This is a genomic window from Xylanibacter brevis P6B11 (genome assembly GCF_000621825.1).
GTDB lineage: Bacteria > Bacteroidota > Bacteroidia > Bacteroidales > Bacteroidaceae > Prevotella > Prevotella brevis.
Window position 1 is genome coordinate 115,343 of the sequence record NZ_JHXG01000010.1, and the last position, 57,671, is coordinate 173,013.

53 protein-coding genes and 1 tRNA gene (2 of these 54 running past the window's edge) are annotated in these 57,671 nt (G+C 49.6%); 18 read left to right on the plus strand and 36 right to left on the minus strand.

All coding sequences use genetic code 11. From position 1 onward, the window contains the following. Both T496_RS0106805 and T496_RS0106810 read left to right on the plus strand, forming a co-directional pair. A protein-coding gene (locus T496_RS0106805; RefSeq protein WP_027450084.1) for an exopolysaccharide transport family protein crosses the window boundary here: on the plus strand, window positions 1-20 show its final stretch. The gene continues 2,521 nt to the left of window position 1, outside the view; the window shows 20 of its 2,541 coding nt (coding positions 2,522-2,541); its start codon lies beyond the left edge, outside the window; it ends in the stop codon at window positions 18-20. 3 nt (window positions 21-23) lie between these two features. After that, on the plus strand, window positions 24-467 hold the full coding sequence (locus T496_RS0106810; protein WP_027450085.1) for a BT0820 family HAD-type phosphatase: 444 nt from the start codon (window positions 24-26) through the stop codon (window positions 465-467). Between the two features lie 77 nt (window positions 468-544). Here the strand turns inward: T496_RS0106810 and rplT are convergent, their stop codons facing one another. The 10 genes from rplT to T496_RS0106860 all read right to left on the minus strand — a co-directional run bounded on the left by rplT (window position 545) and on the right by T496_RS0106860 (window position 10,067). Continuing rightward, window positions 545-889: a 50S ribosomal protein L20 gene (gene rplT, locus T496_RS0106815; RefSeq protein WP_027450086.1), complete on the minus strand. Its 345-nt coding sequence runs from the start codon at window positions 887-889 to the stop codon at window positions 545-547. A gap of 35 nt (window positions 890-924) precedes the next feature. Continuing rightward, complete coding sequence (gene rpmI, locus T496_RS14680) at window positions 925-1,122, minus strand: 50S ribosomal protein L35 (RefSeq protein ID WP_027450087.1); 198 nt, start codon at window positions 1,120-1,122, stop codon at window positions 925-927. A 54-nt stretch (window positions 1,123-1,176) separates the two neighbouring features. Beyond that, window positions 1,177-1,878 (minus strand): translation initiation factor IF-3, encoded by a 702-nt coding sequence (infC, locus tag T496_RS0106825; protein ID WP_027450088.1) that lies wholly within the window; start codon window positions 1,876-1,878, stop codon window positions 1,177-1,179. A gap of 197 nt (window positions 1,879-2,075) precedes the next feature. Beyond that, window positions 2,076-2,234 carry a rubredoxin gene (rd, locus tag T496_RS14685; RefSeq protein WP_081778426.1) on the minus strand — a complete coding sequence of 53 codons (159 nt, stop codon included), beginning with the start codon at window positions 2,232-2,234 and terminating at the stop codon, window positions 2,076-2,078. 450 nt (window positions 2,235-2,684) lie between these two features. Next, window positions 2,685-4,628, minus strand: coding sequence for a threonine--tRNA ligase (gene thrS / locus T496_RS0106835; RefSeq protein WP_027450089.1), 1,944 nt, complete (start codon window positions 4,626-4,628; stop codon window positions 2,685-2,687). 61 nt (window positions 4,629-4,689) lie between these two features. Beyond that, window positions 4,690-6,540 carry a CotH kinase family protein gene (locus T496_RS0106840; RefSeq protein ID WP_081783582.1) on the minus strand — a complete coding sequence of 617 codons (1,851 nt, stop codon included), beginning with the start codon at window positions 6,538-6,540 and terminating at the stop codon, window positions 4,690-4,692. Window positions 6,541-6,550: 10 nt separating this feature from the next. Next, window positions 6,551-8,428, minus strand: a complete 1,878-nt coding sequence (locus T496_RS0106845) for a tetratricopeptide repeat protein (RefSeq protein ID WP_316928895.1) — start codon at window positions 8,426-8,428, stop codon at window positions 6,551-6,553. 122 nt (window positions 8,429-8,550) lie between these two features. Next, window positions 8,551-9,111, minus strand: coding sequence for a peptide deformylase (gene def, locus T496_RS0106850; RefSeq protein WP_027450092.1), 561 nt, complete (start codon window positions 9,109-9,111; stop codon window positions 8,551-8,553). An 18-nt stretch (window positions 9,112-9,129) separates the two neighbouring features. Beyond that, window positions 9,130-9,549: a Holliday junction resolvase RuvX gene (gene ruvX, locus T496_RS0106855; RefSeq protein WP_027450093.1), complete on the minus strand. Its 420-nt coding sequence runs from the start codon at window positions 9,547-9,549 to the stop codon at window positions 9,130-9,132. A gap of 5 nt (window positions 9,550-9,554) precedes the next feature. After that, window positions 9,555-10,067 (minus strand): SPOR domain-containing protein, encoded by a 513-nt coding sequence (locus T496_RS0106860; protein WP_027450094.1) that lies wholly within the window; start codon window positions 10,065-10,067, stop codon window positions 9,555-9,557. 212 nt (window positions 10,068-10,279) lie between these two features. Between T496_RS0106860 and T496_RS0106865 the strand changes: the two genes are divergently transcribed. The 3 genes from T496_RS0106865 to T496_RS0106875 are packed head-to-tail and all read left to right on the plus strand — an operon-like array spanning window position 10,280 to window position 11,151. Continuing rightward, window positions 10,280-10,486 (plus strand): YtxH domain-containing protein, encoded by a 207-nt coding sequence (locus T496_RS0106865; protein ID WP_027450095.1) that lies wholly within the window; start codon window positions 10,280-10,282, stop codon window positions 10,484-10,486. Between the two features lie 23 nt (window positions 10,487-10,509). Beyond that, entirely contained in the window at window positions 10,510-10,863 is a 354-nt protein-coding gene (locus T496_RS0106870; protein ID WP_027450096.1) for a hypothetical protein, read from the plus strand. 21 nt (window positions 10,864-10,884) lie between these two features. Then, window positions 10,885-11,151, plus strand: coding sequence for a hypothetical protein (locus T496_RS0106875; RefSeq protein ID WP_027450097.1), 267 nt, complete (start codon window positions 10,885-10,887; stop codon window positions 11,149-11,151). A 16-nt stretch (window positions 11,152-11,167) separates the two neighbouring features. Here the strand turns inward: T496_RS0106875 and T496_RS0106880 are convergent, their stop codons facing one another. The 4 genes from T496_RS0106880 to T496_RS0106895 are packed head-to-tail and all read right to left on the minus strand — an operon-like array spanning window position 11,168 to window position 14,741. Beyond that, window positions 11,168-12,046 (minus strand): hypothetical protein, encoded by an 879-nt coding sequence (locus T496_RS0106880; RefSeq protein ID WP_027450098.1) that lies wholly within the window; start codon window positions 12,044-12,046, stop codon window positions 11,168-11,170. 34 nt (window positions 12,047-12,080) lie between these two features. Then, window positions 12,081-12,845 (minus strand): MBL fold metallo-hydrolase, encoded by a 765-nt coding sequence (locus T496_RS0106885; protein ID WP_027450099.1) that lies wholly within the window; start codon window positions 12,843-12,845, stop codon window positions 12,081-12,083. A 21-nt stretch (window positions 12,846-12,866) separates the two neighbouring features. Then, window positions 12,867-13,883 carry a UDP-N-acetylmuramate dehydrogenase gene (murB, locus tag T496_RS0106890; RefSeq protein WP_027450100.1) on the minus strand — a complete coding sequence of 339 codons (1,017 nt, stop codon included), beginning with the start codon at window positions 13,881-13,883 and terminating at the stop codon, window positions 12,867-12,869. A 9-nt stretch (window positions 13,884-13,892) separates the two neighbouring features. Continuing rightward, entirely contained in the window at window positions 13,893-14,741 is an 849-nt protein-coding gene (locus T496_RS0106895) for a DUF4348 domain-containing protein (RefSeq protein ID WP_197018938.1), read from the minus strand. 142 nt (window positions 14,742-14,883) lie between these two features. Here T496_RS0106895 and T496_RS0106900 point away from each other — a divergent pair. Beyond that, a tRNA-Arg gene (locus T496_RS0106900) sits at window positions 14,884-14,957 on the plus strand. 881 nt (window positions 14,958-15,838) lie between these two features. Here T496_RS0106900 and T496_RS0106910 read toward each other — a convergent pair. Further along, on the minus strand, window positions 15,839-18,757 hold the full coding sequence (locus tag T496_RS0106910) for a TOTE conflict system archaeo-eukaryotic primase domain-containing protein (RefSeq protein WP_027450102.1): 2,919 nt from the start codon (window positions 18,755-18,757) through the stop codon (window positions 15,839-15,841). A 36-nt stretch (window positions 18,758-18,793) separates the two neighbouring features. Continuing rightward, entirely contained in the window at window positions 18,794-20,263 is a 1,470-nt protein-coding gene (locus T496_RS0106915) for a Fic family protein (protein ID WP_027450103.1), read from the minus strand. A gap of 507 nt (window positions 20,264-20,770) precedes the next feature. Here T496_RS0106915 and T496_RS0106925 point away from each other — a divergent pair. Continuing rightward, entirely contained in the window at window positions 20,771-21,307 is a 537-nt protein-coding gene (locus T496_RS0106925) for a thioredoxin family protein (RefSeq protein WP_044110778.1), read from the plus strand. Window positions 21,308-21,465: 158 nt separating this feature from the next. Here T496_RS0106925 and T496_RS0106930 read toward each other — a convergent pair whose 3' ends face one another. The 4 genes from T496_RS0106930 to T496_RS0106945 all read right to left on the minus strand — a co-directional run bounded on the left by T496_RS0106930 (window position 21,466) and on the right by T496_RS0106945 (window position 29,527). Then, the gene (locus T496_RS0106930) at window positions 21,466-24,720 is read right to left on the minus strand and encodes a S41 family peptidase (RefSeq protein WP_394331343.1); all 3,255 of its coding nucleotides are present in this window, start codon (window positions 24,718-24,720) and stop codon (window positions 21,466-21,468) included. Between the two features lie 345 nt (window positions 24,721-25,065). After that, complete coding sequence (locus tag T496_RS0106935) at window positions 25,066-25,914, minus strand: Cof-type HAD-IIB family hydrolase (RefSeq protein ID WP_081783583.1); 849 nt, start codon at window positions 25,912-25,914, stop codon at window positions 25,066-25,068. A 125-nt stretch (window positions 25,915-26,039) separates the two neighbouring features. Further along, window positions 26,040-27,956: an ATP-binding protein gene (locus T496_RS0106940; RefSeq protein WP_027450107.1), complete on the minus strand. Its 1,917-nt coding sequence runs from the start codon at window positions 27,954-27,956 to the stop codon at window positions 26,040-26,042. Continuing rightward, the gene (locus tag T496_RS0106945) at window positions 27,953-29,527 is read right to left on the minus strand and encodes a HAMP domain-containing protein (protein ID WP_027450108.1); all 1,575 of its coding nucleotides are present in this window, start codon (window positions 29,525-29,527) and stop codon (window positions 27,953-27,955) included. The genes T496_RS0106940 and T496_RS0106945 overlap by 4 nt, the downstream gene beginning before the upstream one ends. Window positions 29,528-29,774: 247 nt before the next feature. On the opposite strand from T496_RS0106945, the gene T496_RS0106950 reads away from it, so the two are divergent. Next, a complete protein-coding gene (locus T496_RS0106950) occupies window positions 29,775-30,587 on the plus strand; it encodes an inositol monophosphatase family protein (protein WP_316928896.1) in 813 nt (270 codons plus the stop codon). A 76-nt stretch (window positions 30,588-30,663) separates the two neighbouring features. Here T496_RS0106950 and T496_RS0106955 read toward each other — a convergent pair whose 3' ends face one another. Genes T496_RS0106955 through T496_RS0106965 form a run of 3 tightly spaced genes read right to left on the minus strand, consistent with a single transcriptional unit; the run spans window position 30,664 to window position 31,960 of the window. Further along, a complete protein-coding gene (locus T496_RS0106955) occupies window positions 30,664-30,999 on the minus strand; it encodes a hypothetical protein (protein ID WP_027450110.1) in 336 nt (111 codons plus the stop codon). Continuing rightward, entirely contained in the window at window positions 30,996-31,538 is a 543-nt protein-coding gene (locus T496_RS0106960) for an RNA polymerase sigma factor (RefSeq protein ID WP_044110790.1), read from the minus strand. The genes T496_RS0106955 and T496_RS0106960 overlap by 4 nt, the downstream gene beginning before the upstream one ends. Then, window positions 31,538-31,960 (minus strand): DUF6249 domain-containing protein, encoded by a 423-nt coding sequence (locus T496_RS0106965; protein ID WP_027450112.1) that lies wholly within the window; start codon window positions 31,958-31,960, stop codon window positions 31,538-31,540. Before T496_RS0106965 ends, T496_RS0106960 begins: the two co-directional genes overlap by 1 nt. Window positions 31,961-32,746: 786 nt before the next feature. Between T496_RS0106965 and T496_RS0106970 the strand changes: the two genes are divergently transcribed. Further along, the gene (locus tag T496_RS0106970; RefSeq protein WP_027450113.1) at window positions 32,747-33,601 is read left to right on the plus strand and encodes an OmpA/MotB family protein; all 855 of its coding nucleotides are present in this window, start codon (window positions 32,747-32,749) and stop codon (window positions 33,599-33,601) included. 101 nt (window positions 33,602-33,702) lie between these two features. On the opposite strand, the gene T496_RS0106975 is transcribed toward T496_RS0106970, so the two are convergent. Then, complete coding sequence (locus T496_RS0106975) at window positions 33,703-34,428, minus strand: DUF2461 domain-containing protein (protein ID WP_027450114.1); 726 nt, start codon at window positions 34,426-34,428, stop codon at window positions 33,703-33,705. 72 nt (window positions 34,429-34,500) lie between these two features. Beyond that, entirely contained in the window at window positions 34,501-34,977 is a 477-nt protein-coding gene (locus T496_RS0106980; RefSeq protein ID WP_197018939.1) for a hypothetical protein, read from the minus strand. 283 nt (window positions 34,978-35,260) lie between these two features. Here T496_RS0106980 and pepT point away from each other — a divergent pair, with 283 nt between their 5' ends. Next, window positions 35,261-36,484, plus strand: a complete 1,224-nt coding sequence (gene pepT, locus T496_RS0106985) for a peptidase T (RefSeq protein ID WP_027450116.1) — start codon at window positions 35,261-35,263, stop codon at window positions 36,482-36,484. Then, window positions 36,477-38,750 carry a cation:proton antiporter gene (locus T496_RS0106990; RefSeq protein WP_027450117.1) on the plus strand — a complete coding sequence of 758 codons (2,274 nt, stop codon included), beginning with the start codon at window positions 36,477-36,479 and terminating at the stop codon, window positions 38,748-38,750. The genes pepT and T496_RS0106990 overlap by 8 nt, the downstream gene beginning before the upstream one ends. Before the next feature lie 263 nt (window positions 38,751-39,013). Here the strand turns inward: T496_RS0106990 and T496_RS0106995 are convergent, their stop codons facing one another. The 3 genes from T496_RS0106995 to T496_RS0107005 all read right to left on the minus strand — a co-directional run bounded on the left by T496_RS0106995 (window position 39,014) and on the right by T496_RS0107005 (window position 44,239). Beyond that, window positions 39,014-41,881, minus strand: coding sequence for a putative LPS assembly protein LptD (locus T496_RS0106995; RefSeq protein ID WP_027450118.1), 2,868 nt, complete (start codon window positions 41,879-41,881; stop codon window positions 39,014-39,016). 80 nt (window positions 41,882-41,961) lie between these two features. Then, window positions 41,962-42,456: an HDIG domain-containing metalloprotein gene (locus T496_RS0107000; protein WP_027450119.1), complete on the minus strand. Its 495-nt coding sequence runs from the start codon at window positions 42,454-42,456 to the stop codon at window positions 41,962-41,964. 4 nt (window positions 42,457-42,460) lie between these two features. After that, a complete protein-coding gene (locus T496_RS0107005) occupies window positions 42,461-44,239 on the minus strand; it encodes a biotin/lipoyl-binding protein (RefSeq protein WP_027450120.1) in 1,779 nt (592 codons plus the stop codon). A 215-nt stretch (window positions 44,240-44,454) separates the two neighbouring features. Between T496_RS0107005 and T496_RS0107010 the strand changes: the two genes are divergently transcribed. After that, the gene (locus T496_RS0107010; RefSeq protein ID WP_027450121.1) at window positions 44,455-45,222 is read left to right on the plus strand and encodes a lipocalin-like domain-containing protein; all 768 of its coding nucleotides are present in this window, start codon (window positions 44,455-44,457) and stop codon (window positions 45,220-45,222) included. A gap of 107 nt (window positions 45,223-45,329) precedes the next feature. Here T496_RS0107010 and queF read toward each other — a convergent pair whose 3' ends face one another. The 6 genes from queF to T496_RS0107040 form a co-directional block, all read right to left on the minus strand. After that, window positions 45,330-45,794, minus strand: a complete 465-nt coding sequence (gene queF / locus T496_RS0107015) for a preQ(1) synthase (RefSeq protein WP_044110793.1) — start codon at window positions 45,792-45,794, stop codon at window positions 45,330-45,332. Next, window positions 45,794-46,483: a queuosine precursor transporter gene (locus tag T496_RS0107020; RefSeq protein WP_027450123.1), complete on the minus strand. Its 690-nt coding sequence runs from the start codon at window positions 46,481-46,483 to the stop codon at window positions 45,794-45,796. The genes queF and T496_RS0107020 overlap by 1 nt, the downstream gene beginning before the upstream one ends. 72 nt (window positions 46,484-46,555) lie before the next feature. Then, window positions 46,556-47,638 carry a hypothetical protein gene (locus T496_RS0107025; protein WP_155808736.1) on the minus strand — a complete coding sequence of 361 codons (1,083 nt, stop codon included), beginning with the start codon at window positions 47,636-47,638 and terminating at the stop codon, window positions 46,556-46,558. A 31-nt stretch (window positions 47,639-47,669) separates the two neighbouring features. Continuing rightward, window positions 47,670-48,110, minus strand: a complete 441-nt coding sequence (locus T496_RS0107030; protein ID WP_027450125.1) for an RNA-binding S4 domain-containing protein — start codon at window positions 48,108-48,110, stop codon at window positions 47,670-47,672. Between the two features lie 11 nt (window positions 48,111-48,121). Next, complete coding sequence (gene pth / locus T496_RS0107035) at window positions 48,122-48,712, minus strand: aminoacyl-tRNA hydrolase (protein WP_027450126.1); 591 nt, start codon at window positions 48,710-48,712, stop codon at window positions 48,122-48,124. A gap of 11 nt (window positions 48,713-48,723) precedes the next feature. Continuing rightward, window positions 48,724-49,320, minus strand: a complete 597-nt coding sequence (locus tag T496_RS0107040; protein WP_027450127.1) for a 50S ribosomal protein L25/general stress protein Ctc — start codon at window positions 49,318-49,320, stop codon at window positions 48,724-48,726. A gap of 207 nt (window positions 49,321-49,527) precedes the next feature. On the opposite strand from T496_RS0107040, the gene nusB reads away from it, so the two are divergent. The 5 genes from nusB to T496_RS0107065 all read left to right on the plus strand — a co-directional run bounded on the left by nusB (window position 49,528) and on the right by T496_RS0107065 (window position 52,814). Then, window positions 49,528-50,478, plus strand: a complete 951-nt coding sequence (gene nusB / locus T496_RS0107045) for a transcription antitermination factor NusB (protein WP_027450128.1) — start codon at window positions 49,528-49,530, stop codon at window positions 50,476-50,478. A gap of 26 nt (window positions 50,479-50,504) precedes the next feature. Continuing rightward, entirely contained in the window at window positions 50,505-50,828 is a 324-nt protein-coding gene (yajC, locus tag T496_RS0107050) for a preprotein translocase subunit YajC (RefSeq protein WP_027450129.1), read from the plus strand. 124 nt (window positions 50,829-50,952) lie between these two features. Then, the gene (locus T496_RS0107055; RefSeq protein WP_231478021.1) at window positions 50,953-51,816 is read left to right on the plus strand and encodes a CdaR family protein; all 864 of its coding nucleotides are present in this window, start codon (window positions 50,953-50,955) and stop codon (window positions 51,814-51,816) included. Continuing rightward, on the plus strand, window positions 51,813-52,361 hold the full coding sequence (gene coaE, locus T496_RS0107060; RefSeq protein ID WP_027450131.1) for a dephospho-CoA kinase: 549 nt from the start codon (window positions 51,813-51,815) through the stop codon (window positions 52,359-52,361). Before T496_RS0107055 ends, coaE begins: the two co-directional genes overlap by 4 nt. 12 nt (window positions 52,362-52,373) lie before the next feature. Further along, window positions 52,374-52,814: a DUF5606 family protein gene (locus T496_RS0107065; protein WP_027450132.1), complete on the plus strand. Its 441-nt coding sequence runs from the start codon at window positions 52,374-52,376 to the stop codon at window positions 52,812-52,814. A gap of 57 nt (window positions 52,815-52,871) precedes the next feature. On the opposite strand, the gene T496_RS0107070 is transcribed toward T496_RS0107065, so the two are convergent. Then, complete coding sequence (locus T496_RS0107070) at window positions 52,872-55,904, minus strand: outer membrane beta-barrel protein (protein WP_027450133.1); 3,033 nt, start codon at window positions 55,902-55,904, stop codon at window positions 52,872-52,874. A gap of 117 nt (window positions 55,905-56,021) precedes the next feature. Here T496_RS0107070 and aroB point away from each other — a divergent pair, with 117 nt between their 5' ends. Beyond that, window positions 56,022-57,068: a 3-dehydroquinate synthase gene (gene aroB / locus T496_RS0107075; protein WP_027450134.1), complete on the plus strand. Its 1,047-nt coding sequence runs from the start codon at window positions 56,022-56,024 to the stop codon at window positions 57,066-57,068. Here the strand turns inward: aroB and T496_RS0107080 are convergent. Beyond that, a protein-coding gene (locus tag T496_RS0107080) for an AMP-binding protein (protein WP_027450135.1) crosses the window boundary here: on the minus strand, window positions 57,042-57,671 show its 3' portion. The gene runs 339 nt beyond the window's last position; only the last 630 of its 969 coding nucleotides appear in the window; its start codon lies beyond the right edge, outside the window — the gene reads right to left on this strand; its stop codon occupies window positions 57,042-57,044. The two genes, aroB and T496_RS0107080, sit on opposite strands and share 27 nt — an antisense overlap.

A 57,671-nucleotide genomic window follows, 5' to 3' on the forward strand; every position in this document is an offset into this window, starting at 1 on the left:
ACAACTCAATTAAACGATAGACTATGACAATTGCAGTTGACTTCGACGGAACCATCGTGAAGCATCGCTATCCTGCGATAGGCGAAGAGATTCCGTTTGCTATAGACACACTTAAAATGCTGATCAACGACCACCACAGATTAATTCTGTGGTCGGTTCGTGAAGGCAAACTCCTGGAAGATGCTATCAGTTGGTGTCGCGAGCGCGGTGTAGAGTTCTATGCCGTGAACAGGGACTACCCCGAAGAGACCATCGAAAACAATCAGCACTTCAGCCGTAAGCTAAAGGTCGATGTGTGGATAGACGATCGTAACCTTGGCGGTTTGCCAGACTGGGGCACCATCTATCGCATGATCAGTCAGCGCAAGACGTGGGACGACATCATCAACGAGGAGCTCTCAAGTCATCATCTGGACACCTGCAAGGATCAGAACGCCTCTAAAAAGAAACCTTGGTGGAAGTTTTAAACCACCAAGGTAAAGACAATAAAAAAAAGAGAAGGAACCCATTTGGATTCCTTCTCATTTTTTTCAGCAAGTCCTTCTTACTTCACCTTAGCTACGATAGCCTTGAAAGCTTCGGGGTTGTTCAGGGCGAGGTCAGCGAGAACCTTACGGTTGATCTCGATGCCAGCCTTGTGCAGGGCACCCATCAGCTGTGAATAGCTCATACCCTCCAGGCGAGCGGCAGCGTTGATACGCTGGATCCACAATGCACGGAAGTTGCGCTTCTTATTGCGGCGGTCACGGTAAGCGTAGGTCAGACCCTTCTCCCAGGTGTTCTTAGCTACTGTCCACACATTCTTGCGGGCTCCGAAGTAACCGCGAGTGAGCTTAAGAATGCTCTTACGTTTTGCTCTTGATGCAACGTGATTTACTGATCTTGGCATAATTTTCTTTCTTTAAATGTTAGACAATAGGTTAATTAACGGAGACACAACAGGTCACGAACCTGCTTCATGTTACTGTTGTCAACGAGAGTTGTACCAACCAGATTACGCTTTTGCTTCTTAGTCTTCTTAGTCAGAATGTGACTGTGGTAAGCGTGATGTCTCTTAACCTTACCTGTACCGGTGAATGAGAATCTCTTCTTGGCGCCGGAATTTGTCTTTACTTTTGGCATTTTTTTATTGTTTAAATTGTTATTAATAATTGATGGCAACGCATATACCGGGCGTTACGCATCTGTTTCTTCTGTCAGTTTCTTCAGCGCATCTGCACTGATCTTTGCATTTGCAAGCAGACCGCCATTTGCGGGTGTCTGATCGTCTGCTACCGTCTCAGCCTTCTTAGCAGCATTCTTCGACTCAAGAGCTTCCGCCTCACGGTCGCGAGCCTGCTGGCTCTTCTTGGCTACGCCTGCCTTCTTTGGTGCCAGATAGATAAACATCTTCTTTCCTTCGAGCGAAGGCATTGACTCTACCTTACCAAACTCCTCAAGGTCGTTGGCAAAACGCAACAGCAGAACTTCACCCTGCTCCTTGAAAAGGATGCTTCGACCGCGGAAGAACACGTATGCACGTACTTTGTTTCCCTCTTCCAGGAATTCCTTAGCGTGCTTCAGTTTGAACTGATAGTCGTGCTCGTCGGTCTGAGGTCCGAAACGGATTTCCTTAACCTCAACCTTCACCTGCTTAGCTTTCATCTCCTTAGCACGTTTCTTCTGCTGGTAGAGGAATTTTGAATAGTCGATGAGTCGACAAACAGGTGGATTGGCATTGGGTGAAATCTCGACGAGGTCGACGCCCTCATCACGTGCCATATCCAAAGCCTGCCTTGTTGGCACAACCATAGATCCGCTGTCACCTACGATGCGGACCTCACGTACACGAATCTGTTCATTGATGCGGTACTGATTCTGTTTTTTGTCTATTTTCATCAAACTATTTTTGCAAATCGGCTGCAAAGTTACAATATTTCAGCGAATTAGCAAAACTTTTTAGGGTATTTTTTCTTAAGAATTCACCGAAAAAGTAAGAAAATAACTAACTGTTTATTAAATGCAGCAAAAAAAATCTGCCAAGTTGTCTTTTTTCGAAACTCAGCAGATTATGGTTTTACTTATCTTACAAGGAGTTAAGCCTTACTAAAATCGCTTTTTCCCACACCGCAGACAGGGCATACCCAATCATCGGGAAGGTCTTCGAAGGCTGTACCTGGCTCGATGCCATTGTCGGGATCACCTACTGCGGGGTCATATTCATAACCGCACACGTTGCATACATACTTTTCCATAAAATTGTTCAGTTTAAGTTAATAAAAAGGTAATGTCTGTGGGCAAAGATAGCATATAATTATGGAATGTGCAAACTTTCTGAGGGAAAAGTACAATGGGCAGCCACAATATTTATTATTCAGTATGAACAAATACGACTTTGCCGTAACGAAAGTGGTGGTTTGCCGTAACGAAAGTTGAGGTTTACAGCAACGAAAGTGACATGTTTATGGAGTAACAGTAAAACTACGGCATAGAATCTAGCCCCTAGAAAGCCTCATTCTAGCCCCTAGAAATGACTCGTCTAACCCCTAGAAACAACCAATCTAGCCCCTGGAAATGACTCGTCTAGCCCCTAGAACGAGAATAAAACAGCAACTATTGCGAGACAAAAGTGGCACTATAAGACAAGAAAAGTGGCACTATTCCATGGGGAAAGTGCCACTTTTATGATATGAAAGTAAAATGCTTTAGAAGTTCTTGGTCTGCTCAGCCACCTCAGCATTGATCTTATCGATGAACTGCTGGATGGTCATGGTAGCCTGTTCGCCACCACCCTGCTGACGCATAGAGACGAGACCTTCGGCAGCTTCTTTCTCGCCAACGATCACCATGTAAGGGATGCGCTTCAGCTCGTTGTCGCGGATCTTGCGACCCAGCTTCTCGTTGCGCAGGTCGATGCTGCCACGAACGCCCTGCTGGTTGAACTGCTCGAGCACCTTCTTGGCATAGTCGTTGTACTTCTCAGAGAGAGGAAGCACAACCACCTGGTCGGGAGTCAGCCACAAGGGGAAGTGACCACTGGTGTGCTCGATAAGCACGGCAGTGAAACGCTCCAGCGAACCGAAAGGTGCGCGGTGGATCATGACAGGTGTCTTTTTCTGGTTGTCCTCGTCGGTGTATTCCAACTGGAAGCGCTTAGGCAGGTTGTAGTCCACCTGAATGGTGCCCAACTGCCAGCGACGACCGATGGCGTCCTTGATCATGAAGTCGAGCTTAGGACCATAGAAGGCAGCCTCACCGTATTCTACCTTAGCAGGCAGGCCTTTTTCCTCGCATGCTTCCTGGATAGCCTTCTCGGCCAGTGCCCAGTCTTCGTCGCTACCAACGTACTTCTCGTGGTTGTTGGGATCGCGCAGAGAGATCTGTGCTTCGAAATTGAAACCGAAGGCAGAGAGCACTACGTTGATGATGTCCATCACGTTGAGGAACTCCTGCTTAACCTGATCGGGGCGGCAGAAGAGGTGGGCATCGTCCTGAGTGAACGAGCGCACACGGGTCAAGCCGTGGAGCTCACCGCTCTGCTCGTAGCGATATACTGTACCGAATTCGGCAATGCGCAGAGGAAGATCCTTGTATGAACGAGGCTTCCAAGCGAAGATCTCGCAGTGGTGAGGACAGTTCATGGGCTTCAACAGATACTCTTCGCCCTCCTCGGGAGTATTGATGGGCTGGAACGAGTCCTTACCATAGTGATCCCAGTGACCTGAGGTGACATAGAGGTTCTTAGAACCGATATGTGGGGTGATGACTTCCTGATAGCCGTAGCGCTTCTGCACCTTGCGCAGGTGCTCCTGCAGACGGAGACGGAGGTCGGTGCCCTTTGGCAACCAAATGGGAAGGCCCTTACCTACTTTATCAGAGAACATGAAGAGTTCCATCTCTTTACCAATCTTGCGATGGTCGCGCTTCTTGGCCTCTTCCAGCATCACGAGATACTCGTCGAGCATCTTCTTCTTGGGGAATGAGATACCATAGAGGCGCTGCATCTGCTCACGAGTAGCATCGCCACGCCAGAACGCGCCGGCAACAGAGGTCAGCTTGATGGCCTTGATCTCGCCGGTGTCCATCAAGTGAGGACCACGACAAAGGTCGGTGAAGTTGCCCTGTGTATAGGTGGTGATGGTGCCATCTTCGAGGTCCTGCTCAATGTGCTCACACTTGTAGGTCTGACCGTTGGCAGCGAACTCCTTCAGTGCATCGGCCTTGGCCACTTCCTTGCGAACCACAGGCTCCTTCTTAGAGGCCAGTTCACGCATTTTATTCTCGATGGTAGCGAAATCGCTCTCCTTGATGCTCTCGCCATTGGGCAGCAGCACATCATAGAAGAAGCCACTCTCTACAGCAGGACCGAAGCCAAACTGAATGCCAGGATACAATTCCTGGAGTGCTTCAGCCAGCAGGTGGGCAGAGGTGTGCCAGAAGGTGTGCTTACCCTGCTCGTCGTCCCACTTATAGAGTTCAATCTGTGCATCCTCGTTGATAGGACGGTTCAACTCTACCGTTTCACCGTTTACGCCGCAAGCCAGAACGCTGCGTGCCAGAGCCGGTGAGATACTCTCGGCAATCTGTAGTCCGGTTACGCCCTGCTCATACGAGCGAACAGATCCGTCCGGAAAAGTAATGTTGATCATATTTACAATATATGTTTAAGTTTAAATCGCCTGCAAAGATAGCACAATATTTTGAAACAGCCTAATTCTTGCGTACCTTTTTCACCGTCTGTCCTTGTTTCACGACATAGATACCTGGTGAAAGGCTTTCCATGATTTGACCACAATACTGACCCGACACATTGTAAATACGCCAGGGCTGCTCGCTCACCGCGCCTGCGTCTTCGATACCGTTTGGTTTGGGCACGAACACATAGTTCAGACGATTGTCCATCCAGCCAATGCGCTTCATCAGGTACTGTCGCACCACATCGACTTCCAAACGGTAGCTTCCCCACACCATCGGATTCTGGTGTACGTACTGGTCGAGTATGGGCCAACGCAGGAAGTTCAGCTTCTGCGATGCCTGGAGGACATTTTCCATAGAATCGACAAATGCCACCAAATTCTCTTCGTTGAGTCCTTTCTGACGGGCATCGTCCCACACCTCAACCAATTTACCGATAGATGTGGCATCGTTGATCACTATTTTATCGACAAACGACCTCATACTACCGGCACAACTGCCCTTGGTGCGATACACGTAGTCAGACAATGAGTTGACAGGATAAGTACGGTTATCGTTGTCGAAAGCCAAATCGAAATCCCACACGGGTCCTGTATAGAACAGGCTCTCACCGCGGTTTTTATACATATAGACACTCCAATAAGTGTCGGTGTTTCCCGAGAGTTCGCCAACCAGGAAATGGCGCAGGAAAGACTCTTTGTCAAGATAGCGCGACGTGTTAGACTCCATCATATTGAAACGCTCTTCGATATAATCTCTCTGCTCTGCCGTGATACTGTCGGAATCGGGCGATTTGATGGTGACGGGAAGGCCTTTTTGGGAGTAAAACCACGAGTCTTCGTCGCCAGCATAGGCATCGATCTCCACCAGATAGCCACCGGTCAGTTCTGTTCCACTATTATCCTGTGGAGTCATCTCGGTAATGTTCACTCGATTCTTATTGATTTCAATCTGGTCACACAGATGGTAACAGCCCTTGTACTCACCGTTCAGCAGCACATCAACTGGTGTACCAAAGGGGGTATAGCTCATGCCGAGTCGCTTGCTCAGCTCGAAGGCCAGCAGGTTTCGCATCAGCGACTTGTCGCCGTAGTTATTGATCAACGTCCACTTCTTAGCCTTGGCAGGTGCGTCAAGCACGCGCTGCTTTTTATCGAACTTGATGCGATAGGGTTTCTTGGGAAAACTTCTTGACGCATTTCCGCGTTCACGCGTGGTGCCAGGTTCAGAGAGAAGTGTGGTGCCATCGTCAGAGATGATGGTCAGTTGCGACACGATCTGATGTTCCTTGTCATAGGGTATCTCACCATTCTGCGTATGAATACTGACTGTTGGCAGGTTGGTCAGTTGATAGAGATGACTGTCGTCTCCGACTCCTTTATGTCCGTAGAACTCCAGTTCTGCAATATTACATCTGGCATCCGACGGGCCTACATAGCGCACATAGCGGAAACCACGACTGCAATTCACGTCGGCATAAGAGAAAAGGCCGATAGTTCCACGCTCTGATATAATATAAATAGGTAAGGCATCCATAAAGTCGGCACTATTGGCACCTTCGAAAACGCCCAGCACCACACGCGCCTCACCATGACTATCGTTGCGAGGCGACCATCCCACGCGGGTAATCACATAGGGCTCTCCCAAGTCGAGTCCGGCCCATGTGTAACTGCGGTCATACGATGCGAAATAGGTGTCAAGCTTCCCATCGAACGCCATCGCATAGGTGTTGACCGTCGTCGACCTCTGTCCATTAGAATAATCCACTGAATAAGGCGTACCTATAGGATGGCCTGTCAGTTTCCCATCGGCTTTCATCAGCGTGAATTGCATCAGGCATAATGAAGCCAAAAAGAGTTTTCTCATAATTACTTTACTACTTACTATATTTTTTAATGATACTATATGCAGTATATAAGCCGAGCTCACCGGCTTTGCTCAAATCGCGTATACCCTCCTCCACGTGTTGGCTGTAGATAAGACAGAGTCCGCGATTGAAATAGGCCTCGGCCAGATTGTTTTCGATAGCTATCGCGGCGCTATAGTCTGCAATAGCCGATTCATAGGCTTTTCTTTGCGCATGCAGGTTGCCACGATTATACAACAAGTAGGCATTCTGCGGACTGAGGGCCAAAGCATGATTAAGGTCGGCCAGCACATTGGCATTCTTCAACTCTATGTTTGTGCCTTCGGAAGCCTGGAACTGGTTGATGCGCGACTGACAGACAGCACGCTGCCATAGCGCCAGAACCGACGTGGAATCGATGTGCAAATAGGTAGAAAGGTCTTCTATCGCTCCCTCGTAGTTCTGGATAGCAGAATAGGCCACCGCACGCAGCAGCAAATTTCTGACTGCCAACTGCGTATCGTGCGACTGGTCGATGGCGATGCTGAGGGAGTCGATGTACGAGAAGTAGGAAGACGACAACTCTGCATCCATCACCTCCTGACTGTTGCTGACAAAGAGTTGACGTGTGCCCTGCTGATTGAACGTTTCTACCATCCTGTCGAAATGCGCTGCTGTGTGCACCTCGCTACGTTGCTCGACAAAGGATAAAGCAAACATGGGCTGATAGACCATCTCCACCTTGTGATTCTGCACCTTGCCACGATAGCTGTTCTGATACTCATGCTCCACCTCTTGGGCATCTTCCACCACCAGCTGGTTGTATTTCTCGGGATCTACATCGCTGCGCTTGCGCAACTTCTGCGGATCTAACCTCGGTTGCTTGCCATAAAGGTGCTTGTATAGCTGTGCCTTATAGACCGTAAACTCATCTTTTTCGGCTTCTTTCACCATTCCGAGCCTTCTGTAGCAGGCGGCTCTAAACTCCAGTCCTGTCCAGAAATTGGGATATTCCTCAATCACCTTTGTATAGTCGCGTATGGCAGCCCTCAAGTCGCCGGTCTTGTCTAGCAACACAGCACGATTGAAAAGCGCCATCATATTGTCGGGTTCCAACTTCAAGACGAAGTCAAAATCGGTAATGGCTCTGTTGTCATCGCCCACCTGTGCACGCAGCAGACCTCGGTTGTAATGCCCCAGGAAGTTGTTGGGCTCTAGGTCGAGCGCCATATCATAGTCGGCCATCGCGCCGCGAAGGTTCTTGCGGTTGAAGCGTACCAAGGCGCGGTTGATGTGACAACCGGCATGTTTTGGCATCAGTCGGATGGCTTCATCCAACTGGCCTTCAGCCTTTTTCCAGTCTTCACGCGACAGCGAGATGATGCTCATGGCGGCCCAGGTATGTCCATCGTAGGGATCAATCTCCATACTTTTCTCAAGCGCAACGATGGCCTGCGCCGTGTCTTTCATCTGCATATAGACATCGGCACGCATGGAATAGGCCTGCGCATAGTTGCTCCAACGCCGCTGAATGGTGTCTAATTCCAGCAACGCCTCGCTGAAATCCTCGTTCTGTATATGACAGAGCACCCTGTTGTGCCATAGGCCTTTATTCTCAGGATTGTACTTGAGTGCCTGCGTATAGTCTGCCGCAGCTGCTGCATATTTCTTTTGCTGAATGCGGGTTAATCCGCGCAACTCATAGATGCTGACCACATAGGGGTTGCGCTGAATAGCCTCTGAACAGTCGGCCTCGGCTCCACTAAAATCATCGAGATAGTATTTCGCTACGCCACGAAAGAACCATGGTTCGTAGAGATAGGGTTTTGCAATGATAGCCTGATTGAAATACTGCATTGAAAGCACATAATCCTCGTAGTAGAGGGCCGATCTTCCAATGGCAATCAAACGATCTGTATTAAACTGTGCAAAACTCTTAGTTTGACCAAAAAGAGAAAACATAATAACGAGAAAAAGCCACGTAAAGAACCCACGTAGCCCATTTCTCGTTATTTTATTTTCTGCGAAAATCATCTTCTGACAGGCTTTGTCTTGTATCCGCAACGATAGCGGCCTTGGGTCAACGCCTTCAACTTGCTCTTGATGAGCTGCTTGCGAAGAGGTGAAACTCTGTCCACAAACATCTTTCCGTCCAGATGGTCGAATTCGTGCTGCATTACACGTGTCAGATAGCCCTCCACCCACTCGTCGTGAGGCTGAAAATCTTCATCCATCCACTGCACACGAATACGTGTGGGGCGGGTCACCTTCTCATGGATGGCAGGCAGCGACAGGCAACCTTCTTCGAGCGACTCTGTCTTTGTCTCATCGTATTCGATAATATGTGGATTGATATACACTCTCTTAAAGTCTTTATACTCGGGCATATCCTCTGACAGTGGGTCCAAGTCGATCACAGCCAAACGGATATCCTTTCCCACCTGTGGTGCTGCCAAACCAATACCTTCAGAATCTGCCAGCGTCTCCCACATATCTGCAATCAACTGCTTCAATCCAGGATAGTCTGGGGTAATGTCTTCTGTCACCTTACGCAGTACAGGTTGACCATATATATAAATAGGTAGAATCATTCAGATATCTTTTTATAATTAATACTTCTTCCTTGAACGCATGTAGTCTTCCAGAATAATCGTAGCAGATATTTCGTCAACCAATGCTTTGTTCTGACGTGCCTTCTTCTTCAACCCGCCGTCCAGCATAGCTTGATGCGCCAACACCGACGTGAATCGCTCGTCGAAATATTCAATGGGAACCTGCGGCATGGCTTTCTTCCAGCGATTCACAAACTGCTGAATGCGCGCCATATTCTCACTGGCCTGGCCATTCATCTGCTTGGGTTCTCCGATAACAATACGTTCAACCTCTTCGTGTGCGATATAGTTTTTCAACCAATCGAACAGTTCAGAAGTAGCGACAGTCGCCAATCCTCCAGCTATCAGCTGCAGAGGATCAGTGACTGCCAGACCTGTTCTCTTTTGACCGTAGTCAATTGAAAGTATGCGAGCCAATGCTTTTATTTTGCGTTGAACAGCAACCAAGCATCGGGATATTTAGCACGCAGCTGGTCGCGGCTTGACACAGCATCAATCTTGCTATCGAAGGTAGATGCTACGACACGATACATCACGCGGCTGGGAGTCTCGTTCTTCACAATCTGTGCTGCATAGCCATTGTTCTTCAGGTTCTGCTGCTCTCTCTCGGCATTAGCCACAACAGTGAATGAACCTACAACCACGCTGAAGTTCTTCAGACCTGCACCGCTAACCAGTGTGACATTCTCCTGGCGAACAGCCACGTTATCAACATTGTCAATAACCTGAGTCTGCGTAGCAGGACGAGTAACAACGGGTGTAACAACAGGAGTCTCAGTAACCTGCTGTACAGGTGTCACCTGCTGATCCTGCTGCATGGCAGCCTGAGCCTGAGCCTTCTCATAAGCCTTTTTATATGCACTCTCACTTGACTTACAACTTGTCATCATCATGGCCACACAAAGGCCAGCACAGAATACGATGTACTTTTTCATAATCTAAAATTAATGTGTTCTTTTAAAATATTTTGTGCGAAATTACAAATTATCGGTGAAAAATAAGACAAATCTGTGCATAAACTTTGTTAAATGGGTACAAATATGGCGTTTTTAACAAAAAATCGCACCTATTTCTAGGTTCTTTTGATATTTATTTATATTTTTGCCTTTCAAAGAAATTTAATATTCACAACAAAACGACAAACATTATGAAAGGATTAGGTTATTTTGGCGCATTCCTTTGTGGAGCAGCTGCCGGTGCAGCCATAGGTATGTTGGTAGCCCCTGCAAAAGGTAGCGAGACACGAGAAAAGATATCTGAGACACTTGACGAGTTTCTGAGCAAGCACAACATTAAATTGAATCGCAAAGAGGTCGGCGACCTGGTCAATGATTTGGAGAACGCTACAGAATAGTCATTTACAATTATTCTGAACTTATGTTATCTAGCGACAAGAATGTGGATGCATTGGCACATCTTCTGGATGTCATTGCACACTATTTGGGACTTCGTGTGGAGTACACGAAGCTGACCATTATTGCCAAGAGCGTCAAGCTGATATCCGCTGCCATCCTGGCGTTTGTCATGTTGCTCTTGACCGCAGGCATCCTCCTCTGTCTATCTGTTGGCGCTGCCTATTGGATAGCCACCACATTTGGCATCATCCAGGCTTCGTTGACGCTGGCCGGCATTTACCTGATAGCGATGATTATTGTCTATCTGGGCAGAAAGGTATTCTTCGAACGACCTATTGTTAGATTCCTAACTAAGCTGCTTTTGGAGAAGAATTAAATTAGGAAAGGAACGAACATCATGGCACGAAAAAGACCAATTAGAGAGTTTAACTCGCTCGAAGATATTGAACTGCGCAAAGCGCAACTGGCCGACAGCATCAATTCCGACGAGAAAGAAATAAGCCTCACCTGGCAATACATCAACCTCAAAGAGGAGAACACAAGTATCAGCGACCGCATCTCAAGCGCCATCTCTTATGGTTTGATGGCCTACGATGGAGTAATGACCATTCGTAAGCTGAAAAACAGATTTGGCAGTTTGCGCAACATCTTCAGGAACATATAAAAACAAAACTGATGGGCTACTCGAAGTAGCTCATCAGTTTGTTTTTCAACTCTGTAAACTTCACGGAGTCGGGTAGCGTAATCACCCTACCCTCTGTTTGCACCTCCGTCACCGGCATCAGTTTGATGACAACGATGTGCGGATTGATATCATCCACAATCTGATGCGAATGAGCAAACGAAGCATCTAGCAGCACAACGCTATATCCGAAGTCTCGATCCTTCCCCACCCTGTTCAGCACCTGCTCTGACGTCTCGGCATAAACCACACGACAACGGTCTAACATCAGTTCGCGCAACTCATTAAAACGTGCCACATTCTGTGTAGCAAAGAGCAATTTCGGAACAGACGGATCCATCTCTGCCTTCAGGTTCTGGTCTATATATCTACGCAACAGGCGTTTATTTTCCGACACATTCTTCACATTCAGAACCATCTTCGGATTGCCGTCTTTATTAATGTATCGACCGCCGATACATAAATCCAAATCTTCAACGCACTTTGTATCATCGCCATCATAAATCTCCATACCTACTTCCAAATCATGAATATTATCTCTACGTTCAAACGCTTTTGAAATGACGAAACGCACCGGACAGTTCTTGCACGACATGCCCGAACCGCACGCACCATGATCGCAACCGACCTTGCAGCGCAGCACATTGCCCAACAGATTGGGCTGGGCTTTCTTAGCACCTGGATTCAAGGCATAATAGTTGGTTTCTTCCACCTCGAACTTATCGTTTATCAGGAAGGCATAGCTATTCAAATTGTGAACCAGCGTACTCATTTTATCCACCTCTGAACGAAGGCGGAAGGTTCTTAATTCCATCCATACCACGATGCCTGCCAATGTCAGCAAAGCAGCAACTAATACATATACAATCATATTCATTCAGTTTTAGGTTAATAATCAATATCTCAGCAGCTCAGACGATGCTTAGTATCTGACCGTCGAAAGCTAATTTAACATCATCAGGTAAGCGCCTGTTCACTTCCTCGTGCAGCCCCACATCATGACACATGTGAATCAGAAATGTTTGCCGGGCACCCACTCGGCGAGCAAAAGCAATGGCATCATCTACTAACTGATGCGAATGGTGAGGTCTGTCGAAACGCAACGCATTGACTGCCAGCACCTCTACGCCCTCCAGCAAGGCGGCCTGCTCTGGTTCAATAGTCTTCATATCGGTGATGTAGGCAAACTTGCCAAAGCGATAACCAAGGATGGGCAACTTTCCATGCATCACCCGTATGGGCAGTATATCGATGTCGCCTATCTTCATGGGCTCGCCCGCCTTTATCTCATGCAGTCCGATGGCAGGAACGCCCGGATAGCGATGCTCTTCAAAGCAGTAGGGCAACATCTGCAACATGTTTTGACGCGAGATACTATCGGCATACACATTCATCTCGCCAAACTGACAATAGGGGCGGATATCATCCAATCCACCTATATGGTCATAGTGCGAATGGGTAATCAGGATGCCATCAATCTTGCGAAACGATTGAGGCAGAATCTGCATACGGAAGTCGGGACCACAGTCCACCAGCAGTCGTGTAGCATACGTTTCTACCAATATAGAGCAGCGCATACGCTTATCCTTGGGATCGGCACTCTGGCAGACCTCACATTGGCACCCTATGACTGGCACGCCACACGATGTTCCTGTTCCAAGAAATGTAATCTTCATGCGCTTCTATCTCGTTTTATTCTATATGATATTCACTTCGGGCTTAATGCAGATACCAAACTTTGTCATGACATCGCGACAAATGGCATCACACAGGTTCACCACCTCCTGTCCCGTGGCACCACCACGGTTCACCAGCACCAACGCCTGCTTAGCATGCACGCCAGCGCGGCCCATAGTGCGCCCTTTCCATCCACATTGGTCTATCAGCCACCCTGCGGGCACTTTCTCGTGCGCCTCATCTATATGATAGTAAGGCATGGTGGGATATTGCTTTAGCAAGGACTCAAAGACATCTCTGCTGACCACAGGATTCATAAAGAAGCTACCGGCATTACCTTCCACTTTTGGGTCGGGCAGTTTTTCCTGACGGATAGCGATAATCACCTCGCGCAACTGCTTAAGCGTAGGTTCCACAATCCCCTGCTTATCCAACTCGGCACGGATATTCCCATAGGCCACGTTCAGCGGCGCTTTGGTTGTCTTTAGGCGGTAGGTCACATACGTCATCAGATAGCGGTTTCTCCATTCGTGCTTGAACTTGCTATCACGATAGCCATAGGCACACGCCTCATTGTCAAACACACAAACTCGACCTGTAGCTATCTCAACAGCTTCGACCACAGTAATCAAGTCCTTTACCTCTGCACCATAGGCGCCAATATTCTGAACAGCAGACGCGCCCACCTCACCAGGTATCAACGACAGATTCTCTGCACCCTGCCATCCGTTTTCCACGCAGCAAGCCACAACGTCGTCCCACGTCTCGCCACTCCCAGCTTTCAGGAGCACATCGCCACCGGCAGTTTTTGCAGTCTCCATCCCCTTGATGGCAGAATGCACTACCGTTCCCTGAAAGTCAGCCGTCAAGAGCAGATTGCTCCCCTCGCCCACTATCAGCAGTGGTTCTTCGGCAGTCAGCATCTCAGCCACCTGCTGAGCCTCTTCCACCGTTTCGTACTCCACGAAGCGACGACATTTGGCGTCTATTCCGAAGGTGTTATGTTTAAGCAGACTATAGTTTTCCTCTATTCTCATCCCTTGTCCTTAAGTGATTAGTTTGGTCAGTTTCCAACGTCCCTTTATCAGTTTGAACGTCAGTTCCATCTCCATACCGTTAGCAATACCACGCAACACCAGCACTTTCACCGTCGAGGCGGGATTCTGATGTCCATACACAATATTATATTCTATATTGTTTGGCAGTTCGGGGGCAAAAGCATTCCAGAAATCGGGCGTTATCACACCTTCCATCATCGAGAAGTCGTCCTCAGGGTCTGGACCAACAAAGTCTATGGCCTCGCTCAGGCTCTCGTGCTGAAATAGTGAATCGGTAACAAATCTGTGATAGAAAGCCAGAAAAGAGGCATTCGGGTTATGCTGAAAAGCTTGATTGCGAAGACCTGTCAGTCGCCATTTCCCACCTTTTCTACGGAACTGATAGCGACTCACGTAAGAGGCATTCATAAAGAAATGCTCCACCGTCACCTCGCTAATTGTAGTATCCTTGATATGTTCCACCTGATCATTGTTATCCAACAAGAGCGTATAGAAATCCTTCTTCATAAAGAATTTCTCCATCTTCCATTGCTGTTTGGTTATCTCACCATTTCTCACAGCAATACTCTTCACGTTGGCAATTGTTGAGTCGGAGCTTACAGGTAAAGGAAACACTGTACGTTCCATTTGCAGTTTGTTGCTCGATGCATAGTTGAAAATAAAGTCATCAAACAGTTCTTCGGCCGACTGAGGCATCGGCGCATCCCCAATCTCCTCCACATAGTTTTCGCTATATAGTGAGTCGGCAGCCTCGTCATCAAGGCTGTAGTCCTCTGCTCCATGTTTTCCCTTGCAGCCTGCCAGCAGCATCGCCATCACAAGAGAAAAGAAAATCATTCTGTCAAGCATACTCTGAACCAATCAACGATATTTTCAGCATGCAAAGTTACTAATTAATTCTTCAAAACCAACAAACTACGATTAAAATTTGCCCGTTTCACTTTTTTTCTATACTTTTGCATCTGTTTTTACGCACAGAGGTCCCGTAGCTTAGCTGAATAGAGCGTCAGATTCCGGTTCTGAAGGTCTTGGGTTTGAATCCCAACGGGATCACATGGGATAGGCGAAGCCAATCCAGATTTGAAAAATCATTTGATTATTGAGAATCCCAGTAAATAAAGGGCTTCTCGATAATTTTCATTCTGGGGAATGGACTTCCAACTATCATGATTATATGTAAAAAGTTACGGAGATTTTTACTTTTCTCCGTAACTTTTTACCCACTTACGAGTCATACTATTCACCAAACTGGTAAAGTTTTCCGGCTCTTAATTAATTCCAAAGGCTCTTCATTTCTAGTAATTTTGGGGTAGTATTTCTCTTTTGTGCCCCATTGCTAACCTAAAATAATCTCTTGTTATTTTCTTAATCTTCATCTTTCTCATTATCAACAATTTACAAGTTCCTTTTGTAAATCACCATACATTTCTCTTGTTAATCCGTTACTTTACAAGAACCCAATTTCTGTTCTTGTCAACGGCGATTATGCCCTTACGTTTCAATGAAGACAACAGATTAGTTATCTTATCATATTTTTGACGGTCAGTCAACGCCTCAGACAACTTATTGCTAAGTAATTCATCTATTTCTTTGCGCGAGGCTTTCCCAAATTTTGATATATAATCAACAATCAGTCGTTTAAAATAGTCATCATCAAAACTCTTGTTTTTGATGTATGATGTTTTTAGACCAATATGTTTGGTGCCTTTTACAACAGATAATCGATAGCAACTGCGCTATCGAGATAGAGAATGATGCTTTTGATTTCTTTCTTAACCATATCAAAATACAATTTCAATTTATGGCTGCAAAAGTAAACCAATAAAGCGACGATACAAGTGATTATAGCAAAATCTCAAAAATTTAACATTTCAAGGCGATATTGTTCACAGAATTTCGGACTCTGCCTGAAAAAAGTACTCTTGAAATTTGGCTTATTTTAATGTCAACTCCAATAGCTCTGCCGCAATTTCTGGGCAATCTATCCGCATCAGACTATCTTCCTCCCACCCTCTGGAGAGAAGGTTTAAACTGCCATACCAAACAAGTGATTGGTCAATTACAGCATAACGTTCATGACACTTTTTCTGCACATTTACGATGAATCCTGCGTCACTCAACTGCTCCAGCAATTCTGCATGGTGTTCCCTACCGTCCTCTGGATAGTCCTCTGTACATAGAGAAAAAATGGTGAGAGTTACGCCTCTTTTCTGAATAGTCTCAGACTGGTCTGCAAGCCAGTCAACTTTCCTTGAACTAAGGTATGGACTAGAGATGACAATGCTCCTCTTTGCAGAAAGAATATCCTTCTCAAATATATGCCAATAGCCAGCATAATCAAAGATGGAATTGTTCACCACCTGCTTATCCATCACTTCCGTACAAACCTCAAAACCTATTTTCTTATAAGTTCTCAAACGCCGATGATACATCCGTTCTAATACGGGAATGTGTTTATCAATATAATCGAAGATGATGACATCCTTTTTTCCTTCATAATCGCGGTTCAGTCGGCCTGCGTATTGCTCGACATTTCCTTCAAATGATATCGGCATTGCCAATAGCATTGTGTCTAATCGTGGATAATTAAAACCCTCACCGATATATTGCCCTGTTGCGACGAGGATTACACTTTCGTCGCGACTTACCGATGCCATTTTCTCTCTCAATTCGGTTCGTGCTTTTAAGCCTGTTCCCCCTTGTAAAAGGAAGACATGTGCTGCTGCACCTTGCAAAAGGGTATATAAAGTTTCAGCATGTTCCCTATATTTAGTCATCACTACTGGAGTCCTGCCTTTCTTGACACAATCTATCGCATCAGCCACGATTTGCATATTCCGCAACTCATTATCGACAATTAACCGATTCAATTCTGAAATATGTCTATCTTCTGATGATGATAGGTCAACAATCCTCGTAAACCGAGGATATACATAATGACCAATACCCTGTTTCTCTGCCCGTTCTTTGGCGGTATACCTATGCCGAATAGGCCCTAACTGCATATACAGCTTACGTTCTTGTTTGTCACCCCGCTTCACGGTAGCGCTCATACCATACACATATTTGGCAGTCGATGCCCGCAGAACGTTTTCAAAAGTTGCTGCAGCTGCATGATGGCATTCATCCACTATTATCATCCCGTAATTGCGCACCATCGGATTGACGTCATCCATCTTCCCTAACGAACCTATCATGCCAACATCAATGATTCCCGTTGCCGCCTTTTTCTGAGAGGAGAAAGTACCGATGACTGAATCTCTTTGTTTTATGCGACCTTTGGGCGTAGTATATGTCGGCAGTTCTTCATTGATTACAAGGAATCGTTCCAAATCTCTGACCCAATTATTCATAATCTCAGCGGTATGCACCAGTACAAGCGTATTGACCTTCCGTTTGGCAATCAGATTAGCGCCAATGACAGTCTTACCAAAAGCTGTTGCAGCTGCCAGCATCCCGTTATCATAATTCAGGAGGTGTTCAACCGCAACAATCTGTTCTGCATACAGTTCCCCCCTGAAAGAAACATCTATAGTCTGTCCTTTCTGCCTCTTATCCTTGATATCATAGGGGATCCCGGCCTCAGACAAACGATTCTTCAGTTCTTCGAAGCAACCTCGTGGCAGAACGATATAATCACCATTGTCATACCCGTCATATACTATCCGTGGTGTTTCACGAGTAGAGAACCCTAAGGCCAGATTCTGGTAGAACTGCGGATTTGTATAGGCAGCCAGTCTCCTGATGGCATTCTGCAAACGTGGTTTCAAATTCCGTTTGTCAACATATACGCCATCAGCGAGAATAACTTTCACCGTTCCATCTACATCGTCTGTTTTAAAGTAACGGGGCAAAGGAAGGGGACTGGTTCCAAAGAAGAGCAAGTTTCCGTCTTCAGACTCATCCACCTTGTCACTTTGGAACAATTTCATGGTGTCAGCCTCTGGACACCACGCCTTGATGTACGTATCTACATCTGTTTCAGACAACTTCCGCGTATGCATCAACTTTTCCCATTGGTCATGGTATGGTCTCCATAGTTCATCCACAAAAGCACTATTTCCTTTACGAAGTGCTTGTCCCTGAAGAGGCAGGGCGATGAGATTTCCCAATTTCCCTTCAGGTAGGTTATTCTGCATTGGCATCATCCTGTCATAATATTGGAAACTCTTCATACTAACTGATTCTGAGCCCTTAGCCAGTAATGCTTCACCAAATCTCCGAACTTTCGCCGCTTGGATAGCTTCATTCATGAATATCCAAACGTGGGCACCATGACCCGATCTGGAACGTTCTACCAATGCATCAATTCCGACCGATTTGCATATTTCCCTCAGCGCATCAACTTCCCGTTCCCATCCTTCCTTTGGAGAAGCATCCTCTTCATGATTGTCGAAGTCAAAAACCAGGAACCAACATGTTCCATCTGGAAAAAGTGGATATAAACCGATTACATCGGTGCAATCTTCCTTTCTGCCATTGAGATGTTCCAAGATTACCGACACCTTCAGCTCTGTATAATCCTTTGCCGGACATTCCTGGCATTTCACTTTCTCCCCACTCGCTTTGGGACACACCCCATATTTCCAGAAATTGTTACATTGCGTATAATATCCTTTCTTCGCCGCCCGCTTCACATACACATCCTTGCGCCCTCGAAAGTAAGAATAGAACTGTATAGCATGCTCGGCCGTCAGCACAGGAAATTCTATCTGAACAGGTTCCTCCTTCTTGGAACTATCGACGTATGTTTCATAGTCGTATGCAATTCCGTTCTCGTCAAGCAACCCTCTCAGATACCTGATTTCAGACTCCAAGCGACTTATGCGACTTTCATTATCAACTCTATCCATGATGTCTCTTTACATTTCGTGACACCTTAACGGAAACTAAAACCGAAGTATATACTCGTCCTCTTCCTTGAAGGCATTGCAGCGTTCCATGTAGTCGCGCATCTGCTCGAAGTTGTCTCCCCGCAGGTTATAGCTGAATAGACGGACACGCTGGATGGCATTGATCAGTTTCTCAGGGTTGTCCTTCCTGGTTAGTTGACGCAATGCACTGAGGTAATCGGTGCGGAAAACGGTTGGAATGATGATTTTCGACTGTCCTGCAGCAGTTAACTCTGCGTTCATCATGATACGGGATACACGTCCGTTGCCGTCAGAAAACGGGTGAACCTCGCTAATCATAAAGAGCATGAAAAGAGCACGAGCAAAGGGATGGCGCAAGACACTATAAATCTCAAAACCTTTCTTGAGAGTGCCACGTACCTGTTGATAATCTACAAAATGTGTCTCGCCTGCGCGGTTGTTCTGTGTTTTGAACATGCCAGGATTAGCCTCTGGACGGGCGGACATCATAATGCGATGACGATGCTGGAGAATGTCAATCAGATGATCTGGAGAGGTGGGCGTGACAGCCATCTCTTTGCGATTAGAAACGATGTAGTATGTACCAAGCACGTCGTGGCTGTCAGCATTTCTGGCTGGCATGGGAGTACGGGTCTCAATAATCTGGCGGGCATCGTCCACCTCGAACTCAGTTCCTTCGATATAGTTGGAGAAATAACTCTCAAAGAAAGCGAAGTTATTATAGGCAGCATCCGTCTCGTTTGGCTCTGGGAAATTCTCGAACTCACGCTCGTTGAGTGCAGCCATCAGAATGCTGAAAAGCTTCAGTCGTTGACTGTCGAACGGTTCCCCCAATGCACGGGCTTCAGCAACCGAGGAAGTAAGAATCTTCGAGGGCTTAGTGGAAAGGATGGCCCCAATGATGGATTCCAGTTTCTTGAACTCATCAGACATGTCGAGTTGTCTGGCTATCTCGCGAGCTGTGTCTCGCAACTTGTTCAATTCATCTTCACCGTTGGTCTGCAAAACTTTATCCAATTTTTCTTCGATAACATCCTGTGGTAGACACTTGGAAACGCCATCGCGGCTATAGCCGGTCTGAAGATTTTCAAGATAGGCCCTGGCACTGCAAGACATGTGCAGACCTCCCATGAAAGGATAATCCCTTGATAATGCCTTATGACCTTCTAACAGGTGAACGGTAATACCGGGCAATGATATCTTTTTCGTATAGCCGTAAGTAAGATATATGTGTCCGTCACTTGTGGGACGGCATTCGAAAGCACTACGATGACTCATGACGGCATCGGGGAACAGCTCTCCAAGGATGAAAAAGAGATTCCTGCGGATGATATTCTCCGGAGTGTCGTTGAGATTTGTGGTGTAAATCTTCGCGGCAATCTTGATAAGACGCCCTTCCTTCTTCATTTTTGAAATGAAGTTGTTGGTGGTCTTGTCAGAAGAAGCCATAACGACTTCGTGGTTCAATAGGGCATTTTTTTCCATAAATCAGTGCTTTGATGGTGCAAAGGTAGTATTTTTATCTAGAAAAGTGAAGATTTTATGGAAAATTTTCCAAATTAACAGTACAATCTTCCAAATTTGTGCTCATTCGAAGCACTCTTACCCGAAAAAGTCCATAATTAATTTGGCTTTTTGCTCGCTTATTCGTACCTTTGCAACCGACAAGAGAGTATTAACAAGCCGAATCGGCGCAAAATCGGCGCAAATGCGTTTTTGAGGAATGCCGAAGATGCCCATAAACAAAGAGATACTCAAAGAAATTGAATGACAGATTCCGGTTCTGAAGGTCTTGGGTTTGAATCCCAACGGGATCACAAAATATTAAAAAGGTTTCAAAGAATAAATCATGCTTGTAATTCCTTGGAACCTTTTATTATTTTGTAATTACAAAAGAGAACGACACGGGAGAATCAGGGGGACATTGTTTTGAGAAATCACAGAAAAGCATTATCTTTGCAGGCGGAATGTGAAACAAAACAATTGGAAAGAATGAAAACAGTTAATAGTTATCTCTGCCAGCTCACTGCCAAAGGTATTGTGATGCTGCTGTTGTCTTGCGTTTTTACCCTCAACATCCACGCACAGAATGGATTGAAGAAAGTCTATGACGAGGCTGTCAACCCGCTGGAGCAGATTGACAAGGCAGTGACCAAGGCCAAAGCCGAGGGAAAGTATGTGATCTGTCAGGTGGGTGGTAACTGGTGCCCCTGGTGCCTGAAGTTTGCCGACTTCATCACTAAAGATGCGGCTATCAGCGAGGTTATCGGCAAGAACTTCGAGTATATCCACGTGAACTACAACCCACGCCAGTCACAGGGTGCCGACAAGGCGGAACAGGCCCGCGCGCTGATGAAGCGCCTGAACAATGCCGGTCGTTTTGGTTTCCCCGTGTTTGTGGTGCTCGACAAGGAAGGTCAAGTTATCCACATCCAGGACTCAAGTTTTCTGGAAGAGGGACAAGGCTACGACCAAAAGAAAGTGCTGCGTTTCTTTGAGGCTTGGACGCCCCAAGCCGTTAACAAATAAAAGCGAGAGGCTGTTGATAAAAGCGAGAGACTTATATAAGCGAGAGGCTGTTGGCAATAAACCAACAGCCTCTTACTTTATTTCTTAGTGCCAAACACCTGCCGATATACATGGCACGTAAACCAGCAGGAAAGTTTGCGTATTGATTGACAGACACTTTACAGCTCCTTCAGCAGCTCACGCACGGCAGCCTCCAGCTGTAGGTCAACACCCTTGACAACGGTTTCGGGGCGGTTCAGTACGGGCACGTCGGGCTCCAGCTGTGTATTCTCCAGATAGGTACCGTCGGGCAACTGATAGCCAATCACAGGCACACCGAATATCAATGTGGGGTCTTGCAGCGTCTCCCAGTTCACCGAACTCATGGTGCCAGGCACGGGAGCACCAACCAACTTACCAATCTTCTGATGACTATACACCCAGGGCGTGCCGTGGGCATTGCTGTAGTTGCCCTCAGCCTGCAACATGATGCTGGAGTGGTTGTATCGTCGACTTGGCATGTCGCACGCCTCTCTGCCCCTGATTACCTGCGTGAAGTATTTACGACCCGAGAAGAGAATCTCGATATCCTCATGCAGACGTCCGCCACCATTGTAGCGTGTATCGATGACGATACCCTCCTTCAGGTTATACTTACCCAGAATGTCGGAATAGACATCGCGGAAGCTGGCATCGTTCATGCCCTCGATGTGCACATAGCCCAGTCGTCCGTTCGACAAGCGCTCCACTTCGGCAGCCCGACTCTTGATCCAGCGTTTGTAGAGCAAGTTATCCTGTTCCGACAGACTGATAGGCAGCACGACCTCGTCCCAAGTTCCGGCACTACCTTTCAGGCTCACCAGCGTTTTCTTGCCCCGGCACAGGTTCAGCAATTGAGCCAGGTCGGTATCCTTCGTCACAGCCTGACCGTTGATAGCAGTCAGCACGTCACCCGCCTTCACCTTGCTGTTAGCCTTGCTGAAGGGTCCACCCTCCAGCACAGCCGTAATCTTAAGGCCATCGGTAGCCTCGGTCAAGTCGTAGATCAGTCCCAGCTGTGCCGTAGCATCGCCCTTAGCACCAGGACGGAAGCGTCCGCCCGTATGACTCACGTTCAGTTCGCCCAACAACTCGCTGAGCAATTCAGCAAAGTCGTAATTGTTGGCAATATGAGGCAAAAAGCGCGCATAGTTCTGCACCATCAAGTCCCAGTTGCAACCATTATAGTCAGTACGGAAAATCTTCTTATTGATTTGCTTAGCCACATGGCGCAACAAATATTCGCGCTCGGCAGCAAGGTCCAGCTTCATCTGCGCATCGTATGAGATAGGAGTAATCTTGTCGCCCTTCTCAATCTTCTTCATGCTGCTGCCCAGCGAATAAAGGTTACCATCCTTGTCCATCTGCAGCACCCCGCTGCCGCCCTTGCTCAGCAACTTAGTCTCGTGTTTGCGCAGATCCATCTTCCACAGGTCGGGTGCGCCCTCGAAGGCCGAGAAATAGTACAGGCTCTCGCCATCCTTGCTCACGATGGCATCGCCCAGACGACTACTGTTGGGCGTCAGTCGCACAATACGGTCTTCGATGCCCTCAAACTCAATCGAGAGCACCTTGACAGAGTCCGTCTCAGCCTTTTTCTCCTTAGCCTTCTTATCGTTCTTCTTGTCGGCTGCATCCTTCTTCTCAGGCTTAGCCTTTTCCAGTTCCTTCAGCAGTGCATAGTCCTCGGCCGAAAGACGATAGCGATCGTAAGCATCCTGTGTAAGGAAAGCCAGGAACACATCCTCCTGACTGCCCCACGAGGCATGACTGCGCATGCCGTAGCGCTCGCTCTCGAACATGATAGCCTTGCCATCCATCACCCAACGCGGGCGACCACTCATGTAGCCACTCTGCGTGATGGGATGAATCTCGCCCCCCTCGGCACTCACGATGCCCTGGTCGGCATAGGGGTCACGCTTGTTGGCAATATAACTCAGCACAAACCACTTGCCGTCGGGACTCCATTCGTAGTCGAACCCGCCGTCCTGGTCGTACCACTTGCTGCCATCGGTGACCTGCGTCACCTTTTTGGTTTTCAGGTCCACCACCTTCAGTTTGATACGATCTTCGATAAAGGCCAACTTCTTGCCGTCGGGACTATACTTAGGACTGTGGCGCTCCACCTGCGAGAAGTCGATTTTGCCATTCAGTTGCAGCGCGGGCAGTTCAGGGAACACGCTTTCCTCCTTAATCAGCGTAGCATTGGCAAAGTTCAGGTCCTCGTCTCTGACGATGCTGGCCGTATAGAGTTGCCAGTTGCCATTGCGCTCAGAGGCATAGACGATGGTGCGTCCGTCGGGCGCAAAGTCCACGTCGGCCTCGGCACCAGCCGTCTGCGAGATGCGGCGCGTGGTAGCATACTCCGTGCTGGTGACGAACACCTCGCCGCGGGCCACGAAGGCCACCTGCTTGCCATCGCGACTGACCACCGCCTGGCGTGCCCCGCTTGTGAAGGCCAAGTCCCTGACCACGGGCTCGTCGTCGCGCGTCAGCGTGATGTTCAGTTTCTGAGGTTTTTCGCCATTCTTCTGCGTATAGATCTCGCCATTATAAGTATAGCACAACAAGCCATTGCGTGCAGCACTCAAGAAGCGCACCGGGTGCGTCTTGAAGCTCGTCACAGCCGTAGGCTTCAGTCCACTGTCAGCCCCAGCCTTCTGGGCATACACATTCATGCTGCCACCATTGCGCTCGCTCAGGAAGTAGAGCGTCTTGCCATCGGCGCTGACCACGGGATTGCGGTCTTCGCCAGCATGAGCCGTCACGTTGGTGTGCTGTCCGCTCTTGGCATCATAGAACCACACATCGCGAGTGATCGACGATGTGTGATGCTTGCGCCACTCGTCCTCATAGCCCTTGCGGTCCTGATAGAAGAAACTCTTGCCATCGGCAGCAAAACTCAGCATCTCGGCCGGTGTGCCCAGCACTTGCAGCGTTCTTCCGCCCTTCACGGGCACCTTGTATAGTTCGGGCAAGGTATTGTCGGGAAACAACACACTCTCGGCAGGGTCTTGAATGGCGGCGCCAAAGAGCACCCACTTGCCGTCGGGCGAGAAAGCCTGTGGCACCTCGGCCACACTATTGTAGGTCAGTCGGGTAGCCGAACCTCCTTCTGCAGCCATGGTGAACACGTCCAGATTGCCGTGTCTGTCGCTGGCAAAAGCTATCTGCTTGCCATCGGCACTCCACACGGGCGAGCACTCATAGCTGTCTTGTGTGGTCAACTGCACGGCTGTTCCACCTTTTGTAGAAACTTTGTAGATGTCGCCTTTGTAGCAGAACAACACCTGTTGGCCGTCGGGGCTCACCATCACATCTCTCAACCAAAGGGGCGTAACCGCCTGACTCGCACTGGCTTGAGCCGACGAGCCTGCCATTGCTGCCATCATCATGGCAGCACGCATCCATTTTTTCATCGTCTTTTTCATCTTTATGCTATAATTTTCGTTTAGTCTTTTTTCCAAGCTCATCAATTAATGAGCGCACAAAATTACATATATTCTGCGACTTTTCTACATATTTATTCATTTTTTAACACCAATTCCGCCGCCACTTCTACTGTTGTACACGCCACGGCAACACGCCGACCATCACGAATGATAACTGGTAAGCGTCATAAACTATCTTAATAATCCATACAAAAAAAGGCTAAGGAAGCGTAATGTTGTTACACGAAGAGCGAACCAAGGATATGCCTTGATTCGCTCTTTTTTATTTCAGAAAAAAAGCAATGCTACTTATATCAACTGGAAGTGTCGCAAGGCCTGTTGGATGCCATCCTCATCCACAGAGGTGGTGGTGTAGTCGGCCACCGCTTTTAATGATTCCAACGCATTGCCCATAGCCACTCCTATGCCTGCTGCCTTGACCATCGAGGTATCATTGCCGCCGTCGCCAAAAGCCATGGTGTAGTTCATGTCAATGCCCAAACGCGCAGACAGGGTCCTGATGCCCTCGCCTTTGTCGGCGCCCTTGGCCGTAATATCGGTGAAGGCAGGGTGCCATCGCCCTGAGGTGCAGCCAGGCATATGCAGCAGGATCTCGCGCTCGTAGTCCTGTGAGAAGAAAGGTGTGAGTTGAAGGATGCGCTGCTGCAGTACCACGTCTAGTGGCTTCGAGAGGTGAAGGTTCTCTACAGCTATCTCCCCACGAAAAACTCTATCCACCTCACCATGGGGGTCGAGCACGGCCACATCCTTTTCGCCTACCACAATCAATCCGTAGTCCTTCTGCTGCGCATCGTTTACCAAGGTCAGGACGTCCTCCTGGGGGATCGCTTTGCAGCTGACCACCTGGTTATCTACAAAGCATAAAGCACCATTGATGGTGACAAAGCCATCGATGAGCTGCTGGATAGCACCAAGATTGGTGATAATCAGCGGAGGCCTGCCGGTAGCAATGAAAATCTTGTGGCCATTGGCTTTGGCCTGAGTCAGAGCCGCTATCGTAGAGGCAGGGATGGTATGGGTCTTGAAACTGACCAGCGTACCATCGATATCAAAAAAGAGTGCATACTTGTGTCCGCACGCGTTGGGAAATGACGTTTGCGTCAGTTCGCTGGTATGTTTCAATCCTATTTCTATCATATCATTACGTTTGCATTCGCTAAAAGAGGATGCAAAAGTAAGCATTATTCTCCATTTGCGCAACAATTATGACCAAGAAGTCAATACAAACAGACAAATAATGCTTACTTTTCCTCACAGTGAACTTATGAGATAGGAAGCTCCAATACGAAGCGGCAACCGTCATGATAGCTGGCATCCAGCGTCAGGTTTCCGCCCAGCGATTCGGCATGACGCTTAGACAGCGGCAGCCCCAAACCCAAGCCCTCGGTAAAGTCGTCGACCTTGCTAAAGAACCTGAATATTTTCTCCCTTTCCGCTTCCGGAATACCCTTACCCGTGTCGGTCACGATGAAGCTCACCGTCTGGTCGTGGCATTTCACCTGCAGCGCCACATGTTGCCGGTCGGAATAGCGCACCGCATTGTTCAGAAGTTCCTCGATGGTGAACTCCAGGTAGCGCCCGTTCGTGTGCAACAAGAAGTCGTCGGCCACCTCGCTCTCGAATCCCACAGGCACATCGGGGTTCTGCCTCGTGACGAATTTGATGGCCCTACGGCACACATCATTGCAGCCCACCGGCTCGCGCTTATTGATTTTGCTGGTTTTCACCTTGCCCACATCCGAGCTGTCGAACAGCATCATCACCATGCGCACCAGCAGATGACTGTTGTGAGTGATTGTGGTCGCTATGCTTTTGATTTCGTCCGATTCCATGGCATCGCCCAGCGACGCATCGTCTGTAGGAATGTTCAGCACCTGCGAGAATCCCATAATGATGTTCAGGGGTGTTCTGATCTGGTGCGACACGTTTTGAATGAACACAATCTTCTGCTGCTCGGCTTCCATGGCCAACTTGGTGGTGTGTTCCAGTTCACGATTGTAGCGCTGCGTCTGCTCCGTGGCATTGCGCACACTGTTGATGTAGTAGTTCAGCGACTCAAGCATCGTGGCAAAGCTGTTTTGCAGCACACCGATGATGTCCGTGCGACCGGTATGCGTGATGTCCACATCCAGTTTGCCGTTGGTCACGGCCTGCGCCTTCTCCAACAGGGGCTGCAGCGGTTGCAGCATGAAGGTGATGTCTTTGTGGCAATACACAAATATCAATATCAGACCGATGATGAGCAGCGCCACGACGACGTAGGTCAGCCGGTTGAAGCCCTTCATGATGTCGCTGTCAGGACAAACGATGGCCAGGCTCCACGGTGTTCCCTCTACGGGCATGTAGCACACCAGCGACTTGGTGTTGTTGATCACCACCGACATGTTGCCCTTCTTGCCCCTGGTCATCTCATAGCCCAGCGCTATCAAGTCCGACTCACGTTGCGGATCGGCCACGCTGAAGATGGTCTTGCCCGACAGACGTGTAGAGTCAGGATGGCCCACAAAGCGCCCCTCTTCGTCGAGCATCATATAGTAAGAATGCGGATACGGTCGCACCTCGGCCAACAAATGCGAGATGTGGTTCAGCGAGAGCCATGTAGAGATGATGCCCACAAACTGTCTGTGCTCGTTGTAGAGCGGACGCGGATAGGAAGCAATCATCACCTCGTCGTCCATGTCCAGCTCGCTCTTTTTTTCGTTCGACACCACCCACACCGACTTCTGCTGCGCGCGAGGCACGGTATACCAGCGCTCCTGGAAATACACATGGTCTGTCTCAATTAAAGTCTTGATAGTGCCTTTGTCGTTGAACGACACAGCCATGAATCCATCAGGATGGCCCGGAATAGCCCCCGGTTCGGTACTGATGGCACATCCGTCTGTATAAGGGTTGGTGGTGGTGATGCGATTGGTGAACGACAGCAGCGAGTCGGCCCTGAGCGACTGTTCCACCAGCCACGCATTCGAGTTGGTGGCCGTTTGTGCCGTGATCAGATAGCGATTGATGCGGTGCATGGCCCCCACCAACACGTCGCTGGCCCTATGCACGGCCTCGTTGCGTATCATTTTGTGCGACTGCCAGAACAGCACGCCTACCGATGCCAGAAACAGAGGTACAGAAATGAGCAGTACCCACAAGCTGACCTTGGTCGAGAACGACAAACGAATGCGCGTCATAACTCACCTCCTTTCTTTTGTCTCTGTTCTATTTCCCGGTCTATCTCTTGACCTATCCTTATCTCATTGTCAATCTCGGCCTCTTTCTCCTGTTCTATCTCTTTTTCCGAGAGATTAATCAGGTTGTTCAGTATCAGCGTGATGGTGGTGCCGTTTTGCTGTATATCGTCCACCAGCTGGCCTACGCTCATAGCACTTGCCTCGCGGTCGAAGTGGTTCAGCGCCGCCACATCGTTTTGTATGGCGAAGGCGGGGTTCAGCATCTGGTCCGTCATATTGTGCAGGAAGGCCGTCTTCACCCTGTCGCCCTTCTTAGCCTGTTTGTAGGCAATGTGCAGTTCCTTGCTGCGCTTCTGGATGGTGTCGGTCAGTTCGTGCAGCTCGTTGATGTTGGTCGATACCGAGCGTTGCATTTTCTGGAAGTGGCGTTGCAGCATGCCAATCTCGTCGTTGTTCGTGTGTCGCTTGGGGAAAGGCTCATCATAGTGCCCCTGAGCTATTCGCTCGGTGAGCTGAGTCAGCAACTTCAGCGGTTTCAGTCGGTGGCGTATGATGAGGTGCGTGTGCAGACACATCAGCACGATGCCCACGATGGCAATAATCAGCACATAGTAGAGCAGCGTATTATAGCCGCCAAAAATCTCGGCCTCGGCAAAGGCCACCCCGAGGCTCCATTCCAGGTCGTCCATAGAGCGGTATGGCACCTTTGCCAGCGTGAAAGGCTTGTAGAACAAGATAAACTTGTGGCCGTTCACCTCGAACGGCATGCTGCCCTTGTCGCCAGACATCACCCTTTTCACAGCCTCTTGCAGCGACTCGCCAGGCAGGTTCTTGGCCTTGATCTTCTGCAGATGGCCGCCCGTGGGGTCAACGACGAACGCCCCATGTCGGTCCAGCAGTGCACAGTACGACTGTGGCGATGGCTTGGCAGCCACTATCAGGTTGGAAAGCAGCCCCGTAGATACAAACGTGCATATCACGCCATAGGGCTCGCCTTTGGCATCTCTGATTGGTGCGCTGACGGCCGTGAGTGGCTCGATGTCTGTCTCCATGCCCTCGAGCGGGTTCAGCCAGATAGCCTTGTTCATGGTCATGGTGCGCGTGTACCATATCTGTCGGGTATAGGGTTTCGTGCCAAACGTGTCGGCGTGTACTATCAGGGCATTCTCACCGTCCTGCTGTGTGCTGTCCACCCGAAAGGCATAGGCCGCAAACTCGTTGTGCCCCTTGAAATAGCCAGGCCTGAAGGCTATGGCGCAACCGCTGATATACGGGTTGCTCTCCACAATGCGGTGGGCAAAGCCATACATTTTCTCGGGGTCGTCGAACTTCATATTGAAGTACACGTTGCCGATGGTTTCCTCCACGCTCAGCAAGGTATTGTCGATGTTCGTATTGGCACGTTCCAGTGTGTTTTCGGCCCTTTTCAGCGCATCTTCTTTCATCGTCTGGCGTGTGAAGCGCAGCATGATAAATAGCGTGACGGCCAGCAACACCGAAATGCCCACAGCTATTCTCAAACTGAGACGTAGCGGCAAGTCGCGGTTAATCTTTCCTTTGAGTGATGTCATATTAAGTTAATTCGTTAATAGATTTATAGACTTTGTATTCTTATCGCGGTTAGCAAACATGTACTTCCCAGTACGCGTTTATTATCAGATTTGGTGCAAAGATACATAATATAATTCTATCTGCCATCGTTTTCCCAAACTTTTTTTTCATGCGCGACTTAATGCGAGAGAGAGAAAAGCGCAGGCTAAAATTTTGATTTTCGCGTTTTTCATTGTATCTTTGCCCGGTAATAAGAATGATGTGTTTATGAAAGAACAATTAGAAGAAATGCTCACGGAGATGAAGGATGCTGCCGTACAGATGGCGCTGCATTGCGGCAAACTGCAGCTGGCTGCCTTCCGGTCAAACAATATAGGTATTGACACGAAGAGCAATGTCTATGACGTCGTCACGAAGGTGGACAAGGCCTGCGAGGACTATCTGCTGGCAGAGATTTCGCGCCTCTACCCCACACACTCTGTCATCGGCGAGGAGACGGGGCAGCACCTGCACGCCGAGAGCGAATGGGCCTGGGTGGTAGATCCGCTCGACGGCACCAACAGCTATTCGCAGGGCCTGCCCGTGTTCTGCGTCAGCATTGGCATCACCTACCGTGGTGAATGCATGGTGGGCGTGGTCTATGCCCCCTATCTTGACGAGCTCTATACGGCCATCAAGGGCCAGGGCGCCTGGCTGGGAAAGGCCGGCAGCGAGCGCATCAACAGCCTGCACGTGTCTGCCAAGACGGCGCTGAAGGAATGTGTGGTGGCCTCGGGCTTTCCTTACGACAAGGCTACTCATCCCGTCAACAATATCCGCGAGGCTAGCATCGTCATTCCGCAGGTGCGTGGCTTCCGCAGAATGGGTAGTGCGGCCTACGACCTCTGTTGCACGGCGATGGGAACCATAGATGCCTACTGGGAGTACAACCTCAACCTCTGGGACGTGTGTGCCGGACAGCTCATCGTCAGCGAGGCCGGTGGCATCATCGTGCCCCTGGCTGAGAATCGCAAGATCAGCATCATCGCCGGACCCGAGAAGCTGGTACGACTACTGCAGGAGACCTTGACGCATTGTTAAGCCCTCTTCTGTGCTTTATTGTCTCATCGAAACTATTTGGTTAATCCAAAAGAAAAGAGGTAAGGAGGGGGTCGTTTTATCTGATAAAGTGGCGACGCAGGAAATAATTGAGCGTGGCCAAAAACAGGCAGCAGAAGGCTAAACCGGGCACCACGCCGAAACCCTCGGTGTGATGCAGCATGGCGTGCAGCCCCTTCAGCAATGCCTCGCCATAGCAATAGCCCATCACGGCGATGCCCAGCACGCAACAGATGCAGATGGTCACCGTGGCCACCACTTTTTCATGCCGCTGGCGCGCCTGCTGCTCTTTCGCGATTCTGCGCATGGTGGTATAGGCAAAGTTCGATGGCAGCTCCATGGGGTGCTGCTCTGCCTGTTGGCGCAATGCCTCGTGTAGTGCACGGTCTGTCATAGTTTCTCTGTTTTTTTGATGATTAGATATAGTTTCTTGCGGATGCGGAAAAGCCGTGTAGCGATATTGCCCTGTTCGAGTCCCAGGATATAGGCGATGTCGCGTATGGGCTTTTCGTCGTAATAATATAGGTTGACGAGGGTTTGCTCGTCGGGCGTCAGTTGGGCGCAGGCATCGCGGAGTTGCTCTACGCGCGAATTGTCGTCCAGCAGTCGGTCGATATCCGCATCGCTGATGTCCGGGCGCTCGTCTATACTGATGTATTTCATTTTCTGCTTGCGCAGCCAGCTCACGGCGAGGTTGTAGGCAATGCGGCACAGCCACGTCTGAAACTGCGCCTCACCGGTATAGGTGTCCAGACGGTTGAAGGCACGCACGAAGGCATCCTGCACCAGTTCCTCGGCATCCTGCTGCTGGGGAACCAGTCGGGCCACGAGCCGGAACACCTCCTGCCCGTAGCGCGTCAGGAAATAGCCGTAATCCTCGGCGTGTCCGTCGAGGATACGTGCTATCAGTTGCTGTTCGTCTGCCTGCTGCATCAGATTTGATTGTCGTCGTTCTTCTTATCCTCAGTCTGTTCTGCCTTGCGTTCTGTATAATATGATATAAGCAAGCCTAAGCCACCAAAGAAACTGATGCAAGACACATAGATGATGCCACCTATTTTATTCATGAATTGCCACTCGGTGAGGGTTTCGAGGTTTCCACTAGCCGACACAAAGTTGAGGAAGAAGCCTACAAAGAATCCCAAGCCCACTCCCATCAGAAGCCATGCAAAGCGCAGAGCAGTAAACTTATTGCCGCTGTTGTAGAGTTTGATACCCTTGAAATCGACGTTTGATATCTCCGTCAGTTTACTGATGAGTGTCAGTCGTTCGCGCTTGCGCACAAACAGTTCCACCACTTTGTAAATAGTGCCGAACACGATCAGGCAGTTCAGCGGAATCATGATCCAATCCATAGCTTTTTCGTTTTAAAATTGTTGTTACTATTGTTTCGTTTCTCTATCCTTATATACGCAACATCAGAGGCAAATATTACAAACCATAAAAACTTTTTTCGTACTTTACGGTTAAAAATCCAAGGACTCCGTAAGCACTCCCCTCCCATGTAGGGGAGGGGTCGGGGGTGGGGTCAGCATTGTTCTAACTGCAAATGGAGATACAGACCCACCCCCTGCCCCTCCCTGAATGGAGGGGAGTTCAGCAGATGATATCTATGCAATTTATAAAACATACCCAAAACGTACTATACGGTTGAAAATCCAAGGACTCCGTAGGTACTCCCCCCCTTGAAGGGAGGGGAGTTCGCGGATGATATATGCAATTTATAGAACATACCCAAAACGTACTATGCGGTTGAAAATGCAAGGACTCCGCAGGCACTCCCCTCCCATGTAGGGGAGGGGTCGGGGGTGGGGTCAGTATTGTTCTAACTGCCAATGGAGATACAGACTCCACCCCTGCCCCTCCCCTTCTTGCGTCCCTTCGGTAGCAAGCGAGCAGAGCTCGAGCGGAAGGGAGGGGAGCTTTTACTCTCATCGTTGAGTTTGCACACCACCTCTCACTTCTCACTTCTCACCTCTCACCTTGCGCCGCAAGGCGCATTTTAAAAGGTCAACTTTTCAAAAAACAGGCGCTGCGAGGTTAAAAATCGCTAATTCCAATTGACTTTTGGTGGTTTTGACAGTCGTATCTGTATATTTGCACCCGATTTTTTATGTTTAATCAATAAAAACTGAACGATTATGAAGAAGAACATGATGATGGTTGCAGCCCTGGCTGCCATACTGCTGAGCAGCTGTGCCAGCAAAAAAGAACTGACGGAATGTCGAGACGACAACAAGGCTCTGACGGCCAACCTGCAGAACACACGCGAGGACCTGGCCGGAAAGAATGCACGCATCACCTCGCTCGAAGAGCAAATCAAAAACCAGCAGAAAGCATTGGACGAGCAGAAGGCTGCCTACGCCAAACTGCAGGCATCGCTCGACAAGAGCCTCTCCAACGCCTCGCAAAACAATGTGTCTATCGATAAACTCGTAGACCAGATCAACGAGTCGAACCAGTATATCCGCCACCTGGTAGAGGTGAAGTCAAAGAGCGACTCGCTGAACATGGTGCTCAGCAACAACCTGACCCGCTCGCTCTCGAAAGAGGAACTGAAAGAGGTCGACGTACAAGTGCTGAAAGGCGTGGTATATATCTCACTGGCAGACAACATGTTATACAAGAGCGGCTCTTACGAAATCAACGACCGTGCCGCCGAGACCCTGTCTAAGATTGCCAAGATCATCACCGACTATAAAGACTACGACGTGCTGATCGAGGGTAACACGGACAACGTGCCCATTGCGCGCGAAAACATCCGCAACAACTGGGACCTCTCTTGTCTGCGTGCATCGTCGGTAGTACAGGCCCTGCAAAACAAGTATGGTGTTGACCCCAAGCGCCTCACCGCAGGCGGTCGTGGCGAGTACAATCCTCTCCAGAGCAACGACACCGAGCTGGGCAAGCAGCGCAACCGTCGCACCCAGATCATCATCACGCCAAAGCTCGACGAGTTTATGGAGCTCATCGGCGAGGCCCCCGAGACGAAGTAAACTGCACGTAACATTTTTTTTCGTAATACGAAAAAAGCCGAAAGCCGCTGGTCAGCGTACCCGCGGCTTTCGTTTGTTTTTTCCGTATAAAGTAACATTTGTCATTCATAGTCGTCGATCACGGAATTCATCATGTCCATCATGGGCTTGGCGGCACGGAACATGGATGACATATCGTCGAGCCAATGGTCGGTTTGGAAGAAATCGTCGGGCACACGATGCCAACAGCAATAGTCTTTCAGGCGCAGATAGTGCACATACGCCCAGTCGCGAGGGAAACCCGACGGACAGGTCTTCAGACGGGTGAGGCCGAACCCCTGGGGCTGGTCCCAGCTATCGACGTCGGTGGGAGTGGTGGTATGGTTTGCGTCGGTGCTGCCATAGTAGCTGAGAAACTCGGGACTCTCGACACACTGCAGCCACTGGTCTATGTTGGCCATGATCTCGTTGCGACAAGAGGTGAGGATGTTGGTGGGCAACCAGTAGTTGCCACATGCCACCATGCAGTGGTCGGGCTCCAGATGCAGGTAGTAGCCACCGTGCAGCGCCTTCTTGCCATGGGCGGCGATGTAGGCCCCGAAGTGGTTTTTGTAGGGCGACTTGTCGGCAGAGAAGCGCGTGTCGCGATTGAAGCGGTAGGTGCAGTCTTTGACGCGCAGGTGCGACACGGTGGGGTCGAACGTGACGATGCGCTCGATGGCTTGTTGCACACCACACTCGAAGTCGGCACGCACGGCGTCGTACTCGGCCTTATGCTCCAGATACCAAGCACGGTTGTTGTTGACCTGAATTTGTCGGAGGTATTTCAATATTCTTTTTGTATCCATGGACTATTTTTTTTGTTGCTTTACAGATGCAAAGATACTATTTTCTGTTGAAACAACAAAAAAAGGGGGGCGCTACTCGTTGCTGATGGGCACGACGAGGGTGCCGTTGAACGTGATCTCGCGACTGCTGTTCCAGCGGAACTTATAGTCGGAGAAGGCCACGGTGAAGCTCTCGGCATCGGCACGGGTGATCTGGGCAGAGCCAGAGACGTAGGTGCACTGGCGCTCGTTGATGCCTATGGTGACGCTGGTGGCATCGCGTTCGAAACCGTTGTAGCCCTCGCAAAAGAATGTGTAGGGGTTGGTGTCGGCCGGAAACTCCATCAGGAAGTCGCAATAGATGGGGGTCACGATACTCAGGTAGCTGTCGTCTAGCGAGTGGACATACTCGCCAAAAAATCCCAGACAACGCATGTATTCCTGGTCGTAGTCGTGGCTCTGACCGTCAACGGTGATGGTCAGCGGGCCATCGGTCTCTACGTTGAAGTCTTCGTCTATGCTGCATGCCGTCATTGATGCAGCTACTATACACGTTATTATGATATTCAAAATACTCCACTTCTTCATAACAGTTATTCATTTTCATTAGGTTCGTTACCACTGTTAAGAGATTCATCGCTATGAATGGGAAGTCTATGGCATCGATTATGTTGCTACAAAAATAAGGAATAAAACTCGAACAACAAAAATAAAATGAAGAAAATTATCGAAAGCTGCACACAAGGCATAAAAGTGTGCACTAATTAACACGGAATAATTTGGCTCTTCACCGATTATTTTGTACTTTTGTGGCAAAATAAATCAAATTAAAATTACTGCATCATTGAATAGCATGAACATCGTAGAAAGATTTCTGAAATATACACAGTTTGACACGCAGTCGGCAGAAGATAGCGAGAGCGTGCCCAGCACCGAGAAACAGTTGGCTTTTGCAGCCTATCTGAAAGAGGAACTGAAAAGCGAGGGACTGGAAGACGTGGAACTGGACGAACAGGGATATCTGTATGCCACGCTGCCTGCCAACACAAAGGCTGAGGTGCCTACCATCGGATTTATATCGCACTATGACACCAGCCCCGACTGCTCGGGTGCCAACATCCGTCCGCGCATCGTGGAGCACTATGACGGGGGCGACATCGTGCTGAGCGAAGGCATCGTGTCGAGTCCGAAGATGTTTCCTGAGCTATTGGCGCATGTGGGCGAAGACCTGATCGTGACCGATGGCACTACGCTGCTGGGAGCCGACGACAAGGCGGGCATTGCCGAGATTGTGCAGGCCATGGTGTGGCTGAAGGCGCATCCGGAGGTGAAGCACGGCAAGATTCGTGTGGCCTTCAACCCCGACGAGGAGATAGGCATGGGGGCCCACCACTTCGATGTGGAGAAGTTTGGCTGCGAATGGGCCTACACCATGGACGGTGGCGAGGTGGGCGAACTGGAGTTTGAGAACTTCAACGCGGCCAGCGCTAAAATCACCATCAAGGGGCGCAGCGTGCACCCGGGCTATGCGAAAGGCAAAATGCTGAACGCCAGCTTGCTGGCGGCTGAGTTCATCGGGATGATGCCTGCCGACGAGCGACCAGAGACCACCGAAGGCTATCAGGGGTTCTTCCACCTGACGGGCATGGCAGGACAAACCGAGCATGCCAAGCTGAGCTACATCATACGCGACCACGACCGCACCCGCTTCGAGGAGCGCAAGCGACTGATGGTGCGTGCGGCAGAACAGCTGAACGAGAAGTATGGCGAGGATACCGTCTGCATAGAACTGGCCGACCAATACTACAATATGAAGGAGAAGATAGACCCGCAGATGCACGTGATAGACCTGGTGCTGAAGGCGATGCAAGAGGCGGGAGTGGCTCCGAAGGTGAAACCCATACGCGGCGGCACCGACGGCGCACAGCTGTCGTTCATGGGACTGCCCTGCCCCAACATCTTTGCCGGTGGCATCAACTTCCACGGCCCATACGAGTTTGTGCCCATCCAGTCGATGGAAAAGGCACAGAACGTGATTATCAAGATATGTGAACTAGTAGGCGAATATAATGGCTGAACTCCCCCCAATGATACAAGACCTGGCGCTGATACTGATGGTGGCAGGCATCGTGACACTGGTATTCAAAAAACTGAAGCAGCCACTGGTGCTGGGCTATATCGTGGCTGGCTTTCTGGTGTCGCCCCACATGCCCTACACGACATCGGTGGTGGACATGTCTAACATCCACCTGTGGGCAGACATCGGCGTGATGTTCTTGCTGTTTTCGCTGGGACTGGACTTCTCGTTCAAAAAGATTCTGAAGATGGGGGCCTCGCCCATCATCTCGACCATCAGCATCATCTTCTCGATGTCGCTGCTGGGCGTCATTGTGGGACATCTGTTCCACTGGTCGCGCATGGACTGCATCTTCCTGGGGGGTATGCTGGCCATGAGCTCTACCACTATTATATATAAGGCGTTCGACGATCTGGGACTGCGACAACAGCAGTTTGCGGGCATGGTGATGTCGGTGCTGATACTCGAGGATATTCTGGCCATCGTGATGATGGTGATGCTGAGCGCCATAGCCAGTGGCAACAACCCCGACAGTGGCGAGATGCTGAGCTCGATACTGAAGATCGTGTTCTTCCTGGTGCTGTGGCTGGTGGTGGGCATCTTTGCGGTGCCTATCTTCCTGCGCAAGGTGCGCCAGCTGATCAACAGCGAGGTGCTGCTCATCGTGTCGCTGGGATTGTGTTGCGGCATGGCGGTATTCTCGTCGAAGGTGGGCTTCTCGTCGGCCTTTGGTGCTTTCATCATGGGCAGCATCCTGGCCGAGACGATCGAGGCCGAGCGCATCGAGAAGCTGGTGGACCCGGTGAAGAACCTGTTTGGTGCCATCTTCTTTGTGTCGGTAGGTATGCTGGTGGACCCACAGATACTGGCAGACTATGCCCTGCCTATCGTCTGTCTGGTGCTGACCATCATCGCAGGTCAGGCGGTGTTCGGCTCGCTGGCCTTCCTGTTGGGAGGCCAGAGTCTGAAGTCGGCCATGCGATGCGGCTTCTCGATGGCGCAGATTGGTGAGTTCTCGTTCATCATTGCGTCGCTGGGCCTGTCGCTGGGCGTCATTGGCGACTTCCTCTACCCGGTAGTGGTGGCGGTGAGTGTCATCACCACATTCCTGACGCCCTACATGATCAGGCTGGCACTGCCCTCATACAACGTGATGGAGAAGCGCTTGCCAAAGCGCATCATCCGCATGATGAACCATCAGTCGATGAACCAGACCACAAGCAACAACCCTAATAAATGGAAAAAGCTGCTGCTGCAGATGTCGATGAACGTGGTGATATACTCTATCCTCTCGATTGCCGTCATCATCATCATGTTCACGTTCTTCAAGCCTTTGATGATGGAACTGCTAAGGCCGAGATATGCTAACGTGGCCACAGGACTGGTCACCATCTTGCTGATAGCGCCCTTCCTCAGGGCTATGGTGATGAAGAAAAACCGAAGCGAGGAGTTTAAAGCGCTGTGGAAAGAGAGCAATCGCAACCGTCTGCCGCTGCTGTTCACCATTCTGTTCAGGATGATGATTGCGCTGGGCTTCGTGTTCTACATCGGACAGCATATTTCTACCTTCGGACCGGCCATCGTGCTCACCATCGGCGTGGTGGTGGTGATAGCCATCATCACCTCGCGCAGCATCAAGCGGCGCAGCATCTTGCTGGAACGTCTGTTTATCAACAACCTGCGCTCTCGCGACATCGAGGCTCAGGTGCACGGCAAGAAGAAGCCTCTGTACGAGGGTAAGCTGCTGGATCGCGATATCCATATTGCCGACTTCGACGTGCCTGGCAACTCGATGTGGATGGGACACACGCTGAAACAGTTGAACCTGGGACGAAAGTATGGGGTACACATCAGCAGCATTCTGCGTGGCGGGCGCCGACTGAACATCCCCGATGGCGACTACATCATCTTCCCAGGCGACCGTCTGCAGGCTATCGGCAGCGATGAGCAGTTGGCTAAATTCGGTTTGGCAATAGAAACGGAACTGTTGGGCGAAGACATGGAAATGGAGAAACGCGAGATGAAGTTGCGCCAGATCGTGATTGGTGCCGACAGTCGTTTCATTGGCAAGACCTTGCAAGAGAGTGGCATCCGCAATCGCTACAGTTGTATGGTGGTGGGAATGGAAGAAGGCAAGGAGAACCTGACTGCCGTGCCTCCTCAGCGCAAATTCGCAGAAGGCGACATCATCTGGATTGTAGGCGAAGAAGAGTCGTTGGAACAACTACTGAAAGGCGGTGCGCCTTCGGCGCAAGATGAGAGATGAGAGATGAGAGTTGAGAGGTCTCCCCTCGGGGAGATTTAGAGGGGGTTGGTTGAAAATCCGAGGACTACGTAGACACTCCCCTCCCTTCAAGGGGAGGGGTTGGGGTGGGGTCTGTATCTCCATTTGCAGTTAGAACAATACTGACCCCACCCCCAACCCCTCCCCTACATGGGAGGGGAGGAAAAACAGACCAGGAACCCCTCCCCGACCCTCCCAAGGGGGGGGGTTAAGTCTCCCCCTTGGGGAGATTTAGAGGGGGTTGCTTAATACCACTGGACGCTATTGCTATAGCTGCTGCGCTTGTCGTACTTCAACGCATCGGTAAGGGTTGAAGCATTACAACGGAAAGAGAAGTTATAGCTGGTGTATGGTGCCAATACCACAGAACACGACATGTTGAAACAGTGAAGGTCGCGACTGAGCGATGCTGTGGTCATGGATATCTTCTTGTTTTCGAAATCATAGCCCGACGAGAAACTGATGTTCCATCCTTCCGACAGACGGACATTGCCACTGACGTTCAGGTTCTGCGAGAACTTGTAAGGATAGCGCATCGTGTTGTAGTTGAACTTGCTGACATCGGTATGCTCGCGCATGGTGACACCATAACCAAAACTCAGCGACCAGGGCAGCGAGAACTTCATATAGCCATCCTCGTCGGTCTCGGCCATATCGCCCGAACCCTTGGCGCCACGCTTGCCTTTCTCCAAGTCGCGGTCCAGGTTGGTCTCTACCTCATTCTCGTCGTCAAGATCTTCGTCTTCGTTATCGTCATCCCTCGTTTTCTTCTCTACACGTTCGCCACGCAACCACTTAAAGAAGTTGGCCACCTTTGTATTGTCAAGGGTGTATGACAGGTTCTGTGACATACCCTGGAAACGGCCCAGCTTGCCCTTCTGCCAATAGGTGGTGTGGTCGCTGATGCGAGGTGCACCACTTGTTGAATCAACCTCATAGACATAGCTGGCAAAGACCGCATTCATGTTGAAGGTATAGCTCTTGGTCAGCTTCAGTCGCATACGCACGGAGAGGTCACTCAGCGGACGAATATCCGTAGCCATATTATAAGACATGGCAGCGCCCAACTCGTCGATAAGACTGATCTTCTTGAAGCCTGTGGTGTCTGCATCTGACTTAATCTTCATCTCTACGTTGTTCGACAAATCGAACGAGAGACTACCTGTCTTGCCTTTGCCCGGCACGCCATAGAGCGAGCCCTGATAGGGAGAATACTCGACCATAGAGACATTGCCATTGGCATCGGTCTTCATGTAGGTATCGTAATAACCATAGCGCGAGGCGCTGAAGTCGGGCGCATAACTGAAGCTGACAGAGGGGGTCAGCACGTGGCGTACGGCCTGAACCTTATCGCCAAAGAGTTTGCGCGAGGGTATATAGAAACCATATAGTTTCGTAGAAGCAGAGAGCGACAGGTTCCAGTTATAGACATTATAAAATCCATAGGTGGTGTCGCGAAGCTCTGTTTGGGCGGCATCGTCCCACGAGCGCTTCACCTTATTGGTATAGGTACGGTCGGTGAAGTTGAACGAGGGATTAATGTTGATATAGTTGAACAGGGTGAAGTTGGCCGAAACGGGGATGTTGTGCTGCATACCATTTCGCCAGTCTTTCACCAAACTGGAATGCATCAGCTTGTCTTCCTTTGTAGAGATAGAGTTAGAGAGACGACCCGTATAGCTCAATGCTATCTTCTCGTACCAACGCTCCTTGCCCACCATGTGCTTGCGCTTGAAGGGATAGAAGCGCGACACCGAGATGTTCAGGTCGGGCAGCGTCATGGCAATAGAAGAGTCGCGCATGTTCTGACTGAGGTTCATGGTGGTGCTCAGGCTGAGACCAAGACTGGAGAAGCCTGTGCTGTACGACACCGACGAGGTACGTGTGGACTGTGTCAGCGCCTGCGGATTATACATCGAGGTCAGGTTGTTGCGCTCGTAGCTGCTGGTGGCAAAGTTGACACTGGCAGAGAGGTTGGAATAAGGATTGGCCTTAGCATCCTGGCGATGCGACCACTGAATCTTGAAGCTGGTCTGCTTGGCGTAGTCAGGCATGTTTTTCTCGCCGGTGATGGTGTTCTGATAGCTACCAAAGAACGAGCCACTGTACTTGTAGCGACGACGGTAGTTGCTGGCAGCACTGACGCCCCATGACCCCTTGGTATAAATCTCGCCCAGGAGTTTCAAGTCCATCTTGTCGCTGATGGCAAAATAGTAGCCACCATCGCGCAGATAGAAACCACGCGAGGTCTCGTCGCCATAAGTTGGCATGATGAAACCACTGGAATAGCTCTTGGTGAAGGGGAAGAAGCCATAAGGGATTGCCAACGGAAGGGGCACGTCGGCCACCACCAGATAGGCTGGACCAAAGACCACATCCTTGCCGGGGCGCACCTTGGCACGCGACAGAGCCAGATAGAAATCGGGATGGGGCTCGTCGCAAGTGGTGTAGCGTCCGTGGCGCAGATAGAGCTCGCCATTGGCACCACGCTTCGACAACTCACTGGTCAGGTAGCCATCCTCTTGCTGGGTGTAAACCTGCTGGATAATTCCTTTCTTGGTCTTGAAGTTGAAAGCCATCGTGTCGCTCTCGTAGCTGTCGCTGCCCATCTTGAACACGGGTGTGCCGAACATCTCGCCAAGGGTGTCGCGGGCACCAGTGGCATGAACCAACGAAGAGTCGAGACAGAGGTAAATCTTCTCGCTGGTGAGGTCCATGTTCTGATAGGTGACGTGAGATGAACCATAGAGATGAGCCATGCCTGCGCCAGCTTGGTAAACCAGCGAGTCTTCGGCAGAGAACTTCACCGGCGAATCGATACCGTTTTTCTTCTTGCGATTGATGCTATCCAGCGCCAACGAGTCATCAATGGCCTTATTGTGCTTATAGATAGCCAGTTCGAGAGAATCCATCTGCGACGTATCGCGCTTCAACGCCGCCGCAGCGGGCTTGGCATTGGGAGAGATTAAAGTGTCGCGAGAGAGTGTGTCGGCAAACAACGAGTCGTCCATCACCCTGTTAAGAATCATGTTCTGAAGGGGCGATGAAGGTATTTCCGCCAACACAAAGATGAAAGCGGAAAGCAAAACAAATATCGCATATTTGCGTTTCACGGGTGCAAAGATACGAAAAAGTTGAGAGTTAGAGGATAAGAGTTATGAGTTTTTTGACGTACGACGCATTATTTTACGCTTTATTCAAACATTTTGGCCCAGCCAAGAAACTTTTCGACGCCTTCATGACCAAAGCGTTCCAAACTCTGAGCGGCCTGATCGACGGTAAGCACGCGCTCGGGATGTGATTTTGAATAAAACTTGTCGGCATAGCACACCAACTGCTCTTCAAGGGTCTCGGGTTCAAAACCGGGCAGTCCGGTACCGGTATGTCGTTCGCAGACGCGAGCGTGGCGTTCGAAACCGAGTTGGCGCAACAAGCGTCCGCCAATCTGACCATGCTCGATATAGGGGGCTTCGCCCATGCAGTAGATAGAGGGTGCATGGCACCAGCGGATGCCGATGTCGTGGAGCATGGCTGCCTCTTCCACAAACTGTACGTCGAGCGACAACTCGGGATGCTGGCGACAGATAGCCAGACTGCGATCGGCCACCTGACGAGAATGAAAAAGCAGAAGACGACGCAACTGGTCATCTTCTGCATAATACTGATTTATAATTGATTGATAGTCCACTTCCTTACTTGGCATCGCGCTCTATCCAAGCCAGCACATCGCCCTTGCGGACCTTTGCGCCCTGCTTGACACCAACCTCAACAAGTTTACCACCGAGTGCTGCGGGGATGGGCACAATCTCGCCCCATTTCTCCATCAGGTAGCAGAAGGTCTGACCCTCTTGGTACTTCTGACCGATGAATGGTTCGAGACAAGGTGCACACTCGCCCTCGCCATTGAACTCGTAGAAAATCTGACCGGCAGAAGGACTTACCAATGCGTCGGCCTTAGCATGCTTGAAGGCTGCCAGCTCCTCAGCGCTCAGCTGGGTGCCGAGTTTTGCATCCTTAGCCTTCTGGAGGTCTGCCAGGAACTGCTTCTTGGCCTGACCACTCTTGTAGGCACGATACTGCTCGGGGTGCATGGCCAGCTCGAAGAGTTCCTCGTTGTCCTTACCGTAGTCCCAACCGTTCTCGTCCATTTCCTTCTTGAAACCATCGAGGGCATTCTCGAGCAAGGTGTGAGGATCCACATCGGTGAACTCACGCTTCTGCTGCTTAGCCAGCTCAACGAGCTCGGGATCAACAGTGCCAGGAATCTTACCACTCTTACCGAGAATCATACCCCACATAGCGTCGTCCATCATCACGAAGCGACCCTTGCCCTGCTCGATGGTGAGGAGGTTCATCAGGGCAATGTTCTTGGTATATTGAGAGAATGGTGTTACCAATGGGGGATAACCTACGCGTGGCCATACATACTCAACCTCATTGAAGAGCTTCACAAGCATGTCGTCCATGGTCAGCTCGGCCTCGCCCTTCTGAGCACGAATCTTGTTGATCATGGTCTGGATGCCACCAAGGTCGGCCATCATAGAACCCATCATGCCACCAGGCAGTCCGCAACCCAACAGGAGTGAAGACATGTGCTTGTTGGCAGGATTGATAAAGTAGCCCAGCCACTCGTCGATGAACTCCTGAGTGAGCGTACGTGCCTGCATATAGGCATTCATGTTAATCTCAGGAACATCGAAGCCCTCGTTCTTCAGCATAGACTGAACAGAGATGATATCGGGATGAACCTTACCCCATGACAGAGGCTCGATGGCGGTATCGATGATGTCGGCACCATTGTTACATACCTCGAGGATAGAAGCCATAGACAGACCAGGACCTGAGTGACCATGATACTGGATGATAATATCGGGGTGCTTGGTCTTGATGGCCTTGGTCAGAGCACCCAGCATAGCGGGCTGACCAATACCGGCCATATCCTTCAGACAGATTTCCTCGGCACCAGCAGCAATCACTTCGTCGGCAATATTTGAATAGTACTCAACGGTGTGAACGGGTGAGTTGGTGATACAAAGGGTGGCCTGAGGAATCATACCTGCAGCCTTGGCCCATTTGATAGAAGGAATGATATTACGTGTGTCGTTCAGACCACAGAAAATACGGGGGATATCAACACCCTGAGCCTTCTTGACCTTATACATCAGCTCACGAACATCGTCGGGCACAGGATACATGCGCAGTGCATTCAAACCGCGATCCAACATGTGGGTTTGGATGCCTGCCTCGTTGAATGGCTTACAGAAAGCACGTACGGCATCGTTAGGATTCTCACCTGCCATGAGGTTCACCTGCTCGAAAGCGCCACCATTGGTCTCAACGCGAGCAAAGCATCCCATCTCGATGATGACGGGAGCAATGCGCTCCAACTGATCCTTGCGTGGCTGGAACTTACCAGATGACTGCCACATGTCACGGTACACAAGACTAAACTTGATTTTCTTTTTTCCCATAGATTTATCAAATAGATTTTATCAAATATTTCGGTACTAAAAATTAAAATTGGTGCAAAGGTACTAAAGAGTTGGGAGTTAAGGACCTCGCAGATAAAGTAATTTGTACCATTTAACGTTTTTTTACTGAATGACAATAAAAAAATATCACATTAGCTATACTTTAACTGCCAACTTTTCATTACCTTTGCCCACAAAACTAGCATTCATAGATAATGAAACAGAAAGTTCTATCATTCGCATTGCTGCTGACCATCGGATGTTTCGTGGCTTGCGGCACAAGCAAAGAGAAAATAAGCAACGAGGAAGAGGAAGTGGTGTTCACCAGAATAGAAGGTGACTCTACCATCTATGGTATGGCTTGCGATGGATGCAACGACACCATCGTGGTCTATCTGGAGACGCCCTACTCAGGATCAGACCCCGACACACTGAATATTCTCGAGGCTTCGAAACAGCACAAGATTTTCGGCCACCCACGTATCGGCGACAAGCTGGCCATTGTACGCAATGGCGTTGACACGACCAAGGCCGACATGGTGATTGTGACCGAAGACCTGCAGGGCAACTGGTGCTACAAGGTGCTCCCCACCCTACGCATGCGTGCTGATATGGAAGGACACACCATCAAGCAGAAGATAAGCCAATTGCCAGACACGATTGTCAAACTGCTGAAAGTGGAGCGCGAGTATGGCATCAGCATCAAGGCCGACAATGTGGCTTTCCCCATTGGTATGAGCAGAGGAAAGGCTACCAGCGATGAGGAATCGCCCGTGGAATACCCTAAACTGAAGTTTTACAACGAATGGTTTATCTATAACGGTAAAATCGTATTTCGCAGCGTAAGGCCCGACTCCCTGGGACAGCAGCAGGTTTTGCTGAGCGACACTGCCGACTTGGAGATGCTGACTCCCGACACTTTGGTCTTCCGATTTGCTGAAGGCTTGAGAGGTTACTACAAGAAAGTCAAGGAAGAGAATTGATAGAATGAGAAATAACAAAAACAAGCGTGGCCTCCATGGGAAGTCACGCTTGTTTCTTTTATATAGTTTCTATTATAGCCTTGTTAATGTAACCTTTCAGCTATTAACTATATGCATTGATGCTGCATGAGGCGCTGTTCGGCCAACTTCTCGTACTTAGTACCGGGCTTACCATAGTTAGCATATGGATAGATGCTGATGCCACCACGGGGGGTGAACAGGCCGACAACCTCAATATACTTAGGTTCCATCAACTTCACCAAATCTTTCATGATGACATTCACACAGTCTTCATGGAAATCGCCGTGATTGCGGAACGAGAAGAGATAGAGCTTCAGACTCTTCGACTCTACCATTCGCTCGGCAGGGATATACATAATCTTGATTTCTGCAAAGTCGGGCTGGCCTGTGATAGGACACAACGAAGTGAACTCAGGACAGTTGAACTGCACCCAATAGTCGTTGTCGGGATGCTTATTAACAAAAGTCTCTAGCACCTCAGGGGCGTAGTCGCTACGATATTCGGTCTTCTTACCAAGGGCTTGAAGACCCTCTGTCTCTCTTGTTGCCATTATTCTTTCAGTTTAAAAATGTTGTAATTGATGTCACGATCGAAGACATCTTCGTGGTCGTGAGCTTTTGTAAATTTCACCACACGGATGGTCACAGGAAGAACCAGAATCTCATAGACGGTCTTCAAGGTCACCTGAGTGATAACAAGCGAGGGCATCTCTTCCCAGGGGATAACGCCTCCTAAGGCTAAGGGGAAGAAGATGAGAGAATCGGTCAGCTCGCCAAAGACTGTACTTAGCACAGCACGAGCAGAGAAGTTTTGTCCGTTGGACGACAGTTTCATACGACTCATCACATAGGCATTGACGAACGAGCCGCAGAGGAATGCCAGAAAAGAGGCTGCTGCAATACGGGGTGCCAATCCGAAAATCTGATGGAAGCCCTCTTCACCATGCCAATAGGGTGCTCCGGGAATCCAGTCGGCAATGGCACCAAAAAGCACAAAGAGGAAGTTCATGGCGAAGCCCATCCAGATGAGCAGACGCGTGCGGCTATAGCCCCATACTTCGCACACCACATCATTGATAATATAACTGACAGGGAACACAATGAGTCCTGCCGTCATATTCATCGGACCAAACGATATCTGTTTGGTTTCCAAAACGTTTGCCGTTATCAGACAAACACAGAACAGTATGCCGTAGAACATAAACAGCACACTGATTCGCTGATTCTTGTTTGTTTCCATAATCTTGTTTTGTTTGTCGCGAGCCTATGCTCCGCGAGAGGGGGTTTAGCAAGTACCCCTATTATTTAAAAATTAATATTCGAAGTCGTACACAACCGTGTCGCCACCAGTGGTGCTCACCGTCATTCGACTGATGCTCTTATCCGCATTCAGCAGCACTTCTACTGTCTGATGACGTGTGGCCGAAGCGACCTCACTGAGAACACTCGTATGACGAGCATAGCGGAAGAGCGACATCAGCAAATAAGGGTCGCAATGGTCAATACCCTCCACAAGCTGGTTGACATCTACCGTCTGGCAGCGATTGTCCACATTGCTATACTTAGGCATCACCTTTTCACGAAGATCACCATTAGCATACTGATATACGCTGTCGGCCACATGCATACTGTCGGGCGCAAGCGAACGGCCGTTGACGTAGTAGGTAGCAGCATTAACCACCTTACCGCTCTTATGATGTTCGTAGCTGAAAGCAGTATTAATAGGAAGATAATAGTACTTATTCTTCACCATGTAATAGCCGATAGTATCGGTAGAAGACTTCAATGAATAAGGCTGAAAATCAGGAGAATACGTACAAGAATACGTTTCCTCGTTATCATAAACCACCAGCGAACTGTCTCTGTCGTTATAGTTCAGCGTCACACTGCGAAGCTGAGTGCCGTTCTTTGACATTGTGAGGTTGATCGGACGAAAGAGGTTGTCGTAGCTGAACTCAAAAAGACTACCATCGCTGCCAGTAATTTTCTTCACCGCAGGTGCGTTGCCCAAAGAGCCATCACCGCGAGTGGCATGCTGAATATAGTAGAATATGCTGGCCACATCAGGATGCTCTACGTCGAAGAAACGAACCATACACTGGCGACTCTTACCAGTGGTATTCTGATCAAAAGATACGGGAATGCGATATATCACGTTGCCCTTTCCCTCCGTCAGTCCCAGACGAGTCCAACTGCCGTCAGAAAGTGATACGCCCCATTTACCATAACTAAACATCACCACTGAGTCAACAGTAGTGTTGGCATAGACGCCATTATTCAGATAACGAGGACGAGCAAAGTTGATGCCCGCACTATACGGATCTTTGTCGTCGAAACACGAAGTCATCATCATCAAGATGGCCATTGCTCCTAGAATTAGCTTTCCTATTTTCATTGTTTTTAATGATTAAATAATTGGTAAATTGTTAGACTTCTTCATCATCATCGTCATCGTCCCAACTATCGAAATCGAAGGCGCCATACCCCTCGAGCGAAGGGGTTACAAAGGCATCCATGGCACGACGGTCTTTCTTCGTGGGGCGTCCGGTACCACGAGCTCTATCCACGAATCCGCTGATGCGGTTCATCTCCAACAGCTCGTATTGGTCTTGTGGTGTGATATTCTCGTATATACCCGGTATGAGCTTGGCACCGACACGCTGTTCGATGGTCTTCAGAATTCTGAAAGAATAGGTAACCGGTGGCTTACGCACACTGATGACGTCGCCCTCTTTCACCATTCGCGAGGGTTTCACCAACACATTGTTCACCCCAACGCGCCCATTCTTGCAGGCATCGGCAGCAATACTTCTTGTCTTAAAGATACGTGCAGCCCAAAGCCATTTGTCTATTCTTGCCTCACCCATACGTTGACAGATTATTCGCTTTTTGTTTTTGCTCTTTTTCCCAGTTTGTTATACTGGTTCATCGTGATGTCAATACCAGCCAGCACAAAGCTCTTGATAATGTCCACAGCCAGGTCGATACTGGGTTGCAGTTCCTTCTGCTCTTCCTCAGAATAGCGTCCCAGCACCCAGTCTATCTGTCCGCCACGGGCATATTCATTGCCAATACCCATACGCAGACGTGCATAGTTCTGACCTATCAGCTGCTGGATATGTCCCAAGCCGTTGTGCCCACCATTCGAGCCATTACCCTTCAGGCGGAAGTCGCCCAACGGCAGCGCCACATCGTCGCTAATCACGAGCAGACGCTTCTGGTCGATATTCTCTTTGGTTAGCCAGTAGCGTACAGCATTACCACTCAGGTTCATGTAGGTGGAAGGTTTCAAAAGAAACACCTTACGCCCCTTGAGCGTAGTCTCTGCCACGAAACCATAGCGTTTGTCTTCAAAACAGATATTGGATGCTTTCGCAAAAGCATCCAATACCATAAAGCCAGTATTGTGGCGGGTTAAGTCGTATTCATCGCCGACATTACCCAAGCCAACAATTAAGTACTTGTCCATTTCTCCTGATATTATTCAGCAGCAGCGGCAGCAGCAGCCTTAGAAGCACGAGTCTCCTTAACTGAGCATACAACTACCTGAGCAGGAGTAGCCAACTTCAAACCGTCGAAGCTCAACTCACCAACCTTGATAGCCTTACCCAGACCGAGGTTTGTAACGTCAACGTTGAGGATCTCAGGAATCTGCTTATAAGGAGCGGTAACGTCAATCTTGCGGATGCTGAGGTTCAGCTTACCACCGTCACGTACACCCTGAGCCAGACCGTTCAGCTTAACAGGAATACCTACAGTGATATCCTTCTGGTCGTTAACCTCATAGAAGTCAGCGTGCAGCAGAGCGTCGCTTGTGGGGTGGAACTGCAACTCCTTAACGATTGCCTTGCGCTCCTTACCATCGATGTTGATGTTTACAACATAAACGTGAGGAGTGTAAACAACCTTACGAAGCTCAGACATAGGAGCAGTGAAAGACAGTGCTACGGGCAGACCATTCTCACCCTTTGTTTCACCATACAGATTGCAGGGAACGAGACCCTCCTTGCGCAGCATCTTTGAGGCTTTCTTGCCTAAGGCCTCGCGCACCTGGCCATTGATTGAAATCTCTTTCATAACAATAAATGTGTTACTCTAAATTAAGTTGTTAAATAAAAATTAATTAGACTTAATTCGCCATCACACGAAAAAAGCGGTGCAAAGGTACAAATAATTTATGAAATACAATTCAACGAGCATGTTTTTTTTCAAAAAAAGGACGTTTTACTTGTATAATAGAGGAAAAATGCCTAAATTTGCATCCGATAAAATGACAATATAAAGATGATTAACAGAGAAATCATACGTATTAAGATTGTTCAGTTAACCTACGCGTACTATCAAAACGGTAACAAGAACATTGACAGTGCAGAAAAAGAACTCTTCTTTAGTCTCTCAAAGGCTTATGATTTATACAATCATTTGCTGTCGCTGATGGTGGCCATCACCAAGGAGTCACGTCGCCGACTGGAGATTCTTCAAGCTAAAGCTGAGCGTGAGGGAACAGAGGCTCCATCACAGAAGTTCGCCTACAACCGTTTTGCCATTCAACTGGAAAACAACCATCAACTGAACGAATTTCAGGAAACACAGAAGCATGCCTGGGCCGATTACCCAGAATTTATTGGAAAGATGTTCGAGAAGATCGAACAGAGTCAGATTTATCAGGAGTACATGGAAAGCACAGAAGACAGCTATGCCAACGACCGTGAGTTGTGGCGCCGTCTGTATCGTGCCCTGATTGAAGACAATGAAGACCTGGATGCCATTTTCGAGGAGCAGAGTCTTTATTGGAACGACGACAAAAACGTTGTTGACACCTTCGTACTGAAGACCATCAAGCGTTTCGACGAGAAGAATGGTGATGCCCAGACTCTGCTGCCCGAGTACGATTCGGAGGAAGAGAAGGACTATGCACGCAAATTGTTCCGCGCCACCATCCTGAACGCCGACGAATATCAGCGCTTCATGAGCGAGGCATCTCGCAACTGGGATTTCTCTCGCCTTGCTTATATGGACGTCATCATCATGCAGATAGCTATTGCCGAGATGATGACCTTCCCCAGCATTCCCGTTTCTGTAACCATCAACGAGTATGTAGAGCTGGCTAAGTTCTACTCTACCCCACGCAGTGCTGGCTACATCAATGGTATGCTCGACGCCATTGCTCGACACCTGGTAAGCACAGGCCGACTGATGAAGCCCATCGAGAACAGAGAAACAAACAATGACTAACCAATTTTTATTATTACCATAAGATTATGACCAATATCGTTTTAGTTGCACAGGCTGGTGCACAGCAGGGTGGCATGATGATGCCCATCTTGATGATTGTGGCTATGTTTGCCATCATGTATTTCTTTATGTTCCGTCCTCAGCAGAAGAGACAGAAAGAGATTCAGAAGTTCCAGAACGAGTTGACCGAAGGAACAGCTGTTGTGACTGGTGGTGGTATCTATGGCACCGTCAAGAGCATAGACCTGGCAAAGAACACCGTCGAGGTGAAGATTGCACGCGATGTAGTCATCACCGTTGACAAGAGCTTTGTGTTCAAAGATATGGCAAACCTGCCTTTGCAGAAGTAAACCAAGCACATTGAGCCCATCTCATATTTTCCGCACAGCCAGTCATTTCCAGTTTAGCAAGGCTAACAGGGAATTTCTGGTTTTTCTTGCTTTCTTTGCGTTAGCAGGTATTTTTTGGCTACTCATGACGCTCGATGTTCAATACGAGCAAGAGTTAAAGATACCCGTTCGCTACGTCAACGTGCCCAAGAATGCCGTCATCACCTCGAACGAGATTGACACCGTGAGGGTTGTGGTAGGCGACAAAGGCATCACGCTGTTGGCACTGCTCTATGGCAACAGCGACAAGTGTATCGATATTGACTTCGACAACTTTGCCAGAAGCAACGGTACAGGTGTCATTACCAACAGCGATCTTCAAAAACTCATCAGCAAAACATTACCTGCTTCTTCAAGGATTGTCAGTGTGAAACCCGAGAAGCTGGTGTTCTATTATAACTATGGTGAGAAGAAGAAGGTGCCCGTCCGCATCCAAGGACAAGTTATCCCCGAGCCCCTTTATTTCATTTCCGAGACCAGGTACTCGCCAGACTCCGTCACCATCTATGCTTCCAGAAAGAAGTTGGACAGCATTTCGGTGGTATATACAGAAGAGCTGCACTACGAGAACTTCCACGACACACTCACCATCGAAACAAACCTGGCCCGCCTGTCGGGTGTTAAAATGGTGCCCAACAAGGTTTCCGTTTGCTTTATCACCGATGTACTGACAGAAGAGAGCATCGACAACATTCCCATCATAGGCATCAACATGCCTGAAGGCAAAGTGCTGCGCACCTTCCCCGCTAAGGTCAAAATCACGTTTGTCACCGGTATGAAAGACTTCCAGTCGCTGACCCCCGACGATTTCCTTGTGGTGGCCGACTACGAGGAGTTCAGTCGTAGCGAATCGACGAAGTGCAACATATACCTGAAGAAGGTACCCACAGCCATCCAGCAGGCCAAGCTGAGTGTTAACCAAGTGGACTATCTGATTGAAGAGCAATGAGAATAGGAATCACAGGAGGCATCGGGAGCGGCAAGAGTTTTGTATGCCAGCTACTGAAGCAGCGAGGAATAGAAGTTTACGACTGTGACAGTGCAGCCAAACGGTTGATGCGCACTTCTGCCCCACTCCGCCAACAGCTCACAACGCTGATAGGTCCCAACACCTATCTCGAGGATGGTAGTCTCAACAAGGCTGCCGTAGCACAGTTTCTCTTGGCCTCCGAAGCAAACGCCAAAGCCATAGATGGCATTGTTCACCCCGCCGTCTTCGCTGATTACGAGAAGAGCGGCATCGACTGGATAGAGAGTGCAATTCTCTTTGAGTCGGGCCTTGACAAGCTGCTGGACAAGGTTGTCGTCGTGACAGCTCCGGAGGAAGTCCGCATCAGGCGCGTCATGCAGCGCGATCACATCAGCGAGGCGAAGGCCAAGGAATGGATAGCCCGACAACTACCGCAAGAGACGGTGAGAGCCAGAGCCGATTATGAAATTATCAACGACGGGGAAACACCCCTCGAACCACAAATAGACAATTTAATTAAATAAACAAGAAGAAATATGCAACAGACCATTTTAGCAATTGCCGGCAAGCCCGGACTCTACAAATTAGTATCACGTGCCAAGAACAGCCTGATTGTGGAAGCACTCGATGCCACCCATCGTCGTCAGCCTGCCTTCGGCACCGACCGCATCACTTCTTTGGCCGACATCGCCATGTACACCGAGACAGACGATGTGCCCTTGATGGATGTGCTGGACAACATGAAGAAGCTGGAAGATGGCAAGAAGTCTTCTGTAGATTATAAGAAGGCCAGCGGCGACGAGCTGCGCGAGTATTTCGGCAAGGTGCTGCCCGAGTTCGACCGCGAGCGCGTGCAGACCAGCCACATCAAGAAGCTGATTCAGTGGTACAACATCCTCATCGAGAATGGCATCACCGACTTCAAAGAGGAGATGAAACCTACAGAGGGTGACAACATTGACGATAGAAAAGAATAATCTTTCTAAGAAACATAAAAAAGGCACGGACTTCAACATCCGTGCCTTTTTTGTATCTTAGAACATTCGTGGACCACCGAATCCGCCACCAGGACGTCCGCTGCCACCACCGAATCCGCCGCGGTTGCCACGGCGTCCTTCACCGCCAGGACCGCCACCACCATTACGCATGCCCTGTCGTGCCTCCTTGGTGCCAAACAGGTTCAGGCGATAGTTCACGCGCAGCATCACGTAGCTGTTGATAGCGTTGGTCTCCGTGTCCGAACGCATCATCGCGTTCAGCGTGCGTGAGAAGCTAGACAACTGTCCCAGTATGTCATAGAACTCCAGGCGCACAGACAGCGGGTTGCCTTTCAGGAAGCTCTGTGAGATCTGTGCATTCCATATCAGTTCGTTGGTGTTCATCGATGCATCGCTATAGCCACGACGTGAACTCATGTTCAGATTGGTGGTGAGCTGCATGCCCCAAGGCAACTGAGCGGTGGTATTGAAACCATAGCTAAAGTTCCAGGTATCCTGATTGCCCTGCTCCTGCAGCTTGTTGCGACCAAAGGTATAGTTGATCGAACCATTGGGTTCAAACTCAAACCAGTCGTTACGATAGCTAAATCCCAGTCGCTGCCCCAGCGAAGTCTGGTTCACAGCATTCTTCTGAATATTACCTTTCTGATTCACGTCCAGATAGCTCACACTGTGTGTATAGCCAGCCGTAGTGCGCGTGTTCATGTTGAAACTACCCAACGTATCAAGTGCCGTGTTAAACATAAACTCGCCACGTGCGTTCCAGTTGCCATTGATATTGTCGCGCGTAGAAGTGCGTCCGCCAGTCTCAGGATTATAGTAAACCTTGCTGGTCACGCTGTTACTTGTTGTCGAGAAGTTCAGGTTGGCAAACACGAAGCGTTGGTGCTTCTGATAGTAGTTGTTGAAACGCCAGCTGAAGTTCTGGGTGAACGAAGGTTTCAAGCCAGCATTACCAACCGTGACATTCAAGGGGTCGCTGTCGTCCCTGATTTCCAACAGGTCTGTCATCGAAGGCTGACTCGTCGAACCGCGATACTGGAAGCGCATCTGTCCCTGGTCCGAGATCTTCCAACGGAAGTTGGCTGTAGGACTCCAGTTCACCACCGTACGAGTGGTTGTACCATAGTCCACGCCCAGGTAGCGATACGAGAATTTCGATGTCTGCGGAATCAGCTGCAGTCCCACGTTGAAGTTATAGTCCTTGCGAATCATGCGCAGCATCACCTCGCCCGTGTGGATAAAGTTCTTATACTCCGAGAAGCGGCTCAGGTCATTGCTCAGATAGTCGTCCATTGTCTTACCGCTCTCCACCAGTTGTCCTAGGTTATGATCCCATTGGCGATACTGGAAGTTAAAGTCATCCAGCGAGAAAGGTTGTCCGGCGGCATTAGCCAGCGTAGGCCACTCACTGAAGTCGTAAGTAGAGCGATCACTCTTTGTATAACGATACTGGAAGTCGTAGCTCAACTGCAGATAGATGCGGTCGGCCACAGGCTCATTATAGGTCAGTCGAGCCGAGTAGTCATAGTTCTTCGTGGGAGTCACGTTATAACGGTTTCTGTAGTATTCGCTATAACTGCCACCATAAAGGTCCATTGTGGTCTTATACAAGTCCACCTCCTGCAGCGAGAGCGACTTTGAGTCACCGTCAGAGTAGTTGCCCGTCAGTCGCAGAGAGATGTTGCGTCCCAGCGAGTTCAGCTTGCGTGTCATTTGCAGTTCACCGCCAAAACGCGTGCTGTTGCTGTACGACAACGATGCATTGTCGCGACTGTTTACCAACAGCTCGTCGTCCGGATAGTTCGTTTTCAGATAGTTGATGGCATTCTGCAACTGTGCCCTGCTGTCCAGTGCGTAGTTCACATAGTTATAGGGATCCTGTGCAAAAGCTGCCGAGAACGATTGCGACAGTCCGTCGTTTCTGCTGATGCTGAACGAAGGACGGAAGTGGATGTTCGTCATCGTGTCGGGCGTCCACTCCACGCGAAAGTTACCGCTCCACGAGTTGCTGCGCGAATAGCCCTGGTTGACGCTGTTTGAGAAAGCGCCCGTCTTCGACACGAAGTTCTCTGTGGCCGTACGACTCCACGTGTCACCATCGTTGTGGTTCCAGCGCACGCCGCCATCCAACTTCAGCAGGTTCTTCTTCTCGTAGTTCATATTTACAGCAAACATCTTCGGTGCCTGCAGTCCCTGACCACCTCCGCCAAAGCGTCCGCCAGGACCGCCTCCGCCAAATCCACGGTCGCCCACATTGTTTGCGTTGGTGAATCCCATGATGCGGAAGTCATCCTTAAACGTCATACCCATCAGTCGGCCCGTGTAGCGCTCCTTGGTACCGATACCAAAGTCAGCATTGGCAAACGTGCCTCTGTTCATGCCGCGCTTCAGTCCGAAGTCCAGCACCATCTCCTCGTTGCCGTCGTCCACGCCCGTGATACGCGTCTGGTCGCTCTTTTCATCGTAAGCCTTCACGCGCTCAACGATAGACGTAGGCAGGTTCTTCATCGCCGTCTGCGTGTCGCCGGTCATAAACTCCTTACCGTCCACCTTAATTTTCTTCACCTCCTTGCCGTTGATGGTAATTTTTCCATCGTCGCTCAGTTCGGCACCGGGCAGGCGCTTTACCAATTCTTCGAGCACAGAGCCCTCGGGCGTCTTATACGCGCCCGCGTTATATATAATGGTGTCTTCTTTCGAATACACACGCGCCATGTTCTTCACAATTTCAGTACCTTTCAGCATGATGGCGTCCACCTGTATCTGCAGTGTCCCCATGTCGATGGGCTTCCCCGCCATGGTGATGGAGCGAAACAGCGACTTATAGCCCACATACGTGATGCGGAGCAAGTACTTACCATCCTTAGGGGCTGTCACCGAGAACTGTCCCATAGCGTCAGTCACCGTGTTGCCCACCAGCGTACTGTCGGTTTTCAACAAAGCCACAGTAGCCTGAATCACGGGGTCTTTCTCGTCGTCGATGACTTGTCCGCTTACAGAACGCTGCGCCTTAGCAGAGAGGGCCGTCGTCAAAAGTACGGCCATCAAAAGTATCAATTTTTTCATTTTGGGAATATTTATCCGTAAAACTTTAGTCTTTTGATGTTGCCGGGGCAAAAAAGTTTAATCGACAAAGAAAAAATTTGGATGTTTCGCAGAATTACCTTAACTTTGCAGACACTTATGGACAAGCAGAAAGTTATCATTTCCAATCATCTGGAACAAGTTTTAAGCGAAGCTATCCTTGCATGCAAGGCCGACCGCACCTTTATTCTCACCGACGAAACCACCCATCGTCTTTGTCTGCCACTTGTCAAGAACTTCAGTTGTCTGAAGGATGCTCAAGAGATTGTCATTGCCGCAGGCGACATCAACAAGTCGCTCGAGGCCGTCTCTCACGTATGGAGCAGTCTTCAACAGGGTGGTGCCTCGCGCCATTCGCTGATGGTCAACCTGGGTGGCGGCATGGTGACAGACCTTGGTGGCTTTGCTGCTTCCACCTTTAAACGCGGCATCCATTTCATCAACATACCCACCACGCTGCTTGCCATGGTCGATGCCTCTGTGGGTGGCAAGACGGGCATCAACTTCGGTGGTCTGAAAAACGAGATTGGCGTTTTCAACAATGCTGACTGCGTGATTCTGGACACCAACTTTCTGAAGACACTCGACACCGAGAACCTTCTTTCCGGCTATGCCGAGATGCTGAAGCACGGCCTGATTTCTACCGAGAAGCACTGGGCCGACCTGCTCAACTTCGACCTTGAAAATCTGGAGAAGTTGGGAGCCATCGTGGGCGAGAGCGTAGAGGTGAAACAGCGTATCGTCACCGAAGACCCCACCGAGAAAGGCATCCGCAAGGCGCTGAACCTAGGCCACACCGTGGGCCATGCGTTCGAGTCGCTAGCCTTGCAACGCCAGCCTGTGCTCCATGGCTATGCCGTGGCATGGGGATTGGTGTGCGAGCTCTACCTCAGCGTCGCCAAGACAGGCTTCCCTGTCGATAAGATGCGCCAGACGGTGAAGTTCATCTTCGACAACTACGGCCGCATGCCCATCACTTGCGACGACTATCCCACCCTCCTCGAACTGATGACCCACGACAAGAAGAACGTCGCAGGTCAGATCAACTTCACACTTTTAGGTGGCATAGGCGACATACGCATCAACCAGACGGCCACGAAAGAAGAAATCGAGGAAGCCTTAGATTTCTTTCGCGAGGGCTGCTAGGCGCTCTGCTTCTTTGCGAGCCGGCTTTCCCGTTTCCGTCATCGGTATCTGTTCCACATACTGATAGTAGCGTGGTTGCCAGTATTTCGGCAACACCTGTTGGCAGACGCTTCGCTGTGCATCTAGCTGTGTATCTTCTGTCAGCAGCACCAGTGCTTCGCCAAACTTCTCGTCCTTTCGCTTTGTGACGACAAAGGCTGCGCCAAGATGTGGCCGCAACAGTCGTTCCACCTCCTCAATCTGTATCTTGATACCGCCCGAGCACACCACGTTGTCTTTGCGTCCCAGTATGCGGAACTGCGATCCTCGCAGCTCCACAATATCGTTGGTGACCAGTGTTCCCTCATGCACCGCGGGCGCATCTATTGCCAGGCAGCCTTCACCTGTCTGCGCAATGCCTACGCCCTCTAGCGGTGTGTACCATTCGCTGGCATCCGCACCATTCAGTCGGCGCAGTGCAATGTGCGAGAGTGTCTCTGTCATGCCATAGGTGCTCCATACAGCATGTGGAAAAGTCTTCAGCTCTTGTGCAAGTGCATCGTCGATAGCACCGCCTCCGATAATCAGATGGCGCACACTTCTCAGCCTTTTTCTGCCCTCTTC

Bases quoted from the DNA above. Each gene is read 5' to 3' on its own strand.
- T496_RS0106810 (WP_027450085.1), top strand. From the start codon at position 24: ATGACAATTGCAGTTGACTTCGACGGAACCATCGTGAAGCATCGCTAT.
- rplT (WP_027450086.1), bottom strand. From the start codon at position 889: ATGCCAAGATCAGTAAATCACGTTGCATCAAGAGCAAAACGTAAGAGC.
- rpmI (WP_027450087.1), bottom strand. From the start codon at position 1,122: ATGCCAAAAGTAAAGACAAATTCCGGCGCCAAGAAGAGATTCTCATTC.
- infC (WP_027450088.1), bottom strand. From the start codon at position 1,878: ATGAAAATAGACAAAAAACAGAATCAGTACCGCATCAATGAACAGATT.
- rd (WP_081778426.1), bottom strand. From the start codon at position 2,234: ATGGAAAAGTATGTATGCAACGTGTGCGGTTATGAATATGACCCCGCA.
- thrS (WP_027450089.1), bottom strand. From the start codon at position 4,628: ATGATCAACATTACTTTTCCGGACGGATCTGTTCGCTCGTATGAGCAG.
- T496_RS0106840 (WP_081783582.1), bottom strand. From the start codon at position 6,540: ATGAGAAAACTCTTTTTGGCTTCATTATGCCTGATGCAATTCACGCTG.
- def (WP_027450092.1), bottom strand. From the start codon at position 9,111: ATGATTCTACCTATTTATATATATGGTCAACCTGTACTGCGTAAGGTG.
- T496_RS0106860 (WP_027450094.1), bottom strand. From the start codon at position 10,067: ATGAAAAAGTACATCGTATTCTGTGCTGGCCTTTGTGTGGCCATGATG.
- T496_RS0106865 (WP_027450095.1), top strand. From the start codon at position 10,280: ATGAAAGGATTAGGTTATTTTGGCGCATTCCTTTGTGGAGCAGCTGCC.
- T496_RS0106870 (WP_027450096.1), top strand. From the start codon at position 10,510: ATGTTATCTAGCGACAAGAATGTGGATGCATTGGCACATCTTCTGGAT.
- T496_RS0106875 (WP_027450097.1), top strand. From the start codon at position 10,885: ATGGCACGAAAAAGACCAATTAGAGAGTTTAACTCGCTCGAAGATATT.
- T496_RS0106880 (WP_027450098.1), bottom strand. From the start codon at position 12,046: ATGAATATGATTGTATATGTATTAGTTGCTGCTTTGCTGACATTGGCA.
- T496_RS0106885 (WP_027450099.1), bottom strand. From the start codon at position 12,845: ATGAAGATTACATTTCTTGGAACAGGAACATCGTGTGGCGTGCCAGTC.
- murB (WP_027450100.1), bottom strand. From the start codon at position 13,883: ATGAGAATAGAGGAAAACTATAGTCTGCTTAAACATAACACCTTCGGA.
- T496_RS0106895 (WP_197018938.1), bottom strand. From the start codon at position 14,741: ATGATTTTCTTTTCTCTTGTGATGGCGATGCTGCTGGCAGGCTGCAAG.
- T496_RS0106910 (WP_027450102.1), bottom strand. From the start codon at position 18,757: ATGGATAGAGTTGATAATGAAAGTCGCATAAGTCGCTTGGAGTCTGAA.
- T496_RS0106915 (WP_027450103.1), bottom strand. From the start codon at position 20,263: ATGGAAAAAAATGCCCTATTGAACCACGAAGTCGTTATGGCTTCTTCT.
- T496_RS0106925 (WP_044110778.1), top strand. From the start codon at position 20,771: ATGAAAACAGTTAATAGTTATCTCTGCCAGCTCACTGCCAAAGGTATT.
- T496_RS0106930 (WP_394331343.1), bottom strand. From the start codon at position 24,720: ATGATGATGGCAGCAATGGCAGGCTCGTCGGCTCAAGCCAGTGCGAGT.
- T496_RS0106935 (WP_081783583.1), bottom strand. From the start codon at position 25,914: ATGATAGAAATAGGATTGAAACATACCAGCGAACTGACGCAAACGTCA.
- T496_RS0106940 (WP_027450107.1), bottom strand. From the start codon at position 27,956: ATGACGCGCATTCGTTTGTCGTTCTCGACCAAGGTCAGCTTGTGGGTA.
- T496_RS0106945 (WP_027450108.1), bottom strand. From the start codon at position 29,527: ATGACATCACTCAAAGGAAAGATTAACCGCGACTTGCCGCTACGTCTC.
- T496_RS0106950 (WP_316928896.1), top strand. From the start codon at position 29,775: ATGAAAGAACAATTAGAAGAAATGCTCACGGAGATGAAGGATGCTGCC.
- T496_RS0106955 (WP_027450110.1), bottom strand. From the start codon at position 30,999: ATGACAGACCGTGCACTACACGAGGCATTGCGCCAACAGGCAGAGCAG.
- T496_RS0106960 (WP_044110790.1), bottom strand. From the start codon at position 31,538: ATGCAGCAGGCAGACGAACAGCAACTGATAGCACGTATCCTCGACGGA.
- T496_RS0106965 (WP_027450112.1), bottom strand. From the start codon at position 31,960: ATGGATTGGATCATGATTCCGCTGAACTGCCTGATCGTGTTCGGCACT.
- T496_RS0106970 (WP_027450113.1), top strand. From the start codon at position 32,747: ATGAAGAAGAACATGATGATGGTTGCAGCCCTGGCTGCCATACTGCTG.
- T496_RS0106975 (WP_027450114.1), bottom strand. From the start codon at position 34,428: ATGGATACAAAAAGAATATTGAAATACCTCCGACAAATTCAGGTCAAC.
- pepT (WP_027450116.1), top strand. From the start codon at position 35,261: ATGAACATCGTAGAAAGATTTCTGAAATATACACAGTTTGACACGCAG.
- T496_RS0106990 (WP_027450117.1), top strand. From the start codon at position 36,477: ATGGCTGAACTCCCCCCAATGATACAAGACCTGGCGCTGATACTGATG.
- T496_RS0107005 (WP_027450120.1), bottom strand. From the start codon at position 44,239: ATGGGAAAAAAGAAAATCAAGTTTAGTCTTGTGTACCGTGACATGTGG.
- T496_RS0107010 (WP_027450121.1), top strand. From the start codon at position 44,455: ATGAAACAGAAAGTTCTATCATTCGCATTGCTGCTGACCATCGGATGT.
- queF (WP_044110793.1), bottom strand. From the start codon at position 45,794: ATGGCAACAAGAGAGACAGAGGGTCTTCAAGCCCTTGGTAAGAAGACC.
- T496_RS0107020 (WP_027450123.1), bottom strand. From the start codon at position 46,483: ATGGAAACAAACAAGAATCAGCGAATCAGTGTGCTGTTTATGTTCTAC.
- T496_RS0107025 (WP_155808736.1), bottom strand. From the start codon at position 47,638: ATGAAAATAGGAAAGCTAATTCTAGGAGCAATGGCCATCTTGATGATG.
- T496_RS0107030 (WP_027450125.1), bottom strand. From the start codon at position 48,110: ATGGGTGAGGCAAGAATAGACAAATGGCTTTGGGCTGCACGTATCTTT.
- pth (WP_027450126.1), bottom strand. From the start codon at position 48,712: ATGGACAAGTACTTAATTGTTGGCTTGGGTAATGTCGGCGATGAATAC.
- T496_RS0107040 (WP_027450127.1), bottom strand. From the start codon at position 49,320: ATGAAAGAGATTTCAATCAATGGCCAGGTGCGCGAGGCCTTAGGCAAG.
- nusB (WP_027450128.1), top strand. From the start codon at position 49,528: ATGATTAACAGAGAAATCATACGTATTAAGATTGTTCAGTTAACCTAC.
- yajC (WP_027450129.1), top strand. From the start codon at position 50,505: ATGACCAATATCGTTTTAGTTGCACAGGCTGGTGCACAGCAGGGTGGC.
- T496_RS0107055 (WP_231478021.1), top strand. From the start codon at position 50,953: ATGACGCTCGATGTTCAATACGAGCAAGAGTTAAAGATACCCGTTCGC.
- coaE (WP_027450131.1), top strand. From the start codon at position 51,813: ATGAGAATAGGAATCACAGGAGGCATCGGGAGCGGCAAGAGTTTTGTA.
- T496_RS0107065 (WP_027450132.1), top strand. From the start codon at position 52,374: ATGCAACAGACCATTTTAGCAATTGCCGGCAAGCCCGGACTCTACAAA.
- T496_RS0107070 (WP_027450133.1), bottom strand. From the start codon at position 55,904: ATGAAAAAATTGATACTTTTGATGGCCGTACTTTTGACGACGGCCCTC.
- aroB (WP_027450134.1), top strand. From the start codon at position 56,022: ATGGACAAGCAGAAAGTTATCATTTCCAATCATCTGGAACAAGTTTTA.